We start from the raw sequence: 56,219 nt of genomic DNA, 5'->3' as shown, positions 1-56,219 counted from the left end.
GTCCTGTTCCAGGGGGGCGAGCAGGGCGTCGGCGGCGCTTTCGGGGCTGATGGCCACCCGGCCGCCGCCGGGAGACGACCTCAGCAACCCCAGGGAGAAAAGGCGTGATTCGGCATCTTTCACATCATCCGGAGTCAGGTCGGCCCGCACCGCGATCTGTTCCACCGAGTCCGTGGGGTGGATCACACGGAGCCGGTAAACTGTGGTGGCCGCTGTGTCTATTTCGCCGGATTCGTGCACGCTCTTCTTCCTTGGACGACATCGGCCTGCCCCTGGCGTCAACCTGACAGGCGAGATGATGCCACAGCGACTCTATCGACTTCCCCGTGAAAGCTCGTGAGCATGATGAGAGTCACCATGCCACTTATGTTCGCCTCTGTGGGCACGGAAGAGGGAAACTGTGAAGAAGTTCGCTCTCAGTGTTATCGCCGCTCTCGCGATCGCGGCGGCCACTGTCGGGTTCGCCCAGGGCACCGCCACCGCGGCGGGTCAGAGCTCCGCGAATCAGTCGGTCGGCACGACGAGCCTCTGGTACTGACCAGGGTACGCGTCCCGAGCGCCGTTTGACCACGATCTGTTCAGACCGTTCAGACCGTTCAGACCCATCAGACCGATCACGCATTGATGCCCTCGAAGTCGTCCGGGCCAGGCCCGCAGGATCAAGTGGAATGAGGAGGCGGCACGATGACGCCCCAGACTCCCCTGGCGGTCCTGCTCAGTCCACGGCTCGCCGTCGTGGAAGCGGCTCGCGAGGTCGGTGCGCGCAGCCTGGTGCTGGCCCCCGATCTCACCGTCCCGGACATCCGGGAGGCCGCCGCGGCGGCCGACGAGGCCATGACCGTCGACTGGCGGGATCATCCGCGGTTGATGATGGCCATCGGGCACCTCGCCAACCTCTCGGTCAGGGTCTCGGTGTTCGGATTCGCGGAGCCGAGCGCGCTCATCGCCGCACGGGCGAACGAGGCGCTGCGCTTCCCTGGGAACCCCCATGCGGCCGTCGCGTACCTCACCGACAAGGCTGCCCTGCGCGGCAAGGTCAACCAGCTCACCGGTGCCCCCGTCCGGTTCGAGCACTGCGACCGCGCCGCGCACCTGGCAGCTGTCGCCGAGCGCGTCGGCTTCCCGTGCGTGGCCAAGCCACGTACCGGGTTCGGCGGCCAGGACGTCCATCTGCTGCGCGCCGCGGCGGACGCGGCGCTCCTGGCCGCCGATCTGCCTCCCGAGCCCGCGTTGATCGTCGAGGAGTTCCTCGAGGGTCCTGAGTACAGCGTGGAGGCGCACTCCCAGGACGGGAAGCACCGCATCCTGGTCATCACCAGGAAGCACACCAGCGGCACCCCTGGGTGCCCCGAGACCGGCTACGACCTGCCGGCGGATCTGGACGACGACACCACCGACCGGATCCACCAGCTGGTTCATGCCACGCTCAACACGGCGGGCCAGCGCAGCGGTCCGTCCCAGACCGAGGTCATCCTCACCGAGGAAGGCCCGCGGCTGATCGAGTCGCACGCCCACCCGGGCGAGGACCGCGTCAGCGAGCTGCTCCTGTCGACCGGGACCGACATCCCGGCCCTGACGATCGCCACCGTGCTGGGACTTCCCGCACCGGCCCCGGCCCCGGCCGACCGGTATGTGGGTTTGCGCTTCCTGCGGTTCCCGCCCGGCCTTCTCGAAGGCGTGGACGGGTTCGCGGAGGCGCGGGGACTGCCGGGTGTCACCCGGCTCGAGATCGACGTTCCCCTCGGCAGCCATGTTCCGGAGACCACCAGCCGGGTCGCCGGACATGGCTTCGTCACCGCCGTCGCCGACACGTCACAGGAGTTGGAGGCCGTGCTCCGCAAGGCCATGGACACCCTGCGTCCGGTGGTGGTCGCCGCGTCCTCGAAGGAGGAGGAGCACACTGCTGCCTGACCTGTTCCCCGCGTTGGTCCCCCCGGGGACCCCGGCCCCACGGACAGACCTCCTCCTTCCCTTCCACGGCGTGCTCGCCCAGCCCCTGGGGCGCGCCAGCTACTACGTGCTCGAACGCCGCGACGCCGCGGGCGACATCCAGCAGCGCGGCGTCATCGGCGCACTGAGCCTGGACGGCGTCGAGACCGGCCACGTGCTGCGCAGGCAGCAGGTCGGCGAGTCCGACGTGCGCGTCCAGGCCAGGCTGCTACGGCAACGCGGCGGCGTGATCGAGCCGTTGCTCCTCGCCGCGCCCGACCTCACCCCGTTCCAGCGGTGCATCGACGAGACCACGCGGGGCCCCGCCGACCAGGAGCTCGCCACCCCCGAGGGCGGCGTCCAGCGGCTGTGGGCCTGTGACGCGTCGTGGTCCGCCGATCCACCGGCGCTCGCGCCCGTGCTGCTCGCCGACGGTCACCACAGGCTCGAGGCCGCCCGCCGCCTGCACCGCGCGCACCCGGGCGCGGTGGCCGACCGGCTGCTCGCGCTCGTGGTCGACCACCGGCGTTACCCCCTGACCCTGTCGGCCACCCATCGCGTGCTGCCGGGACTCGACATCGACCGCGCGGTGCGCGCCGCCGCCAGGATCGCCCGCGTGCACGCCCACCCGCCGGGCGCGCAGCGCGTGCCACGGCCAGGAACGTTTCTGCTCACGGGCGGCGGCCAGACCTGGGGGCTCTCCGAGATCTCCCCCGCGGCGATGGCCGGGCGGCTGCGGTCCGTTCCCGCGGAGTGGGTCGAGCTGCCCGCGGCGATCAGCGACCATGTGCTGATCCCCGCGCTGTGCGAGGACCAGGGCATCGAGCCCGCGCCCCGCTACACCAGCAGCGTCCCAGGACCCGGCGAGGTGGGGCTGATCCTGCCGCCGCCGACCTGGGACCAGATCTGGGCGGGCGCGGCGAGCGGCGCGGGGATGCCCGCCAAGAGCACAAGCTTCGGGCCCGTGCCGGTCGCCGAGGGCAGCTGGCAGCGCTAGGCCCTGCCCGGGCGGGCTTCGGGGCCCGTGCGCGTCGTTGGGCTCGGAGCCCCCGGCCCGGAGCCCCCGGCCCGGAGCCCCGGGTGGTGTCCGTGGGCAGAGTCCGTGGGCGCCGACGCGTCGGCGCACCGAGCCCACCGCGGTCACCGAGCCCGTCGCGCCCCGCCGCGGGTCCCGCGCTCACGGCGGGGTCAGGCGCCGGGTGAGGGCGAGGTTGCGTCGGTGTCACCTGCTGCCACGGGAAGGAAACGCGGCCTGCCTACCGTCGGGCGGGATGGCCAACCGACCCCGCTGGAGGCGCCATGCCGATGCCCGAGCCCGCGACAGCCAAGCCCGCGGCCGCCCGCAGAGGGGGGCGCTGGATCGACGAGTGGGACCCGGAGGACGAGGAGTTCTGGCGCACCACGGGCGAACGCGTCGCCCGCCGCAACCTCGTCCTGTCCATCGTGGCCGAGCACATCGGGTTCTCCATATGGACCCTGTGGTCGGTGCTCGTCCTCTTCATGGGCCCCGAGTACGGGGTGGACGCGGCGGGGAAGTTCTTCCTGGTCTCGGTCGCGACGCTGGTCGGCGCCCTCGTGCGCGTGCCGTACACGTTCGCCGTGGCCCGCTTCGGCGGCCGCAACTGGACGGTCGTGTCCGCCTCGATGCTGCTCCTGCCCACCGTCGCCGCGTGGCTGGTGATGGAACCCGGCACGTCCTACGGGACGTTCCTGCTGGTCGCGATCCTCACGGGCGTGGGCGGCGGCAACTTCGCCTCGTCCATGACCAACATCAACTCCTTCTTCCCGCTGCGCCGCAAGGGCTGGGCCCTTGGCCTCAACGCGGGCGGCGGCAACATCGGCGTCCCCGTCGTCCAGCTCGTCGGCCTGCTGGTCATCGCCACCGCGGGCGAGGGGCACCCGCGCGTGCTGCTCGCGGTCTACGCCCCGCTGATCGTCCTCGCCGCCGTGCTGGCCTGGCGATACATGGACAACCTCGGCCCGGTGACCAACGACACCGGCGCCGCCCGCGAGTCGGTGCGGGACGGGCACACCTGGATCATGTCGTTCCTCTACATCGGGACGTTCGGCTCGTTCATCGGCTACAGCTTCGCGTTCGGGCTCGTCCTCCAGAACGAGTTCGACCGCACCCCGCTCCAGGCCGCGGCCGTCACCTTCATCGGGCCGCTGCTCGGGTCGCTCATCCGGCCGCTCGGCGGCTCGTGGGCGGACCGCTGGGGCGGCGCGCGGATCACGCTGCTGACGTTCGCGGGGATGGCCGGGGCCACGGGCGTGGTGATCGCGGCGTCGGCCAGCGGCTCGCTGCCGGTCTTCCTCGTCGGCTTTATCGCCCTCTTCATGCTCAGCGGCCTGGGCAACGGCTCGACCTACAAGATGATCCCCGGCATCTACCACGCCAAGGCGCGGGCGCGGGGCCTCACGGGCGACGCCGCGGCCGCGTGGGGTCGCCGCCTCTCCGGCGCGGCCATCGGGCTGATCGGCGCGGTCGGCGCGCTCGGCGGCCTGGGCATCAACCTCGCCTTCCGGCAGTCGTTCCAGTCCACGGGCTCGGGAACGGCGGCGTTCGCCGGGTTCCTCGGCTTCTACGCCGTCTGCTCCCTGGTCACCTGGGCCGTATACCTGCGGCGCGCGCCAGGGCCCGGCGGCGGTGGCGCGCCCGCGGCGGCCTCGCCCCGCGACGCCAGCGAGCAACACGCCTATGCCGGGGTGTGAACGCGGCGCCACGCGCCCGGCACGCGAGCCGGGCGCGTAACGCCGGGGAAACCGGCCGGCCCCAGGGCAGACACGCCGCGTTGACAGTCTCGGCATCGGGCCGCCCCACGGGGACGGACGCCGGGACAGGCGCCGGGACGGCCACCGGGACAGGCGCCGGGGACAGGCGACAGGGACACGGCACAGGCACGGGCGGGAGCGGATGGGCGCATCGGAGATCAGGCCACTCGACGGGTTCGCCGTGGGCGTCACCGCCGCGCGGCGCGCCGACGAGCTGACCGCGCTGCTGCGCCGCCGGGGCGCGCAGGTGCAGCACGCGCCCGCGCTGCGCATCGTGCCCCTGGCGGACGACGAGGAACTGCTCGCCGCCACCCGGGCGTTGATCGACGCAGCGCCCGATGTGGTGGTGGCCACCACGGCCATCGGGTTCCGCGGCTGGGTCGCCGCGGCCGACGGCTGGGGCGTCGGCGACGAGCTGCTGCGCACCCTCGGCGGCGCCCGGCTGCTGGCCAGGGGCCCCAAGGTGCGCGGCGCGGTGCGCGCGGCCGGGCTGACCGAGGAGTGGTCGCCCGCGTCCGAGTCCATGGCCGAGGTGCTTCAGCGGCTCCTCGACGAGGGCGTGCGCGGCACCAGGATCGCGCTCCAGCTGCACGGCGAGCCGCTGCCCGGATTCATCGAGTCGCTGCGCGAGGCGGGCGCCGAGGTCGTGGACGTGCCCGTCTACCGCTGGATGCCGCCCGCGGACATCGGCCCGGTGGACCGTTTGATCGACACCGTGGTCGCGGGCGGCCTCGACACCGTCACGTTCACGAGCGCGCCCGCGGCGGCGTCCCTGCTGCGCCGCGCCGGTGAGCGCGACCTGAAGGAGCCGCTGCTCGCCGCGTTCCGCCACCGCGTGCTCGCCGCGTGCGTGGGGCCCGTCACCGCGCTGCCGCTCCAGGCCCAGGACGTGCCCACCCGCCAGCCCGAGCGCTTCAGGTTGGGCCCGCTCGTCCAGCTGCTCTGCGACGAGCTGCCCGCCCGCGCCCAGCCGCTGCTCGTGGCCAGGCGCCGCCTGGAGATCCGTGGCCACGCGGTCGTCGTGGACGAGCGGCTGCGCCCCGTGCCCCCCGCGGGCATGGCGCTGCTGCGCGTCCTGGCCCGCCGCCCCGGCTGGGTCGTTCCGCGCGCGGAGCTGCTGCGCGCGCTCCCCGGCGCGGGCCGCGACGAACACGCCGTCGAGACCGCGATGGCCCGCCTGCGCACGGCCCTTGGCGCCCCCGCCATGATCCAGACGGTGGTCAAGCGCGGCTACCGGCTCGCCCTCGACCCGGCCCTCGACAGCGCGAAGTACGGCGAGTGACCCCGCCCCGACCGGCCCTGAGCCGCGCCTACCCGCCGGTTGTCGCGTACGGTGGACCGCTGCCGAAGTGGACAGGGACGAAGGGGGTCCGAGGCGTTGGACGTGCGGGAACGGGAGATCCGTGACGAGCAGCGGCACCTTGACGCCGTGTACCGGCGGCTGACTGAGAAGATCCACGAGGCTGAGTACCTCATGGCCGACGCGGCGCGCCGCGTCCAGGTCGGCACGCCGGGCGCGCTCGCGGAGCGTGACGCGCAGGTCTTCCGCGCCGGGCTCCATCTGTCGCGCCTCAACAACGAGTTCGAGGACTTCCTCTTCGGCCGCATCGACCTGCTCGCGGGCAAGGACGGCGAGCGCGGCCCCGACGGCGCGAGCACATCGGTCGAGCCCGCCGCCGACGCCGTCACCGAGGCGCCCGACGGCTCACCCACCGCAGAGATCGCCGAAACGCTGCACATCGGCCGCCTCGGCGTGCTCGACGCCGACTATGTCCCGCTGGTCATCGACTGGCGCGCGCCCGCGGCCGCCCCGTTCTACCGCGCCACCCCCGTCGCGCCCGGGCGGGTCGTGCGCCGGCGCGTGATCCGCAGCAAGGGGCGCCGGGTGCTGGGCGTCGAGGACGACCTGCTCCGCCCCGAGCTGCGCGCGCTGAGCGAGGGGCGCGAGCTGCCCGTGGTCGGCGACGGTGCGCTGATGGCGGCCCTGGGGCGGGCCCGCGGGCACCGCATGACCGACATCGTCGCCTCCATCCAGGCCGAGCAGGACGAGGTGATCCGCGCCCCCGCCGTCTCGGTCACCGAGGTCACCGGGGGCCCTGGCACGGGGAAGACCGCCGTCGCGCTGCACCGCGCCGCCTATCTGCTGTACCAGGACAGGAGGCGCTACGCGGGCGGGATCCTGGTGGTCAGCCCGACGCCGCTGCTCGTCTCCTACACCGAGGGCGTGCTGCCCTCGCTCGGCGAGGAGGGCCAGGTGGCCATCAGGGCGCTCGGCGACCTGGTCGATGGCGCGTCGGCCGACTCCTACGACGACCAGGCCGTCGCCAGGGTCAAGGGCTCGGCCGCCATGGCGCGCGTGCTGCAACGCGCCGCGCGGGGCGTGCTCGAATCCGCGCGCGCCCCGGGGCGGCTCCGGGTGGTGGCGTTCGGCAGGCGCGTGGAGCTCGACGGCGACGCGCTCTCCCGCGTCAGGCAGCAGGCCCTCGGCGGCACCGCCCCCGTCAACCTGCTGCGCCCTCGCGCCCGCCGCCTGCTGCTCGACGCCCTGTGGCGCGCGTCGGGGGCGGCCGGGCGGTACGACGATCCCGGGATGGCCGAGGAGGCGCGCGAGGCGTTCACCGAGGAGATCGGTGCGGAGGACGCGTTCATCGACTTCCTCGACGCGTGGTGGCCCGAGGTCACCCCGCTCCAGGTGCTCGCCGCGATGAGTGACGAGCAGCGGCTCGGGCGCTGGGCGCGGCGCGTGCTGCGGCCGCGCGAGATCCGGCAGCTGGCCCGCTCCCTGCGCCGGATCACCCCCGCGGGGGCCGGGCTCTCGGCGCACGACGTGGCGCTGCTCGACGAGCTGCGCGTGCTGCTCGGCACCGCGGCCAGGCCCGCGAGGCCGCGCGAGGCGGACCCGGTGGACCAGCTCACCGGGCTCCAGGAGCTCACGACCTATGCCGAGCGCGCCGAGCGCCAGTCCGCGCGCCGGGAGGCGCCGGAGCGCGAGGGGGAACGCGTGGACTACGCGCACATCATCGTGGACGAGGCGCAGGACCTCACGCCCATGCAGTGGCGCATGGTCGGGCGGCGCGGCAGGAGCGCCACCTGGACCGTGGTGGGCGACCCGGCCCAGAGCTCGTGGCCCGCGCCCGACGAGGCGGCGGCGGAGAAGGACGCCGCGCTGGGCCGCCGCGCGCGCCGCCGCTTCGAGCTCACCGTCAACTACCGCAACCCCGCCGAGATCGCCCGAGTCGCGGACCGGGTCCTCCAGCGCGCGGTCCCGGGCGCGCGCCCCCCGCGCGCGGTGCGCGAGACCGGGGTCGCGCCCCGTTTCACCACCGTGTCCGCCCCCGAGGCGCTGCCCGAAGCGGTGCGCGCGGAGGCCGGGCGGCTGCTCGCCGAGGTCGAGGGCACGGTCGGCGTCGTGGTCGCCATGGGCCGCCGCGCCGAGGCGGCCCGCTGGCTGGCCGCCCCCGCGGGCGCGGGGGCGGGCGAGGGGTGGGGCCGCCTCGCCGTGCTCGGCAGCCTGGAGGCCAAGGGCCTGGAGTACGACGCCACGCTGGTGGTCGCGCCCGGCGAGATCGCCGGGGAGTCGCCGTCCGGTCACCGGGTGCTCTACGTGGCGCTGACGCGGGCCACCCAGCGGCTCACCGTGCTGTCCACACCGGCCGACGAGCCGGGCCCCGACGGCGTTCCCGAGCCGCTGCGGGCGCCCTGACCAGCGTGTCTGCGGCCGGTTGACCTCGGGCGTGAGTGGGGTAGCCTTGAAAAGGCGCCGGCCCGTTCCATGCCCCCGGGCCCAACCATTGTCGCTACGAGCGACCACTTGCCGCGAGGCGAGCTGGCGGGTCGGTGCCTTGACTTCCCCCTCGGTCTCCCCACGTCCCCCGCGCGCGCTTCGTCCGCGCGCGGGGCGGGCGTTGCCCATGCGCCGTCGTGCGGCGGGCCCGTGCCCACCCTTCCTGTTACGGTCATATCGGTCGGTCGTCCCGGCTTTCACCGGGGGATGAGCTCTCGTAAGGTGACAGCGACTTGGGGGGCGGCAACAGGAAAGTGAAGGAAGTCGACCCATGGCAACGGCGCCCAGTGTCTCCTATTCGATGACGGTGCGGCTCGAAGTCCCCGTGAGCGGCACGGCGGTGAGCCAGCTCACGACCGTCGTCGAGTCGTCGGGGGGCTCTGTCACCGGCCTCGACGTCACGGCGTCGGGGCACGAGAAGCTGCGCATCGACGTGACCATCGCGGCGAGTTCCACCGCGCACGCCGACGAGATCGTCCAGAAGCTCCGCGGCATCGAGGGCGTGGCGCTCGGCAAGGTCTCGGACCGTACATTCCTGATGCATCTCGGCGGAAAGATCGAGATGACATCGAAGCACCCAATTCGCAATCGCGATGATTTGTCCATGATTTACACCCCGGGCGTCGCCCGCGTCTGCACGCAGATCGCGGCCCACCCCGAGGACGCCCGCCGCCTGACCATCAAGCGCAACAGCGTGGCCGTGGTCACCGACGGCTCCGCGGTCCTGGGCCTTGGCAACATCGGGCCCCAGGCCGCGCTTCCCGTAATGGAGGGCAAGGCCGCCCTGTTCAAGCGGTTCGCGGGCATCGACGCCTGGCCGCTGTGCCTCGACACCCAGGACACCGACGCCATCGTGGAGATCGTCAAGGCCATCGCGCCAGGCTTCGCCGGGATCAACCTCGAGGACATCTCGGCGCCCCGCTGCTTCGAGATCGAGGCCAGGCTGCGCGAGGCGTTGGACATCCCCGTCTTCCACGACGACCAGCACGGCACCGCGATCGTCGTCCTGGCCGCCCTGCACAACGCGTTGCGCGTCGTCGGCAAGGAACTCGGCGCGGTGCGCGTGGTGATGTCGGGCGCGGGCGCGGCGGGGACGGCCATCCTCAAGCTGCTGATCGACGCGGGCGTCAAGCACGCGGTCGTGGCCGACATCCACGGCGTCGTGCACGCGGGCCGCCCCGATCTCGTGGGCGCGGACGGCGATTCGCCGCTGCGCTGGATCGCGGACAACACCAACCCCGAGGGGATCACCGGCACGCTCAAGGAGGCCGTGGCGGGCGCCGACGTCTTCATCGGCGTCTCGGCCCCCGACGTGCTGGACGCCGCGGACGTCGCCGCCATGGCGGACCGGGCCATCGTCTTCGCGCTCGCGAATCCGGACCCCGAGATCGACCCGGCCATCGCCCGGCAGACCGCGGCCGTCGTGGCCACGGGCCGCTCCGACTTCCCCAACCAGATCAACAACGTGCTCGTCTTCCCCGGGGTCTTCCGCGGCCTGCTCGACGCGCAGTCCCACACGGTCACCAGCGCGATGATGCTCGCCGCGGCCCGCGCGCTCGCCGATGTCGTCGGCGGGGACGAGCTGAACGCCAACTACATCGTGCCGAGCGTCTTCAACGAGCGGGTCTCGGGCGCCGTCGCGGGCGCGGTCCGCGAAGCGGCCCAGGGGGCCTAGAACGACCCTGCGATCCCGGGATCGGCCCCAGGAAGACGGCCCCCGGGCGGGCGAGTCGGTTGCCCCTGCCGCGCGGGTGACCCTTAGGGTGACCGGGAGGCAAAGCCTCGGGAACGTCACCGGCGGCACGAGCAGCGCTCTCCGTGTGACCCCCGCTGGTGCCGGATTGGCCTTCCCGCCACTGGTGGGGGCAGGATGCGTACCGGGCGAGGGGTTTACGGCAGGCAGACCCGGGTCCGGGCACTGTCAGTGGGCCCTGGCAGCATCGGCTTCGATCTCACGCCTCATTGGCAAGATGAACACGGGAGTACGAAATATGAACCGCAGTGAGCTGGTGGCCGCTCTCTCAGAGCGCGCCGAGGTGACTCGGAAGGACGCCGACGCTGTGCTGGCGGCCCTCGCCGAGACCGTCGGCGAGGTCGTTGCCAAGGGGGACGAGAAGGTCACCATTCCCGGCTTCCTGACCTTCGAACGGACCCACCGCGCCGCTCGCACCGCGCGGAACCCGCAGACCGGCGAGCCCATCCAGATCCCCGCCGGGTACAGCGTCAAGGTCTCCGCGGGCTCCAAGCTCAAGGAAGCCGCCAAGGGCTGACCGCCCCCCATACGCGACAAGAGGTGGCCTCCCGCCCGGAGGCCACCTCTTGTCGCGTATGGGGAACGCCCGTCCCGGTCGTCCACAGCCCGTTCCCGGCAGGGAACACCCCCCCGGGAACGGGTCTGCGAACGCGCCCGCTACGGGCGTTCGACCTTGGCGCCCAGATCGTCCAGCTTCCGCACGAAGTTCTCGTAGCCGCGGTTGATCAGCTCGATGCCGTGCACGCGCGAGGTGCCCTGCGCCGCGAGCGCCGCGATCAGATACGAGAAGCCGCCCCGCAGATCGGGGATCACCAGGTCCGCGCCCTGGAGCGGCGTCGGGCCCGAGACCACCGCGGAATGCTGGAAGTTGCGCTGCCCGAAGCGGCACGGCGTCCCGCCGAGGCACTCGCGGTAGAGCTGGATGCGCGCGCCCATCGCGTTGAGCGCCTCCGTGAAGCCGAGCCGCGACTCGTACACCGTCTCGTGCACGATCGAGAGCCCCGACGCCTGCGTCAACGCCACGACGAGCGGCTGCTGCCAGTCGGTCTGGAAACCCGGGTGCACGTCCGTTTCGAGCGCGATCGCGTTGAGCGGGCCGCCGGGGTGCCAGAAGCGGATGCCCTCGTCGTCAACCTCGAACGCCCCGCCCACCTTCCGGAACACGTTGAGGAACGTCATCATCTCCCGCTGGCTCGCGCCCCGCGCGTAGACGCTGCCCTTGGTCGCGAGCGCCGCGCTCGCCCAGGACGCCGCCTCAAGGCGGTCGGGCAGCGCCCGGTGCGTGTAGCCGGTGAGGCTGTCCACGCCCGTGATGCGGATCCTCCTGTCGGTGTCCATCGAGATGATCGCGCCCATCTTCTGGAGCACGCAGATCAGATCCTCGATCTCCGGCTCCACCGCGGCGTTGGACAGCTCCGTGACGCCCTCGGCGAGCACGGCCGTCAGCAGCACCTGCTCCGTCGAGCCCACCGAGGGGTAGGGCAGCGTGATGCGGCAGCCGCGCAGCCCGCGCGGCGCCTCCAGGTACTGGCCGTCCGCGCGCTTCTCGATCACCGCCCCGAACTGCCGCAGCACGTCGAAGTGGAAGTCGACGGGGCGCCCGCCGATGTCGCACCCGCCAAGACCCGGGATGAACGCGTGCCCGAGCCGGTGCAGCAGCGGTCCGCAGAACAGGATCGGGATGCGCGACGACCCGGCGTGCGCGTCGATGTCGGCGACGTTGGCGCTTTCCACCCGCGACGGGTCGAGCACCAGCTCGCCCTCCTCCTCGCCCCCGCGCACCGTCACCCCGTGCAGCTGCAACAGCCCGCGCACGACCCGCACATCGCGGATCTCGGGTACGTTCTGCAGCCGGCTCGGGGTGTTCCCGAGCAGCGCGGCGACCATCGCCTTGGGCACCAGGTTCTTGGCCCCGCGGATGCGGATCTCGCCCTGGAGGGGGGTGCCGCCGTGAACAAGCAGTACGTCGTCCGTCATGGAACTCACGATCTGAACGTAGGAAGCCTTCGGCCAGACGGAATCGTAATCCGAGCCGGGCGGCCCGCCTCGGGGGCGGGCCCAGGACAGCACTCCCCAGTACCCGGAGGGATGCGGAATCATGGCCCCATGACCGAGGCGTCCTCGCTCACCGGGCGGCTGCTGGTTGCCGCCCCGGCCCTGTCCGATCCCAACTTCGACCGCTCCGTGGTCCTCCTGCTCGACCACGACCGCGAGGGGGCCCTCGGGGTCGTCCTCAACAGGCCCACGCCCGTCGGCGTGTCCGAGGTCCTTCAGCCGTGGGCGGCGCTCGCGGGGGAGCCGGGGGTCGTCTTCCAGGGCGGCCCCGTGGCCCTGGACGCCGCGCTCGCGCTCGCCGCCGTGCCGGGCGCGGGGCCGCTCGGCTGGCGGCGCGTGCACGGCTCGATCGGCCTGGTCGACCTGGAGGCGCCGCCCGAGGTGCTGGCCGCCGAGCTGGGCAGCCTGCGGATCTTCGCCGGCTACGCGGGCTGGGGCCCCGAGCAGCTGGAACGCGAGCTCGACGAGGGCGCCTGGTACGTCGTGGAGTCCGAGCCCGGCGATGTCTCCGTGCCCGAGCCCGAGCGCCTGTGGCGCGCGGTCCTGCGCCGCCAGCGAGGCACCCTGGCCCTGCTCGCCACATACCCGGACGACCCGTCGCTCAACTAGGCTTGGGACCCATGAGCACTCTTGAGCCCGAGCGCGGAGCGGGCACCGGCACGCTGGTCGAGCCCACTCCGCAGACGACGCACGGCGATGGCGACCATGAGCGCTTCGCCCACTATGTCCAGAAGGACAAGATCATGGCGAGCGCGATGGACGGCACCCCCGTCGTCGCGCTCTGCGGCAAGGTCTGGGTGCCGGGCAGGGACCCGAAGAAGTACCCGGTGTGCCCCATGTGCAAGGAGATCTACGAGTCCATGGGCTCGTTCGGCGGCGGTGGCGGCAAGGACGGCGGCGGCAAGAAGTAGCGCCGCGCATGCCCTGATCGTGTGAGTTGCCGGGGCGCTCGTCCGCCCCCGAAGGCCCCTGGCGGTCAGGGCCTGAAGGCCCCTGTGGACGCCCTGACCACCCCCGCGTCTGCCGGGCCGGAAAATATGCCAGAGTTGCCACGTCCCGGCTCCCAGCACGTACCGTACGGCTCGGCAGCCGGGACGACCGGAAAGGGGCAGCTGGATTGAGCACCCACGCACCGCACGCAGCGCAGACGGACCGGCTCGTCGCGCTCCCGGCCACGCTGGACGAGGCGGTCGCCGCGCTGGCCGAGGTGCCAGCGGCCGTGCCCGTCGCCGGGGGCACGGATCTCATGGCCGGGGTGAACGCCGGGCTGTTGCGCCCCGCGGCCCTCGTGGGCCTGGGCAGGCTGGCCGAGCTGCGCGGCTGGGCATACCAGGACGGCCACGCGCTCCTCGGCGCCTGCCTGACCCACGCGCGGATGAGCCGCCCCGACTTCGCCGCCCTGATCCCGGCCCTGGCCGCCGCGGCCCGCTCGGCCGGGCCGCCCCAGGTGCGCAACGCCGGCACCCTCGGCGGGAACATCATCACCGCGGCCCCATCGGGCGACACCCTCCCCGTGCTCGCGGCCCTCGACGCCACCCTGCTGGTCGCGGGCCCCGAGGGCGAGGGGCGCCAGATCCCGGTCAGCCACCTGCTCGCGGGCCGCGACCGGCTGCGCCCCGGCGAGCTGCTGGCCCACGTCAGGGTGCCGCTGCTGCACGCGCCGCAGACGTTCCTCAAGGCCACCAGCAGAACGGGCCCCGCGCGCGCCAGCGCGTCGGTCTCCGTGGTCCTCGACCCGGTGCGCCGCGAGGTGCGCTGCGCGGTCGGCGCGGTGGCCCCCATGCCGCTGCGCCCGCTGGACGCCGAGCGGTGGGTGGCATCCCTCGTGGACTGGGACGGGGAGCGCGGCCTGGCCCCCGAGGCGCTGGCCGCGTTCGGCGACTACGTCGGCATGGCCTGCATCCCCGACCCCGCCGCCCCGGAAGACGGCGGCGATCCTCCGCAACTCCCGCCCGCCCTCGCGCACATGAGGCGTACCGTGGCAGCACTGGCCCGCCGCGGACTCGGAAGGGCTCTCGCATGAACGACGACCAGCAGTCCGAGGAGAACGCCCAGGGCCCGCGGCCGGGCTGGGGCGGGGAGTACGACGCGGAGGCGACCGCGTTCATAGAGCTGCCGGGCGGCTACTCCCAGGAGCCGGGCGGCGAGCCGCTGGCCGCCCCAGGGCACGGGTACCAGCCGCCCGAGATCGGCGGCCCCGCCGCGCAGCCCGCCACCGCCGACCCCACGACGGACCCTGGCTCGACCGGGCAGTGGACCATGCCGTTCTCGTGGGGCGAGCCCGACGCCGCGGGCGAGCAGCAGGGCGCCGCCCGCGGCCCCTCGCGGGCCGCCGCCATGGGCCAGGGCGCCGCCGCGCTCGCCGGTGGGCGGCGCAGGCTCGGCGAGGGTCCCGCCGGCGCCGAGGCGCCGCAGCTGCACGAGACCAGCCCCTGGCCGCCCGAGCGGCAGGCCGCGGCCGAGCAGCCGCCGCCTTCGGCGTGGGCCGCGCCCGCGGCGGGCGAGCCGCACCCGGCCGAGTCCGTGCCTGGCCCCGCGTCCCCCACGCCCCCCGAGCCCACCGCGGCCGAGCCCGCCGACGGCGGGGGCCGCAGCGAGCACCCCGAGGTCTCCTACGTCCTGCGGGTCAACGGCGTCGACCGCCCCGTCTCGGGCGCCTGGATCGGCGAGTCCCTGCTGTACGTCCTGCGCGAGCGCCTTGGCCTCGCGGGCGCGAAGGACGGCTGCGCGCAGGGCGAGTGCGGCGCCTGCTCGGTGCAGGTGGACGGCCGCCTCGTCGCCGCCTGCCTGGTCCCCGCCGCGACCGCCGCGGGCAGCGAGATCCGCACCGTCGAGGGCCTGAGCGCCGACGGCACCCCGTCCGACGTGCAGCGCGCGCTGGCCGCCTCCACCGTGCAGTGCGGGTTCTGCCTGCCCGGCATGGCCATGACGGTGCACGACCTGCTCGAGGGGAACCACACGCCCACCGACCTGGAGACCCGGCAGGCCCTGTGCGGGAACCTGTGCCGCTGCTCCGGCTACCGGGGCGTGCTCAACGCCGTGCGCGCCGTCGTGGAGGAGCGCGCGGCCAGGGCCGAGGCCCCGCACGACGAGGACCGCCAGGCCCGCATTCCGCACCAGGCCGGACCCCCGGCAGGAGGCATGTGATGACATACCAGGCCGGCGACGCGGCGGCCGTCACCGTGGTCGCCTCGCAGGCGGGGGGCGGCGGGCAGGGCAGCCAGTCGCCGCACGGGCTCGGCGCCTCGGTGGCGTCGGCCGAGGCGGAGGCCAAGGTGCTCGGCACCTACCCGTACACCGCCGACCTGTGGGCCGAGGGCCTGCTGTGGGCCGCCGTGCTGCGCTCGCCGCACCCGCACGCGCGGATCAAGCGCGTCGACACCGCCGACGCCGCCGCGATGCCGGGCGTGCGGGCCGTGGTCACGCACGAGGACGTGACGGGCGGGGCGGGCCTCGGGCGCACGGTCGACGACCGGCCCGCGCTGGCCTTCGACGTGGTGCGCTACCACGGCGAGCCGGTCGCGGCCGTCGCCGCCGACCACCCCGAGACCGCCAGGCTCGCCGCCGCCGCGATCGTCGTCGAGTACGAGGTGCTCGACGCCGTGACCGACCCGGAGAAGGCGTTCGAGGCCGAGCCCCTGCACCCCGAGGGGAACCTGATCCGCCACATCCCGCTGCGCCACGGCGACCCGTCGGCGACCGGCGAGGTCGTCGTCGAGGGCCTGTACCGCATCGGCCGCCAGGACCCCGCGCCCATCGGCGTCGAGGCGGGCCTGGCCGTGCCGCGCCCCGACGGCGGCGTCGAGATGTACACCGCCTCGACCGACCCGCACGGCGACCGCGACCGGCTCGCCGCGTGCCTCGGGCTCACCGAGGAGCAGGTCAAGGTGTATGTGACGGGCGTGCCGGGGGCGTTGGGCGACCGCGAGGACCTGGGGTTCCAGCTGCCGCTCTCGCTGCTCGCCATCCGCACCGGCAGCCCGGTCAAGCTGGCGGCGACCCGCGAGGAGTCGTTCCTCGGGCACGGCCACCGCCACCCCACGCTCCTGCGGTACTGGCACCACGCGGACCGCGAGGGGAAGCTCGTCAAGGTCGAGGCGCAGATCCTGATGGACGCGGGGGCCTACGCGGACGACTCGGCCGAGGCGCTTGCCGCGGCGGTCTCGTTCGCCGGGGGGCCCTATGTCGTACCCAACGCCGTGATCGACGGCTGGGTCGTGCGCACCAACAACCCGCCGTCCGGCTATCTGCGGGGCGAGGGCGCGATGCAGGTGTGCGCCGCGCACGAGGGCCAGATGGACAAGCTGGCCGCCCAACTGGGCATCGAGCCGGACGAGTTGCGCGCCAGGAACGTCCTGGCCACGGGCGACGCGCTGCCCACGGGGCAGGCCGTGACCTGCCCCGCGCCCGTCGCCGAGCTGCTCGGCGCGGTGCGCGAGGCGCCGCTGCCCGCGCTGCCCAAGGACGGGCCGGTCGAGGACTGGCTGCTGCCCGGCGGCCCCGACGGCGCCGCAGACCCGGGCGCGGTGCGCCGCGGCGTCGGCTACGCCCTCGGCATGGTGCACATGCTCGGCGCCGAGGGCGCGGACGAGGTGGCGACGGCGACGGTCAAGGTCGAGGGCACGTCGGCCACCGTGCTGTGCGCCGCCGTCGAGTCGGGCCAGGGCTTCGCGACGCTGGCCCGGCAGATCGTGCAGGACGTCCTCGGCGTGGACGACGTGCAGGTCGCGCCGGTCGACACCGACCAGCCGCCCGCGGGGCCAGGCTGCCGCTCGCGGCACACCTGGGTCTCGGGCGGCGCGGTGGAGCGGGCCGCCAAGATGGTCCGCACCCAGCTGCTCCAGCCGCTCGCCGCGACGTTCGGGATGTCCGCCGAGCTGCTTTCGATCGCCGACGGCAAGATCACCTCCTATGACGGGGTGCTCTCCACGACGGTGGCCGAGGCGCTTGAGGGCAAGGAGCTGTGGGCGACCGCGCAGTGCCGCCCGCACCCCACCGAGCCGCTGAACGAGTCGGGCCAGGGCGACGCGTTCGTCGGCATGGCGTTCGCCGCGATCCGCGCGGTGGTGGACGTGGACGTGGAGCTCGGCTCGGTCCGCGTGGTCGAGATGGCCGTCGCGCAGGACGTCGGCCGCGTGCTCAACCCCCGCCAGCTGCGCGCCCGCATCGAGGCCGGGGTCACCCAGGGCATCGGCGCGGCGCTCACCGAGCACCTGCGCGTGGTGCGCGGCGTGGTGCGGCGGCCCGACCTGGCGGGGTACGCGCTGCCGACCGCGTTGGACGCGCCCGATGTGCGGATCGTGCGGCTGGTCGAGGAGCGCGACGTGGTGGCGCCCTTCGGGGCGAAGGCCGCGAGCGCGGTGCCGCTCGTGGTGGCGCCAGCGGCGGTCGCGGCGGCGGTCCGCGCGGCCACGGGCCGCCCGGTGAACCGCCTCCCGATCCGCCCGCAGGCCGCCGTCAGCACGGGCTGAGCGGCGGGCGGGGCGCGGCCTACGACCAACGGCCGAAGCGGTTCCTTGCGCCGGTCCATAGGCGCCGCGGCCCCTCGCTCCTTACGGTGTCCCCATGAGCGACACCGACGCCGCCGCTGGCTCCCTGCCCTCAGCGACCGAAGCGACGACCGAAGCGACGACCGACGCGACGACCGAAGCGGGGGAGTGGGACGACGACGGCGGGGGCGGGGTGCTCAGCGCGCCCTACCGGGCGCTGACGCTGGGGTGTGTCAGCACGATCCTGCTGATCGCGTTCGAGGCGATGGCCGTCGGCACGGCCATGCCCGCGGCGGCCGACGCGCTCGACGGGCTCGCGCTGTACGCGTTTGCGTTCTCGGCGTTCTTCACCACCAGCCTGCTCGGGATGGTCGTCTCGGGGCAGTGGTGCGACAGGCGGGGGCCGCTCGCGCCCGTGGTGGCGGGCATATCCGCGTTCTCCGCTGGGCTGCTGCTCTCGGGCACCGCGCAGTCGATGTGGGCCTTCGTGCTGGGGCGCGCCGCGCAGGGCGTGGGCGGCGGCCTGGTGATCGTGGCGCTGTATGTCACGGTGCGCAGGGCGTATCCGGAACGGCTGCGGGCGTCGGCGCTCGCGTCGTTCTCGGCGGCGTGGGTGGTGCCATCGATGGTGGGCCCGGTGATCTCGGGAACGGTGACGGAACGGTTCGGCTGGCGCTGGGTCTTCCTCGGGATCACCGTTCTGGTGCTGCTCCCCGTGCTGGTGATGCTGCCCGCGCTGCGGCGGCTCGGCGGCCCTGGGGAGCCGGGGGCGCGCTTCGACCGACGCGGGCTGCGGCTCGCGGCGGCGGTGGCGCTCGGCGCGGGGCTGCTCCAGTACGGCGGGCAGGAGCTGCGCTGGCTCTCGCTCGTGCCGGTGCTCGTGGGCCTCGCGCTGCTCGCGCCCTCGGCGCGGCTGCTGCTGCCGCGCGGGACGTTCCTGGCGGCGCGCGGGCTCCCCGCGGTGATCACGCTGCGGGGTCTTGTGTCGATGGCGTATCTGTCCACGCAGAGCTTCGTCCCGCTGATGCTGGTCACCCAGCGCGGCCTGTCGTACACCGAGGCGGGCCTGGCCCTCGCGGCGTCGGGGCTGCTGTGGGCCTCGGGCTCGTTCACGCAGTCGCGCGCGTGGGCCGAGCCGCACCGGCTCGGGCTTGTGCGCCTTGGCACGGTGCTGATCACGGTGGGGGTGGCGGCGACGCCGCTGGTGCTGATCGACGCGGTGCCGGTGTGGTTCCCGGCGCTGACGCTCGCGGTGGCGGCGTTCGGCATGGGCGCGGTGACCGCGTCGGTCGGGGTGCTGGTGCTGCGGCTCTCGGCGCCCGACGAGGCGGGAGGGAACGTCGCCTCGCTCCAGGTGTGCGACAGCCTGGGCAACGTCGTGATGCTGACGACGGTGGGCACGCTGTTCGCCGCGCTCGGCGGCGACGCCTCGGCCACGGCGCACGCCGCGACGGCGGACGCGGCCGCGGTGGCGGTGGAGGCGACGGCGTTCCTCCCGGTCTACGCGGCGACGACGGCGGCGGCCCTGGTCAGCATCGCGGTGGCGGGCCGCCTGAGAACCCGAACGTGAATTCGGTACCACAGTGGTACCACTCCGGTGGTACCGTTTTGGTATGGCTATGAACCTGCGGCTGGATGACGACCGGGCGGAGCTGCTGAAGAGGCAGGCGGAGCGCGAGGGGCGGAGTATGCACGCCATAGTGCTCAGAGCGCTGGACGACTATCTGGCACAGCACGCCCACGAGGCGATGGTGCGCGACACGGCGGCGAAGGAAGCCACGAAGTGGCGCGAGCTGATGGACAGGCTGAAGTGACCGGCTCTTCCCCCCTGTACCTCAGCTCCGGCGATGTCCTCACCATCGCGGAGTACGCCTGCGACGACATGCAGGTCGTCGTCCGCGATGTCGGCCTCCTGGAGTCGGCCGTGTGCCGACCCTCCGCGTCGATGTTCGGTGAGGAGGCGTATCGGGACCTCATGGAGAAGGCCGCCTCACTGCTTCAGTCGCTCGCGGTCAACCACCCGTTGATCGACGGGAACAGGCGGACGGCCTGGCTGTCCTGTGTGACGTTCCTGTCGATCAACGGAGTCTCCCTGCGCCCGGACATCGACGACGCCGAAGATCTGGTGATCGCCGTGGCCACCGGGCAGCTCGACGAAGTAAAGCTCATCGCAGAGCGATTGCGGCTCCTGCGTGAGCAGCCTGATGTGAGCTGAGCCGCATCGGCGGGCCGGTCTCCGAGGGTAGGCTGACGCGGTCCTCGTGCCGTCAAGACCCACCCCGGAGACCGTGACCGCCGCCGCCTCATCCTCCGCCGCCCACTCCTCCCACCTCTCCCCGGCGTTCCCAGGCCGTGCCCCCTGGGGCACGGCCGGCAAGCTGCGGGCCTGGCAGCAGGCGGCGATGGACGCCTATCTCCAGGCGCAGCCGCGGGACTTCCTCGCGGTCGCCACCCCGGGCGCGGGCAAGACGACATTCGCCCTGACCCTCGCGTCCTGGCTGCTGCACCACCACGTCGTGCAGCAGGTCACCGTGGTCGCGCCCACCGAGCACCTCAAGACCCAGTGGGCCGACGCCGCCGCGCGGATAGGGCTCAGGCTCGACCCCGAGTACAGCGCGGGGCCCGTGGCGCGCGGGTACCAGGGCGTCGCCGTCACCTACGCGGGCGTCGGCGTGCGGCCGATGCTGCACCGCAACCGCTGCGAGCAGCGCAAGACGCTGGTCATCCTGGACGAGATCCACCACGCCGGTGACTCCAGGTCGTGGGGCGAGGCGTGCCTCGAGGCGTTCGAGCCCGCGACGCGGCGGCTGGCGCTCACGGGGACGCCGTTCCGCTCGGACACCAACCCCATCCCGTTCGTCTCCTATGCCGAGGGCAACGACGGCATCCGCAGGTCCGTCGCCGACTACACGTACGGCTACGGCAACGCGCTCGCCGACGGCGTCGTCCGGCCGGTCATCTTCCTCTCCTACAGCGGCAGCATGCGCTGGCGCACCCGCGCGGGCGACGAGGTGGCCGCGCGGCTGGGGGAGCCCATGACCAAGGACGCCACCTCGCAGGCGTGGCGCACCGCGCTCGACGCCAAGGGCGAATGGATGCCCGCCGTGCTCGGCGCGGCCGACCGGCGGCTGACCGAGGTGCGCCGCTCGGTGCCCGACGCGGGCGGCCTGGTCATCGCGACCGACCAGGAGTCCGCGCGCGCCTACGCCAAGCTGATCAGGGAGATCACCGGCACGTCCGCGACCGTGGTGCTCTCCGACGACGCGGGGGCCTCGGGGCGGATCGAGGAGTTCAGGACCGGCCAGGACCGCTGGATGGTCGCGGTCCGCATGGTGTCGGAGGGCGTGGACGTGCCCAGGCTCGCCGTCGGCGTCTATGCCACGACGATCGCGACGCCGCTGTTCTTCGCGCAGGCCGTCGGCCGCTTCGTGCGATCGAGGCGCAGGGGCGAGACCGCGTCCGTCTTCCTGCCCACCATCCCCATCCTGATGGGCTTCGCCCACGAGCTCGAGCTCGAACGCGACCATGTCCTCGACAAGCCGCGCAAGGACGCCGAGGACGACCCGTACGGGCCCGAGGCCGACCTGCTGAAGGAGGCCGAGCGCGAGCAGGACGAGCCGGACGGCGAGCAGGACCAACTCTCGTTCGAGGCACTGGAGTCGGACGCCGTGTTCGACCGGGTGATGTACGAAGGCGCCGAGTTCGGTATGCAGGCCCACCCGGGCAGCGAGGAGGAGCAGGACTACCTCGGGATCCCCGGGCTGCTCGAACCGGACCAGGTGCGGCTCCTGCTGGGCAAGCGCCAGGCCCGGCAGATCGCGCACAGCAGGAAGAAGCCCGACGAGGAGGCCGACCTGCTCGAACTCCCCGCCGACCGGCGCCCCGTGGTGAGCCACAAGGAGATGATGGAGCTGCGCCGCGAGCTGAACTCCCTCGTCGGCGCCTACTCCCACCAGTCGGGCAAGCCCCATGGCGTGATCCATACCGAGCTGCGCCGCGCGTGCGGCGGCCCGGCCACCGCGCAGGCCAGCGCGGGGCAGCTGCGGCAGCGCCTGCTCAAGGTGCGGGAATGGGCCACCCGGATGCGGTGACCCGCGGCGGCATGCGACGGAGATGAGCGCATAGCGTTCGAAAGTCGTGCCAGACCGCTCGGATTCTGGACAGCCCCTTCCGCTGAGCGGTGCCCCCGGATAAATTTCCGGACACGCGCACGCCGACGGGACACACGGTGGAGGGCAACGTTGCCCGGTGCGCGGTCAACCTCTGTGACCTGCCACCTGGCACCTGCCACCAACCTGCTTCGAACTGCATCGAGGGGGCGTCGTGACCGCGGAGACCTCCCAGACGCTCGACCGAGGGCTAAGGGTGCTGAAGCTGCTCGCCGAGACCGACCACGGGCTGACCGTCACCGAGCTGTCCAAACAGCTCGGCGTCAACCGAACGGTCGTCTACCGGCTGCTTGCCACGCTCGAGCAGCACTCCCTGGTCCGCAGGGACGCGGGAGGCCGGGCCAGGGTCGGCGTCGGGGTGCTCGGCCTGGGCCGCCAGGTCCACCCGCTGGTGCGGGAGGCGGCGCTGCCCGCGCTGCGCTCGCTCGCCGAGGACGTGGGCGCCACGGCCCATCTCACCGTGGTGGACGGCAACGACGCCCTGGCCGTCGCGGTCGTCGAGCCGAGCTGGACCGACTACCACGTCGCCTACCGCACGGGTTTCCGGCACCCGCTCGACCGGGGCGCCGCGGGCCGGGCCATCCTCACGGGGCGCTGCAAGGACATCACCGACGAGGACGGATACGTGCTGACGCACGGGGAGTTGGAGGCGGGCGCGAGCGGCGCCGCGGCGCCGCTGCCCGCCGAGTGCGGCATCGAGGGCAGCGTGGGCGTGGTCATGCTCAGCGAGGCCGTGCCCGACGAGGTCGGCCCCCGCGTGGTACGGGCCGCCCAGGAGGTCGCGGCCGTGCTGCGTTAGATTCCCTCCATGTCCGCAGCCCCGACCGCGCCCCAGGCCAAGGGCGGGCCGACCCCGCCGTCCGGCGGCCGCCGGACCCTGCTGCTCACCGTCTGCTCGCTGCTCGTGGGCGCGCTGCTCGCGGTGGCCGCGCTCGCGCCGCTGCCGTTCTCCGTGACCCACCCGGGGCTCACCGCCGATGTGCTGGGCGAGCACGACGGGCGGCCCGTCATCACCATCACCGGCGCCCCGGTCCGCGCGCCCGAGGGCGAGCTGCGGATGACGACGATCACCGCGACCTCGCCCGACGCGACCGTGCGCCTCGCCGACGTGGTGAGCGGCTACTTCGCGAGCGACCGCGCGGTCATGCCGCGCGATTCGGTCTACCCGGTGGGCGAGAGCACCGAGGAGATCCGCGAGCACAACGCCGAGCAGATGACCGAGTCCCAGGACGCCGCCGTCACCGCCGCGTTGGGCTTCCTCGGCCTCGACTCCTCGGACGTCTCGGTCGAGTTGCACCTCGCCGACATCGGGGGGCCGAGCGCGGGGCTGCTGTTCTCGCTCGGCATCGTCGACCTGCTTGAGGGCGACGGCGAGGGCGGCGACCTCACGGGCGGCGAGATCGTCGCGGGGACGGGCACGATCGACGCGGCGGGGCGGGTCGGCGCGGTCGGCGGCGTTCCCCTCAAGACGCAGGCCGCGCGGCGCGACGGCGCCACGGTCTTCCTGGTGCCGCGCGAGGAGTGCGGCGACGCGACGGCCGACACCCCCGACGGGCTGCGGCTGCTCCCTGTCACGACGCTCGACGGCGCGGTGGGCGACCTGCGCGCGCTGGCCGCGGGGGAGTCCGTCCCGTCCTGCTGAGCCGCCCGCCGCGGGCGGGGCGCGGGAGAGGGCGGGAGTGGGGGCGCGCACAGGGAACCGCCCCCGCGAGTGCAGGTCGCGGGGGCGGCTGTGGGGGGTGGTGCTCTTAGAGATTCCCCCGCCTGGCCTGTTCACGCTCGATTGCCTCGAAGAGTGCCTTGAAGTTCCCTTTTCCGAATCCCTGCGAGCCATGTCGTTCGATCAACTCGAAGAAGACCGTGGGCCGGTCCTGCACCGGCTTGGTGAAGATCTGGAGTAGATAGCCGTCCTCGTCGCGGTCGGCGAGGATCTTCAGCTCCCGCAGCCTGTCCACGGGGACGCGGGTCTCGCCGACCCACTCGCCCAGCGTGTCGTAGTACGAGCCGGGCACGTCGAGGAACGAGACGCCCGCCTCCCGCATCACGCGCACCGTGCGGATGATGTCGTCGGTGGCCAGGGCGATGTGCTGGACGCCTGGGCCCCCGTAGAACTCCAGGTACTCGTCGATCTGCGACTTCTTCTTGCCGGGGGCGGGCTCGTTGATCGGGAACTTCACCTTGCGCGTGCCATCCGCCACGACCTTGGACATCAGCGCGGAGTACTCGGTGGCGATGTCGTCGCCGACGAACTCCTTCATGTTGGTGAAGCCCATGACGCGCTGGTAAAACGCCACCCACTCGTCCATCCGGCCCAGCTCCACATTGCCCACGCAGTGGTCGACCGACTGGAACGTCCGCTCGACCGGCGGCTCGGTCAGCGGCTCGGCCGCCACATAGCCGGGCAGGTAGGCGCCCTTGTAGTCGCCGCGCTCGACCAGGGTGTGCCGGGTCTCGCCATAGGTGGCCACGGCGGCGAGCACCACCGTGCCGTCCTCGTCGGAGACCTCGGCGGGCTCGGACAGGCCGCGCGCGCCCTGCGCCACGGCGCGCGCGTAGGCGGCGCGCGCGTCGGGCACCTCGATCGCCAGGTCGACCACGCCGTCGCCGTGCTCGGCGACATGGCGGGCCAGTGCGTGGCCCTCGGGCGTGACCGGCCGGATGGCCGAGGTGAGGACGAAGCGGGCGCTCCCCGAGGTGAGGACGTAGGAGGCGCTTTCGCGATGGCCGTTCTCGGGGCCCCGGTAGGCGGCGAGGGTCATCCCGAACGCCGTGGAGTAGTAGTGCGCGGCCTGTTTGGCGTTGCCTACGGCGAAGACGACCGCGTCCATGCCCAGGACGGGGAACGGGTCGTCCGCTGTGATCTCAGTCATAGCGACCAGCGTGCGGGGATTCGGCAGAGTGCGCAATAGTGTGCGTTTCTACTGGACGATCTGTAGAGAGTGACGCGCGTAGCCGTCTAGGGTCTGTACAGGATGCCCAGGAGGTGCGCGGTGACCATCGACGCGTTGGACGCACGGTTGATCGAGCTGCTGGCGCGCGAGCCGCGGATCGGGGTGCTCGAGGCGTCGAGGCGGCTCGGCGTCGCGCGCGGCACCGCCCAGGCGCGGCTGGAGAAGCTGCGCGCGGGCGGGGTGATCCGCGGCTTCGGGCCCGAGGTGGACCCGGCGGCCATCGGCTTCCCCGTGACCGCCTTCGCCACCCTGGAGATCAAGCAGGGCCAGGGCGACGAGGTGCGCCGCCACCTCGCCGGGGTGCCCGAGGTGCTGGAGTTGCACACCATCACCGGCGAGGGCGACATGCTGTGCCGCCTGGTGGCGCGTTCCAACGCCGACCTCCAGCGGGTCATCGACCGGGTGGTCGGCCTCGAAGGGATCGTCAGGTCGTCCACCGCGATCGTCATGGAGAACCCCGTGCCGCTGCGCACCCTCCCGCTGGTGCGGCACGCGGCGGCCGGGGGCGCGACCGAGCGGGATTCCTAGGCCGCGGGCTCGTCGGAGCCGTCGGGGGCGCCGAGCAGCGCGTACAGGGTGTCGTCGACGGGCAGCCGCTCGCTCTCGGTGCCGAACGGGACGAGCCGCAGCGTGCGTTGGAGCCACGCGGCCACCGCGGGGGCGGGGGCGTGCAGCAGCGCGTCTCCGTCGGGGGAGTGCAGCGCGAGGCACAGCACGGGGCCGTCCTCCTGGATCACGGGCCAGAGCCGTACGTCGCCCTGCCCCGACGGCCTGACCAGGCCCTCGACCAGCAGCTCGCGGGAGAAGGCCCAGTCCACCGGGGCGTCGGAGTTGATGTGGAAGCTCATGTGCACCGCGTAGGGGTCGTCCGCGCGGTAGCGCAGCCGCGCGGGTACGGGGACGCTGCGGTCACCCGAGAGCACCAGCTTCAGGGCGAGTTCCCGCTCGATCGTGGTGTGCATGCGATGCGACCTCTCCTGTTGTGCCGTTCTGTCGTGCGTCGTGCCAAGGGGGAGAGGGGGAGGTGCGCCGTTCCTTACACAACTTCGGTGACTTTTTCGAAGGGCCGTCTTCGATGGGCCGTTGTCAGTGGGGCCGCGTAGCGTCGGAGCCATGGACGAAGGAGCGGCGGACGAAGGAGCGGCGCGTGTGCGGCTCGTGCCCTGGCACGAGGGAGGTCTCGACCTGCTTCGGCGGGCGAACGCCCCGGAGATGATGCTCCACCTCGGGGGGCCCGAGTCGGAGGAGAGGCTTCAGGACCGGCATCTGCGGTATCTGAGGCTCGGCGGCACGGGTGGGGGGCGGATGTTCGTCGTGGAGGAGGCCGCCAGCGGCGGCTCGGCGGGCACGATCGGGTACTGGGAGCGGGAGTGGCGCGGCGGCGCCGTGTGGGAGACGGGCTGGAGCACGTTGCCCGAGTTCCAGGGGCGCGGCCTGGCGACGGCGGCGGCGCTCGCCGTGGCGGCCGTGGCCGCGGAGGAGGGGACCCACCGCTTCATACACGCGTTCCCGTCCGTGGAGAATCCCGCGTCCAACGCGATCTGCCGCAAGGCGGGCTTCACGCTGCTCGGTGTGTGCGACATGGAGTACCCCAGGGGCACCCCGCTGCGCTGCCACGACTGGCGCCTGGATCTCGGCCCTTGGGGAACCGGGGGGACGCCCCTGGAGTCTCACGACGGACCGGGAGTTGGCTAAGGTCCCTCACAGGGAACGCAGGACCGGCGCCGTCCGCGCGGCGACGTACCATGCTTACCCGGCAAGAGACTCAAGGACTGCACGGACGAGGAGATTCGGCCCACATGAGCTCCCCACCCGCAGGGCCCAACTGGTACCCGGACCCGTCCATTCCCGGCTACATCCGGTACTGGAACGGCACCTCCTGGGTGCCCGGCAGCAGTCGGCCCGAGCCGCGGGAGGGCGAGCCCGTGCCCTCGCCCCCTTCGGGAGGGGCCGCGCCCGCGCCACCCGCCGCCGCGGGCAGGCCCGTTCCTGCGGTGCGCGAGGGCGAGACGCAGCCGTTCTTCTTCGACGAGGACCCGCCGTCGGCGCCGTCGTCCTCGGCGCCCTCGGCCTCGGCCCCGGGAGGGTCGTCGGGGCCTTCCCCCGCGGCGGGCGATCCGCCGCCATCGGCGGGCAGCGCGCTGCCCGAGCCGCGGCGGCGCGGCGAGGTCGCGCCCGCGGGGCAGCAGCGGGGCGGCCCCGGGGGCGGTGACGCGGGCCCGCGGCAGGGCGGGCGCGGCGAGCAGCGGGTGACCTGGGGCTCCGACGAGGACGTCAGCACCTCCCCCGTGGTGGCTGCGGGCCGAGGCGTCGACCCCCGCGGGCAGTTCCGCAGGACCCCGTCCGAGGGCTCGGAGACCCCGGCGCGGCGGCCCGAGCCACCGGCCGAGGACCCCAAGGAGCAGACGACCACGCTGCGCCGCGCCGACATCGCCGCAGGTGGGTCGTGGGAGCGTCAGGTGCGCGACCTCGCGCAGCAGTCACCGCCCGGGGGCTCGCCGCAGCCGCCGCCCGCCGCGCAGGGCGGGCAGTCGGCGCCGCCCCAGCAGGGGCAGCCGCTGCCGCCCGCCATCGGTCAACCGCCCGTCCCGCCCCAGCAGTCGGCGCCCCCGCAGCAGGCGGCCCCGCCCCAGCAGGCCACGCCGCCGCAGCCTCAGGCCCAGCCGCAGCCGGGCCCCGGCTATGGGTATCCGCCGCAGCAGGGCGGCCCCCAGCCGCAGCCAGGGCCCGCGGCCGGTGGCTATGGCTACCCCCAGCAGCAGCCAGGGCCTCAGCCGGGGCCATCGGGCGGCGGCTACGGCTATCCGCAGCAGGGCGGCCAGCCCGCCCCGCAGCAGTCGCCGTTCCTCCAGTCGCACCAGGGCGACGCCCTCACGATGGTGCGCCGCTTCGACACGCGGCAGGCGTATCCGGCGAAGCTCGGCAAGCGGTTCCTGGCCCGCGTCGTCGACTCGATCCTGCCGGGCGCGGCCGCCGCGGTGATCGCCGCCCCCCTGGTGGGCGACGCCAGGGACCACATCCAGGACCAGGTGGACGCGGCCGAGCGCGCCGGGGTCACCGAGACAATCTGGCTGATCGACGGCACGACGGGCGGCTATCTCGCCCTGGTGCTCGGGGTGTTCCTCGGGGTGGGCCTGCTGCTCGAGGCGCTGCCGGTCGCCCTGTGGGGCACCACGCCCGGCAAGGCGATCGTCAAGCTCCGCGTGCTCGACGTCGGCCGCCAGGAGAAGCCGGGGTTCGGCGCTGCGCTGCTGCGCTGGCTGCTGTACAACGTCCTCGCGGTGCTCGTCGTCGGGATCGTCAGCCTCATCATGGGCGCGCGGGACCGGCCGTGGCGCCAGGCGTGGCACGACAAGGCCGCACAGACGTTCGTGGGGGAGTTCAGGGCCGAGGCCCCGCAGCCCCGGTCCGGCTGAGCGCCCCCGCCGACCCGGTCGGCGGTACGCGCCCCCAATCGTCGCCGCCGGGATGCGGGGTGCGCCCGGGCGGGCTTGACTGGCGATCATGAGCAACGATCAGCCGCGGCCAGGGCCCGGCGACGAGCCGGGCCCCGCCCCGCCCGATGAGCAGGGCCTGCCGAAGGCGACCCCAGCCGGGAACACCGACCTGGGTGGCGCCTTCGGCGAGAACCCCTTCGGCGGCCCGGCAGGCGCGAAGGACCCGTTGGCCGGGATGCCGCCGCTGGCCTCCCTCGGCCGCCGCCTGCTCGCCCGCATCATCGACGCGCTGATTGTCGGCATCCCGGTGACGTTCGCCCTCTGGCCCCTGATGGGCGCCTACAACGGCAACGACGACAGCGGCGCCGCCTATGGCCAGCAGGCCATCGTGCTGCTGGTGTACTTCCTCTACGAGGGCCTCATGCTCAGCGCCCGCGGCCAGACCGTGGGCAAGATGCTGATGCGCATCCGCGTCGCCATGCTGGACAACGGCGCGGTGCCGCGCGGGAATCCGGCCTGGTACCGCGCGGCGGTCTACTCCCTGCCGCAGCTGCTGCCATGCGTCGGCTTTATCTTCTGGCTGGTCAACGTGCTCACGTGCACCTGGGACCGCCCCTACCGGCAGTGCCTCCACGACAAGGCGGCGGGGACCGTGGTCGTCTCCGCCGCCTGACGCGTGCCTGAACGCGTGCGCCCGAACGCGTGCGCCTGACGTGTGCTCAGGCCCGCACGCGCGGGCGCGGGACCGCCGCGGGGGCGGGCTCGGCCCGGGTGGCGCTCGCGGTGACCTGCGCCGCGGGGCGCCGCGCCGCGGGCCCGCGCCAGGGCGCGAGCGCGGTGAACGCCCCGAGCAGCAGTGCCACCACGGCGATCGCCGCGAGCGCGGCGACCGATGGCTCGTCGACCACGAACAGCGAGAGAAGGGTGATGGAGATGACCGTGGCCGAACCGTGGGCGATCTGCAGGGGGGTCGGGTGCGGCATGTCGGTGTCCGTCCTCGGAAGGGGTGCTCTCGAACGGTTCTACGGGCCGTGAATGCCCGGGAGCGCGAGAGTGTAAGCCTGGCCTCGACCGGCGGACGGGAGCACGGGGGGCGCACGGATTCACGCCCGGCAGAGCGGATAAGACGCTATCCGCACCGGGGGGTTGAAACAAGGTCTGTCTTTTTCTGTTCTACTCATGTCAAATGCGTCCCGTCACATCACTGCGTGCGCAGGGGAGGACAGGCAACACGTGAATACAGGTAAACGATCGAGGAGATCGGCCACCACCGCCGCCGCGACGGCAGTCGTCGCCCTGGGGGCGGCGGTGCTCATTCCGGTGGGTACGGCCTCCGCCCAGCCCCCGGCCGAGTCGGTCGAAGGGCCGCGCGACGCCAGGGCGTTCGCGGCCGGGCCGCACCTCGAGAACCCGCTGGCCGAGAAGCGAGAGGCGCAGAAGCAGCAGGCGCAGCAGGAGTTGCTCAGCGGCACGGCCGACGCCCGCACCCGGGCCGACTCCGAGGTCGTGGAGCTGAGCGACGGCGAGTTCGTCGAGGTGGCCACCACGGGGACGGACCAGATCTTCACCGTGCTGGTCGAGTTCGGCGACGAGGCCCACCCGGACTTCGGCGGTGACCCGGGCCCCCGGGTCAACGAGATCGCCGAGCCGGACCGTTCCCAGGACAACACCACCATCTGGCAGGAGGACTTCGACCGGCAGTACTACGAGGACATCTACTACTCGCAAGACCCCGAGGTCCCCTCCGTCAAGCAGTACTTCGAGAGCCAGTCCTCGGGCCGTTACACCGTCGACGGCGAGGTCACCGACTGGGTGCTCGTGGACTACAACGAGGCCAGGTACGGCAACAACGCCTGCGGCTCCAACGTCTGCGAGTCCGTCTGGGAGATCGTCACCGACGGCGTCAACGCCTGGTACGAGCAGCAGCTCGCCGCGGGGGCCACGCCCGAGGAGCTGCGTGAGCGGCTGGCGCGCTACGACGTCCAGGACCGTTACGACTACGACGGCGACGGCGACTTCAACGAGCCCGACGGCTATCTGGACCACTTCCAGATAGTCCATGCGGGCGAGGACGAGTCGGCGGGCGGCGGCGCGCAGGGCGAGGACGCGATCTGGGCGCACCGCTGGTACGCCTTCGCGGACCAGATGGGCAGCACGGGCCCCGAGTTCAACCCCGCGGGCGGCACCCAGATCGCCGACACGGGCCTGTGGGTTGGCGACTACACGATCCAGCCGGAGAACGGCGGAGTCGGCGTGTTCGCCCACGAGTTCGCCCACGACCTGGGCCTGCCCGACCTGTACGACACGCAGGGCGGCGAGAACGGCACGGGCTTCTGGTCGTCGATGTCGTCGGGCTCGTGGCTCGGCCGCGGCGACGGCTCGATCGGCGGGCTGCCCAACGACATGGGACCCTGGGAGAAGCTGCAACTCGGCTGGCTCGACTACGAGACCGCGCAGGCGGCCACGCGTTCCCAGCACGACCTCGGACCCTCGGCCCTCACCTACCCCGAGGGCGAGGACCGCGACGAGGCGCAGGCGCTGATCGTCGAGCTGCCGGAGAAGACCGTCACCACCGACATCCACCCGCCCGCCGAGGGCGAGGCCCAGTGGTGGAGCGGCTCGGGCGACGACCTGAGCAACACCCTGACCCGCACGGTCGACCTGACCGGCGCGGCGGAGGCGTCACTCGACCTCACGGGCTGGTGGTCCATCGAGGAGGACTACGACTTCCTCTATGTCGAGGCGTCGGCGGACGGCGGGGAGAGCTGGACCGCGCTGGACGGCACGGCGGACGGCGAGGCGCTGCCGCGCGACGGCGCCGACCGGCCCACGCTGACCGGTGAGTCGGGCGGCGACGTGGCCCTGTCGTTCCCGCTGGACGCGTACGCGGGCGCCCCCGTCGACCTGCGGTTCCGCTACCAGACGGACGGCTCGCTCGCGCTGACCGGTTTCACGGCCGACGCCATCACGGTCACCGCGGACGGCGAGCCGGTGTTCTCTGACGGCGCCGAGGAGGGCGAGGGCGACTGGGCCGCCGACGGCTTCTCCGTCGTGGGCGCCTCGGTGACGGACGACTACGCGCAGTACTACCTGGTGGAGAACCGGCAGTACGTCGGGTACGACGAGACGCTTGAGACCGGCCCGTACAACTTCGGGGACCTCACGGAGCGCCCCGACTGGGTCGAGCACTTCTCGTACCAGAACGGCCTGCTGGTGTGGCTGTGGGACACCTCACAGCTGAACAACAACACCAGCCAGCACCCGGGCGAGGGCCTGATCCTGCCGGTCGACGCCCATGCGACGGCCGAGCACTGGGCGGACGGCACGGTCATGCGCAACCGCCTCCAGACGCGGGACGCGACCTTCAGCCGGGCGCGCACGCAGGAGCTGACCGTGCACCTGAACGGCGAGCCGACGACGCTGCCTTCGCAGCGCGGCGCGTCGTTCTTCGACGACCGCACGGGCACGTACTGGGACGAGGCGAACCCCGGGAACAGCGTGTCGGTCCCGGACACCAACACCAGGATCACGATCATCAGGCAGCCGGGCGACGCGTCCGAGCCCCTGCGGATCCGGGTGGGCCCCAGCCAGCGGTGATCCCCGCCCCGCGTTGAGAAAGCGCAGGTCAACGCAGTGATCGGCCGCCGCCCCTCGACGGGCGGCGGCCGTTCGCGTAAGGATGGCCTGGCCAGCTTGTGTGCACGCGGCGAGCCGAGGAGAGGGTGACCCATGGCCGACGGAGGCTTTGTCCAGCTGCCGGACGGGAGCGTCGTCGTGGCGCTCGCGCTGCCCCGCCCAGGGGCGCCGTCGTCGGCCGTCAGGGTGCTGGTCCACGCGGCGACGCGGCAGCGCGCGCTGACCCGCCTGCGGAACCTCGGGCTGCGGCCCTTCTACCTCAGGGGCAACGGCGCACCGCCCACCCCCGACGAGGTCTCGGCCGTCCTGCACCACCCCGAGGGCGTCGTGTGGCGCCCGACGCCCGCGATCCCGACGGAGAGCTGGCACCCGATGACCCATCTGCTGCGCGGCCGGGTCTCCTGAGGGCGCGCGGCCTTGCGGGGGCTCAGGAGACCGCGGGGGCGCCGGTGAGGGCGATGCCCGCCTGCCGCAGCTGTTCGAGCGCGGTGTCCACCGTGGGCCGCGCCACGCCCGCGGTCAGGCTCAGCAGGACGCGCGTGTCGAGGCCCGCGCGGGCCGCGTCGAGAGCGGTGGCCTTGACGCAGAAGTCCGTCGCGATCCCGACGACGTCCACCGCGGTCACGTCGCGGGCCCGCAGCCAGTCGCCCAGGGGCGTGCCCGACTCGTCGACGCCCTCGAAGCCGCTGTAGGCGGCCGCGTAGGCGCCCTTGTCGAAGCACGCGTCCACGGCGCCCGAGGTGACGGCGGGGGCGAAGTTCGGGTGGAAGCCGACGCCCTCCGTGCCCGCGACGCAGTGCGGCGGCCACGAGTGGCGGAAGTCCGGGTGTGCGGAGAAGTGATCACCGGGTGCGATGTGGTGATCGCGCGTGGCCACCACATGGCGGTACACGGGCGTGGCCGCGCCGATCACATCGGTGATGGCGGCGGCGACGTCCGCGCCCCCCGCGACAGCCAGGCTGCCTCCCTCGCAGAAGTCGTTCTGCACGTCGACGACGATCAGCGCACGGTGCATGGGGTCACCTTTCTGACGGGGCCGCGGCCCTTTGGGATCGACAGTAGGCCCTTCTCCGGGCGAACTTCTTCGGGCCGGGGCCTCCCCCAGCCTCGGGGGTCCCTCCGGACGAAGTCCGGAGGGAGGCTGGGAGGTGCTGCCCCAGCGTGCGAGCTGCGATCCGGCTCCCCCGTGCACCGGAGAGGCCGCTCGTGGGGGCCACGCATCCGACGACGCGGCCCGGTCCTCGAAGACCGCCCGGTCAGGGCCCCGCTCACGCGGGCGCGTCCGTGTAGCGCGTCGGCAGGACCGGCTCGCCCTTCGACAGCTGGGACGCCGAGAGCGGCAGCGCCTCGCGCGCCGCCACGTGCCGCTCGCGCGCGTCCTTCAGCGGCTCCCTCGCCACGGCCCTGCCGCCGCGCATCAGCTCGACCTGGAGCAGCCGGTCGGCCAGCTCGCCGGGAACGGGCCCGGTGCCGACGACCTCGGCGTCCGCGACGCCGTGCGCGTCGACGGCGCGGGCCGCCCACTTGACGCCGCCGATCGACAGCTTGCCGCCCGTGGACTTCTTGGCCACCGGGACAAGCGGCGCGTCGGGCGCGTCGCCCGTGGCGCGCGCCACCAGCTTGTAGACCATCGAGGCCGTCGGATGCCCGCTCCCCGTGACCAGCTGGGTGCCCACGCCGTAGGCGTCCACCGGGGCGGCGGCGAGCGACGCGATGGCGTACTCGTCGAGGTCGCTCGTGACCACGATGCGGGCTTCGCGGGCGCCCAGGTCGTCCAGCTGCCTGCGCACCCGGTGGGCCGCGACGAGCAGGTCGCCCGAGTCGATGCGGACCGCGCCGAGCCCGGGCCCCGCGACCTCGACCGCGACCCGCACGGCCTCCTCGATGTCATAGGTGTCGACCAGCAGGGTCGTTCCGGCGCCGAGCGAGGCGACCTGCGCGGTGAACGCCGCGCGCTCGGAGTCGTGCAGCAGCGTGAAGGCGTGCGCGCTCGTGCCCACGGTGGGGATGCCGTACCGGAACCCGGCCGCGAGCACCGACGTGGAGGAGAAGCCCCCGACGAACGCCGCGCGCGCCGCGGCGACCGCGCCGAGCTCGTGGGTGCGGCGGGCCCCCATCTCCATGAGCGGGCGGCCCGCGGCGGCCACCGCCATGCGGGAGGCGGCCGCGGCGATGGCGGAGTCGTGGTTGAGGATCGACAGGACCACCGTCTCGAGCAGCACGCACTCCGCGAAGCTGCCCTCGACCGTCAGCACGGGGGAGCCGGGGAAGTAGACCTCGCCCTCGGGGTAGCCCCTGATGTCGCCGGTGAAGCGGTAGTCGGCGAGCCAGTCGAGCGTCGGGGCGTCCACGATCCCGCCCTCGCGCAGGAAGTCGAGGATCGCGGGCTCGAACCTGAAGTTCTCCACCGCGTCGAGCACCCGCCCCGTGCCCGCCACCACGCCGTATCTGCGGCCCTCGGGCAGCCGCCGGGTGAAGACCTCGAACACCGATCTGCGGTGTGCCGTGCCCGAGCGCAGCGCGGCCTGGAGCATGGTCAGCTCGTACTGATCCGTGAAGAGCGCGGTCGACGGCACCGTCATCCGCGGTCCGGTCCACGCCTCGCCCACGGGCTCCGCCCCGGTGCCCGGCCTGGTGTCCACACGTTCTCTACCGTCCATGGACCCCACCCTACCCCCAATCTCGTCAGATTGACGATATCTGGGGGCGTGGCCCCGCTCACCCCCTCTCGCCGGGCCGTTTGGGCTCGGGGGTGGGGTTGGTGGCAGCATGGACCGGGTGAGTGCGATGCCCGTGGAGATCGAGCGCACGGAATCCGACGAGGCCAGGGCGGTGGAGCCCGTCCCGGATGTGCCCTGGATCACGATCGTGCACAACGATCCGGTGAACCTCATGAGTTATGTGACATACGTCTTCCAGAGCTACTTCGGCTACTCCAAGGAGAAGGCCAAGAAGCTCATGCTCGACGTGCACCACAAGGGGCGGGCGGTGGTGTCGAAGGGGAGCCGCGAGGAGATGGAGCGGGACGTGCAGGCGATGCATGGATACGGCCTGTGGGCGACGCTCCAGAAGGAGCGCTGATGGCGGGGTACTTCGAGCCGCTGAGCGGCGGCGAGGGGGGCGCGGCGATCGCTCTCGACCATGTCGAGATCTCGATCCTTCGCAGCCTGGCCACCCAGCTGATCGAGCTGATCGGTGTCGATCGGGCCGCCGATGGCGGCGATCCCGACGAGGCCGATCCGCTGAGCGCGCTGTTCGCCGAGGGGCCGACCGAGCCGCCGAGCGATCCCGCGCTGGCCCGGCTCTTCCCCGACGCCTATGGCGAGCCGGGGCGGCCGGCCGACGACGAGAGCACGCGCCTTTCGGCGGAGTTCCGCCGGTTCACCGAGAGCGACCTGCGCACGCGCAAGCGCGAGGACCTGCTCGCGCTGGTCCGCTCCCTCGACTCGATCGCCTCGGAGGCGAGGGCGGCGGGCGAGAGCGGCGCGGTGCTGACGCTCAAGCCCGAGGAGGCGCGGCAGTGGCTCGGCGCGCTCAACGATCTGCGCCTCGCCATCGGGACGCGCCTCGACGTCAGGGACGACGAGGGCTCCGAGCGGCTGTTCGAGCTGCCGGACGGCGACCCGAACAAGCCGCTGGTGATGGCGTTCTTCTGGCTCGGCGGGCTCCAGGAGTCCCTGGTCGAGACGCTGATGCCCTGAGCCGCGTTCGCCCCAAAGGGTGATAACTCAGTAGATCATGTGATTAATGCCACGATCGGTGGTACCTCTCTTGGCATCCTGTCCCGGCGGCCAAGGGCGACGGTATGGCGAGCGAAGAGTCCTGGACCGATCGGATCGACGAAGCGGTCAACAACGTCTTCGAGCCGGTCCGCGATGTCCTCTCCGACGTCGTTTTCCATGAGGTCTCGATCCTCGGCGGCGACATACCGCTCATCGTGGGCTGGCTCGTGGTGGCCGGGCTCGTCTTCACCGTCTACTTCGGCTTTGTCCAGATCCGGCACTTCGGGCTCGCCCTGCGCCTGGTGCGCGGCCGGTACGAGCAGCCGGACGCGCCGGGGGAGGTCAGCCACTTCCAGGCGCTGACCTCGGCCGTCGCGGGAACGGTCGGGCTCGGGAACATCGCGGGCGTCGCCATCGCCGTCTCCCTCGGCGGCCCCGGGGCGACGTTCTGGATGATCGTGTGCGGCCTGCTCGGCATGGCGTCCAAGTTCGTCGAGTGCACCCTGGGCGTCCGCTACCGCGAGATCGACGAGCGGGGCCGGGTCTCGGGGGGCCCGATGCACTATCTGCGCCGGGGCCTGGCCGAGCGCGGCCTGCCGCGGCTCGGCGCGGTCCTCTCGGTGCTCGCCTCCGTGATGATCCTCTTCTTCGCGTTCTTCGGCGGGAACTTCTTCCAGGTCAACCAGAGCCTCGAACAGCTGGCCACCGCCACCCGCGAGCACACCGGCTTCTTCGCGGGCTCGGGCGGCGCGCTGCTGTTCGGCGCGATCGTCGCCGTGCTCGCCGCGGCGGTGCTGCTCGGCGGCATCCGCGCGATCGGCCGGGTCACCAGCCGCCTGGTGCCCGCGATGGCGGTGCTCTATGTGAGCGCGTGCCTGGTGGTGATCGCGTTCAACGTCCGCGAGGTGCCCGACGCGCTGGTCACCATCGTCACCGAGGCGTTCCGCCCCGAGGGGGTCGCGGGCGGCGTGGTCGGCGCGCTGGTCATGGGCTTCCAGCGGGCGGCGTTCTCCAACGAGGCGGGCGTCGGCTCCGCGCCCATCGCGCACTCCGCGGTGCGCACCAGGCGGCCCGCGACGGAGGGCCTGGTCGCGCTGCTCGAGCCGTTCCTCGACACGGTCGTCATCTGCACCATGACCGCGCTCACGATCGTGGTGGCGGGCGGTCCGCTCTACCGCGAGGCGCGGGAGGCCGCGGCCTCGGGCGAGGGCGTGGACGGCGGAACGGTCGGCATCTCGATCACGTCCGACGCGTTCGAGACCGCGCTGCCGTGGTTCCCCGCGGTGCTGACGATCGCGGTCTTCCTGTTCGCCTTCGCCACGATCATCACGTGGGGCTACTACGGCCAGAAGGCGTGGGCCCACCTCTTCGGCCGCGCCAAGGGGAGCGAGACCGCGTACAAGGTGCTCTTCTGCGTCATGATCATGGCGGGCGCGCTGCTGTCGCTCGGCACGCTGGTCGAGCTCGCCGACGCGTTCCTGTTCTCCGCCGCCGTGTGCAACATCGTCGGGCTCTATCTGCTGGCGCCGCTGGTCAAACGGGAGTTGGGCCGCGTGCTCGACTATGTGCGGCGCCGCGACGCCGGGGAGTCCGACGCCGCGATCGAGGCGGACGAGAAGCTGGCCGCGGTCACCCCGGTCGTGCTCGAGGCCCCGCACGCGCCCCACACCCCCGACGCCGTGCGCGACTTCGCCGACGGGGCCGACGGGGCCGACGAGTCCGACGAGGAGGAGGGCCCCGCGGACGGCCTCCCCGTGGCCAACTGAGCGGCCCGGCTTACCCTGGGCCGCATGCTGACCATCTCAAACGCCCTCCGCGACCAGATCATCGCGCACGCCCGCGCCGACCACCCGGACGAGGCGTGCGGCGTGATCGCGGGCCCCGCGGGCAGCGACAGGCCCGAGCGGTTCGTCCCGATGCTCAACGCGGCGCGCTCGCCGACGTTCTACGAGTTCGACTCGGGCGATCTGCTGCGGCTCTACAAGGAGATGGACGCGCGCGACGAGGAGCCCGTGGTCATCTACCACTCGCACACCGCCACCGAGGCCTACCCCTCGCGCACCGACGTCTCCTACGCGAACGAGCCGAACGCGCACTATGTCCTGGTCTCCACCGCCGAGTCGGGCAACGGCGAGGGCCCGGTGTCGTTCCGCTCCTTCCGCATCGTGGACGGCGAGATCACCGAGGAGGAGATCACCTTCGTGCCATGAGCGACGGGCCATGAGCGACGGGCCATGAGACGGCCACGTCCGGATGATGAGCGGCGCCCCTGGCCGTTCACCGGGAATCGTTACGATGACTTGTTGGTTCCCCTTGGCGTGACCGCTTCCGCGGTCGGCACACACCCGGCACACCCGCAGACTCGGCAGACACGATCCCTGGAGCTTTGATGGCCATCGAGGTCCGCATCCCGACCATCCTCCGCAGCTACACCGGTGGCGAGAAGGCCGTGCAGGGCGGCGGCGAGACGATCGCCGAGCTGTTCGGGGACCTGGACGCCCAGTATCCGGGCATCAAGGACCGGCTGGTGGACGGCGATGAGCTGCGGCGCTTCGTCAACGTCTACCTCAACGACGAGGATGTCCGCTTCCTCGAGGGCATCGCGACCAAGCTCGCCGACGGCGACAGCGTCACCATCCTGCCCGCGGTCGCCGGGGGCGCGCTCTGATGCGGTTCGACTCACCGCTCGCGGCGGTCGGCAACACGCCGCTGGTGCGGCTGCCCCGGCTGTCGCCCGCCGAGTCGGTGCGCGTCTGGGCCAAGCTGGAGGACCGGAATCCCACGGGTTCGGTCAAGGACCGTCCCGCGCTGTTCATGATCGAGCAGGCGGAGAAGGAAGGCCGCCTCGCGCCCGGCCGCACGATCCTGGAGCCCACCTCGGGGAACACCGGGATCTCCCTGGCGATGGCCGCCCGCCTCAAGGGCTACCGCATCGTGTGCGTCATGCCGGAGAACACCTCGTCGGAGCGGCGCGAGCTGCTGGCCATGTGGGGCGCGGAGATCATCTCGTCGCCTGCGGCCGGGGGTTCCAACACGGCGGTCCGCGTGGCCAAGGAGCTGGCCGCCGAGCACCCCGACTGGGTGATGCTCTACCAGTACGGCAACCCCCACAACGCGGGCGCCCACTACGCCACCACGGGCCCCGAGATCCTGGCCGACCTGCCGTCGATCACCCACTTCGTCGCGGGCCTCGGCACCACGGGCACGCTGATGGGCGTGGGGCGTTACCTCCGCGAGCACCGCCCCGGCATCCAGGTCGTCGCCGCTGAGCCGCGCTACGACGACCTGGTCTACGGCCTGCGCAACCTGGACGAGGGCTTCGTCCCCGAGCTGTACGACGAGTCCGTGCTGACGTCGCGCTTCTCCGTCGGCTCGGCCGACGCGGTCGCCCGCACCCGCGAACTCCTCGCCCAGGAGGGCATCTTCGCCGGGGTCTCCACGGGCGCCGCGCTGCACGCCGCGATCGGCGTGGGCCGCAAGGCGCTCAGGGCGGGCGAGGACGCGGACATCGTCTTCGTCGTCGCGGACGGCGGCTGGAAGTACCTGTCCACCGGCATCTACACCGCGGACAGCACCGAGGAGGCCGTGGCCAGGCTGCACGGCCAGCTCTGGGCGTAACGCCCGCGCCCGCGCCGCAACGCCCGCACCGCGACGTTCGATCCGCGCTCACGGTGTGTGGCGTGCCCGGCACGTAGAGTCCTTGGCGTGATCGTTCCCAGCTACTCCCGCGCCCGTCCGGCCGCCGAGCAGACCGTCTGGGCCAGGATGACCGCCAGGGACTCCCTGGCGCGGCGTCTCGACTGGGCGCTGCTCGGGGCGGCGGCGACCCTCTCCGTCCTCGGCACCCTGCTGGTGTACTCGGCGACCAAGGCGCGGACCGATCTCAACAACGGCGAGCCCGGCTTCTTCCTGGTTCGCCACGTCCTCAACATCTCGATCGGCCTCGGCCTCGCCGCCCTCATGGTGTGGCTCGGCCACACCAGGCTGCGCACCGCCGTGCCCGTCCTGTACGCGATCTCCGTCGTGCTCTCGCTCGCGGTGCTCACCCCGCTCGGCTCCTCGATCAACGGCTCACGCAGCTGGATCCAGCTGCCGGGCGGCTTCGCGTTCCAGCCGTCCGAGCTGGTCAAGGTCGGGGTGATCCTTGGACTTGCGACGCTGCTCTCCGCGCCCATGGAGAGCGAGGGCCGTGACGGCCCCGACACCCGCTCGGTGCTCCAGTCGCTCCTGCTGGTCGCGATCCCCGCCGTGCTGATCATGCTCACGCCCGATGTGGGGCAGACGATGGTGATCGCCGCGATCGCGCTTGGCGTGCTGCTGGTCTCGGGCACCGGGCGGCGCTGGATCCTCGGCCTGCTCGGCCTGGGCGTGGTGGGGGCGCTGGCCGTGTGGCAGCTGGGGCTGCTCGACGAGTACCAGATCAACCGGTTCGCGGCGTTCGCCAATCCCGCGCTCGACCCCTCGGGGGTGGGCTACAACACCAATCAGGCGCGGATCGCGATCGGTTCGGGCGGGCTGACGGGCCAGGGGCTCTTCCACGGCAGCCAGACGGCCGGTCAGTTCGTGCCCGAGCAGCACACCGACTTCATCTACACCGTGGTGGGGGAGGAGCTGGGTTTCGTGGGCGCCGGTTCCGTGATCGTGCTGATCGGGATCGTGCTGTGGCGCGGCTGCCGAATCGCCGCGCACGCGCCCGACCTGTACGGGACGCTCGTGGCGGCGGGGATCGTGGCGTGGATCGCGTTCCAGTCGTTCCAGAACATGGGGATGGCGCTGGGGATCATGCCGGTCACGGGGCTTCCGCTGCCGTTCCTCTCCTATGGCGGGTCCGCGATGTTTGCGACCTGGATCGCCGTGGGACTGCTGCTTGCGATCCGTATTCGGTCGCGCAGTCGAATGTGACCGACCATGATCGAACGTCATCGCGCGGGGGCGAGCGGGGCAGGTGAGCGGCCCGTGCGCGGCCGTCCCCCGCCCTGGTGATTCCGCCCACACCCCGGGTCGCACAAGGAGCATGGCGGGCCATCGCGACTTACAGTCGTTCGAACCCCACTACGGAGGTTCCCCGTTCCATGAAGCTCACCGTCGTCGGCTGCTCGGGGTCTTTCCCGTCCGCGGACTCGGCCTGTTCCAGCTACCTCATCGAGGCCGAGGGCTACCGACTGCTCCTGGACCTGGGCAATGGCGCCCTGGGCGAGCTACAGAAGTACTGCGGCCTGTACGACGTCGACGCGATCGCCATCAGCCACCTGCACGCGGACCACTGCATCGACATGTGCGGCTATTTCGTGGCCCGTTACTACCGCTTCGAGGGCGGGCGCTGCGAGCCGATCCCGGTCTACGGGCCCTCGGGGACCGAGCAGCGGCTGATCACGGCCTACCACGACACCCCGTCCGACGACTCGATGCGCGAGGTCTTCGACTTCCGCACGCTGACGTCGGGCGCGACCTACGAGGTGGGCCCGCTGCGGCTGACCGCGCTGCGGATGACGCACCCGGTCGAGACGTTCGGCTTCAGGGTGGAGCACGCGGGGCGCACGCTCAGCTACTCGGGGGACACCGGCAGGTGCGACGCGTTGACCGTGCTGGCCAAGGACGCGGACCTCTTCCTGTGCGAGGCGTCGTTCACGCACGGCAAGGAGGACATCGCCGATGTGCACATCAACGGGCGGCAGGCCGGGGAGTGCGCGCGCGACGCGTCGGTCGAGCGGCTGGTGCTGACGCACATCCCGCCGTGGACGGACGCCCAGGTCAACCTGTGCGACGCCAAGGCCGTCTTCGGCGGCCCCGTCGAACTCGCCCGCCCCGGCGCGGTGTACGACATCTGACCGGCGAGCGGTGCGCGGCCGCCGAGCGCGGGAGCAGGGGCGGGCGCGTGGGGCGAACGGGTTAGGCTCGCCCCCATGTCACGCATCGACGGCCGCGCGGCCGACCAGCTCCGTCCCGTCTCCATCGAACGCGGCTGGAGCAAGCACGCGGAGGGCTCGGTCCTGGTGTCCTTCGGCGACACCCGGGTGCTGTGCACGGCCAGCGTCACCGAGGGCGTGCCACGCTGGCGGCGCGGCGGCGGCGAGGGCTGGGTGACCAGCGAGTACGCGATGCTGCCCCGGGCGACCAACACCCGTGGCGACCGCGAGTCCGTCCGCGGCAAGATCGGCGGCCGCACGCATGAGATCTCCCGGCTCATCGGCCGGTCGCTGCGCGCGGTGATCGACTTCAAGGCGCTGGGCGAGAACACGATCGTGCTGGACTGCGACGTCCTCCAGGCCGACGGCGGCACCAGGACGGCCGCGATCACCGGCGCGTTCGTCGCGCTGGCCGACGCCGTCGCGTGGGGGCAGCGGCACAAGCTGATCAGGGCCAAGGCCCAGCCGCTGACCGGAACGGTCTCCGCGGTGAGCGTCGGGATCGTGGCGGGCGTTCCGCTGCTCGACCTCGCCTACGAGGAGGATGTGCGCGCCGAGACCGACATGAACGTCGTGTGCACGGGCGACGGGCGTTTCGTCGAGGTGCAGGGCACGGCGGAGGGGCAGCCGTTCGACCGGGCGGAGCTCGACGCGCTGCTCGACCTCGCCGTCGCGGGCTGTGGGCGGCTGGCCGCGGCCCAGGGCGAGGCGCTCGGCGAGGGGTGAACGCCTCATAGGGCCAGGGCGCCGACGCCCACCTCGCCCCGTCGTCCGATATCCCGGACGTGTCACACAATCCCGAACACACCCCTTGACTCCCGCGGAAGCGGCTCCTTAGCGTGTGCGCACTCCGGCTGACTGCGCAGTCAGCCGGCCGTGCTGGCAAGGGAGCTGGTAGTGACGGGTCGGGTCTCGATGGCGGACGTCGCCAGGAGCGTGGGGGTCTCGCAGAAGACCGTCTCCCGCGTCGTCAACGGCGAACCGCACGTCAGCCCCGCCGTCAGGCAGCGCGTGCTGCGCGAGATCGAACGCCTCGGGTTTCTCCCCAACGAGTCGGCGCGCGCCCTGGTCACCCGCTGCTCGCGGCGCATCGGCATCGTCACCGCGCGCACGTCCTCCTTCGGCCCCGCCTCGGTGCTGCGCGACCTGGAGCACGCGGCGCGCGCCGCCGGGTACTTCGTCAGCGTCGTGCACGCCGACGAGCAGGACGGCGGCGAGGTGGCGCGCGCCGTCGGGCACCTGGTCAGCCAGGGCGTCGACGCCATCGCCGTGTGCGCGCCCTTGGGCCCTGTCGACCCCGCGGCCCTCGTCCCCGCCCCGCTGCCGTCCTCGTGCTGCGCTGCCCCGACGAGGAGGGGGCTGCCCGCCGCAACGGTCAACGGCGCCGGATCACCGTCGGCAACGACGACATCGGGGGCGCGGCCCAGGCCACCGAGCACCTGCTCGGCCTGGGCCACCGCACCGTTCACCACATCGCGGGCCCCCTCGCCCGGGCCTCCTCCGGCCACCGGCCGCGCGGCTGGCGCTCCGCCCTGCGCGCCGCGGGCGCGGGCGGGCCCCCGCCCGCGCACGGCGACTGGAGCCCCGAGTCCGGCTACCACGCCACCCGCGAACTCCTCGGCCGCACCGGCCCGTTCGCGTTCACCGCGCTCTTCGCGGCCAACGACCAGATGGCCGTGGGCGCCATCCACGCCATCGAGCGGTCGGGGCGGCGCGTGCCGGACGACATCAGCGTCGTCGGCTTCGACGACATCCCGGAGGCCGCCTATCTTTCCGTGCCCCTCTCCACCATCCGCCAGGACTTCGCCGAGACGGCCAGGCGGGCCATCGGGCGGCTGATCCCCGCCATCACAGGCGAGGGAACGCCCGCCCCCGACGCGCGCCCCGACCGAGCTCGTCGCCCGCGCGAGCACCGCCCCGCCGCCGAGCACCCCGCCCCGCTCCCCCGAAAGGCAAGCGAGGGACGACCATGACCCCACCACCCCCCTCCCGCCCCCCGATACCCCCGTACCCCCCGACACCGGGCGCCGCCCTCTCCCGGCGCCGCCTGCTGCGCCTCGGCGGCGGCCTCGGCGCCGCGGCCGCCCTCGGCGGCGCGCTCAGCGGCTGCGCCGGGCGCGCCGACGCCGAGCCGGTCACCTCGGGACGGATCAGGCTGGCGTTCTGGACCCACGACCAGGCGTATGTCGACTTCTTCCAGGCCGCGGCCGACACCGCGGCGGCCGCGGGCGGCGGCCCCTTCACCTGGGAGCTCGACGCCACCCGCACCGGCGCCGCCGACATCGTCACCAAGACCATCGCCCAGACCATCGCGGGCCGCGGCACCCCCGACGTCGTCGGCCTGGAGATCGGCGCGTTCCCGCGGCTGCTCCGCGGCGACCTGGCCGCCGAGATCCTGGAGCCGCTCGAGTCGTATGTGACCGACGCCGAGCATGACCTGCTCACCGTGCGCACCGCGCCGTTCAGCCAGGACGGCCACCTGTACGCGCTCGACTCCGACGCCCCGCTGGTCGTCTACTACTACCGCGAGACCGAGTTCGAACGCCTCGGGCTGCCCACCGACGCGGGCAGCTGGGACGAGCTGGCCAAGGCCGCGCTGCGCGTGCGCCGCCAGCACGACGTGTGCATCGGCGCGGCCTGCGTGGGCAGCGATCTCGGCCAGGTCGTCCAGAGCTTCGACCAGCTGCTGATGCAGCGCGGCGGGCGGCTCTTCCAGGAGGACGGCACCCTCTCGATCGAGACGCCCGAGGCGGAGGACGTGCTGGCGTTCCTGGTCAGGGGCGTCCAGGAGGGCTATCTGGCCACCATCCCCGACCCGTTCGGGCCCGGCACGGCCGCGGCGTTCACCTCGGGCCAGCTCATCGGCCAGTACGCCGCGACCTGGTACAAGGTCTACGGCCTGATGCCCAACGCGCCCGACCAGGCGGGCCAGTGGCGCATCAGGACGCTGCCCGCCTTCGACGGCGGCGGCTCGCGCGCGTCGTTCACCGGGGGCACCGGCTTCGCCGCGCTGCGCGGCAAGGAGAACACCCTCGCCGGCGTCGACCTGATCAGGGCCGCCTACCTCACCCCGGAGGAGCAGGTGCGCCGCTATCTGGACCTGGGCTACCTGCCCACCAGGCGCTCGCTGTACGAGAACGAGGAACTGCTCGCCGTCGAGGACGAGTTCTGCGGCGGCCAGCGCATGTTCGAGGTGTACCGCGACGTCATCGACGAGGCGCCCGCCGTGTACCTCAGCGCGGACAAGCCGATCCTCGACACCGTCCTCAGCGGCTATCTGCTGCGCGCCTACCGCGGCGACCTCAGCCCCCGCGAGGCGCTGAGCGGCGCCACCGAGGACTTCCACGGCCAGACCCGCGCGTCGCGTTCGTAAGGAGCCGTCACGATGACCGCACTCCAGGCTCCACCCGAGGGAAGGCCCGACGCAGGGCTCGGCACAAGGCCCGACGGCGGCCGGGGCGCCGGAGGGAAGCAGCGGCAGCTCGCTCCGTACCTCTTTATCGCGCCGTTCTACGTCCTGTACGGCCTGTTTATGATCATTCCGATCGGGGCCGGAATCTATCTCTCGATGACCGAGTGGGTCGGCCTCGGCACCCCCGAGTTCATCGGATTCGACAACTTCGCCAACCTCGCCCGCGACACCAGCTTTCACAAGGCGCTGGGCAACTCCCTGATCTACGTGCTGATCAGCGTCCTCGTCGTCGTTCCCGCGGCGCTGCTCATCGCCCAGGCCCTCAACACCAAGGGGCTGCGCGCCCGCGACCTCTTCCGGGTCACGTTCTTCATCCCCATGGTGCTCTCGCCCATCGTCATCGCCCTCGTCTACAGCCTGCTGCTCGACCGCAACAACGGCCTGGTCAACGCCCTGCTGCGGGCGCTGTTCGGGGCGGGGAACACCGACTGGCTCGGCGATCCCACGCTGGCCAAGCTGTCCGTGGGCTTTGTGCTGCTGTGGCGCTGGGTCGGCTATCTCACGATCTTCTTCCTCGCCGCGCTCCAGGCCGTGCCCAAGGAGCGCTACGAGGCCGCCGAGCTGGACGGCGCGGGCGTCTTCCGCACCTTCACGGCCGTCACGCTGCCCGGCATCCGCCCGGTGACGGCGTTCGTCGTGGTCACGTCGTTCATCGGCGCGGCCCAGCTGTTCGACGAGCCCTTCCTGATCACCGGCGGCGGGCCCGGCGAGGAGACGCTGTCCGTCGCGATGTTCGTCTACCGCGCGGCGTTCGACCGCCAGCAGTTCGGGTACGCCGCCGCCGCGGGGCTCGTGCTGTTCGTCATCGTCTTCGGGGTCAGCCAGATCCTGAACCGGCTGCTCTCCATCGGGAGGACCTCTTGACCGCGGCGCCCCCCACCCCCGCAAGGGTCGAGCGGCGGCCCCCGAAGGACACCACGCCCGACCGGCCGCCGCGCCGCGGTGGCGTGCCGGGGCGGATCGCGCTCTACGCGACGCTCACCGTGCTGCTGCTGGCGTTCATCGCGCCGATGGTGTGGGCGCTCAGCGCCTCGTTCAAGCCGCGCGCCGACATCTTCGAGTACCCGCCCAACCTCATCCCGAGCCCGGCGACGTTCGAGAACTTCCGGAACCTGCTCAACGGCGAGCCCTTTTGGAACTGGTTCGCCATCAGCGTCGTCACCGCGCTGCTCGCCACCGTCATCGCGGTGTTCGTGTGCGCGCTCGCGGGATTCGCGTTCGCCAAGTACCGCTTCACGGGAAAGCGGATCCTCTTCTCGGTGATGTTCAGCTCGCTCTCCGTGCCGTTCGCGGTCATTCTCGTGCCGCTCTTCGTGCTGGTCGTGAAGTCGGGCCTGTCCAATCCGTGGTTCGCGCTCATCGTGCCGTGGGTGGCGCCCGCCTTCGGCATCTTCATGATGCAGCAGTACATCATCCAGTCGATTCCCGACGAGATCCTCGAGGCCGCGAGAATCGACGGCGCCACCGAATTCGGCATCTTTCTGCGCGTCGTCCTCCCGCTGCTGCGGCCGCCGCTCGGCGCGCTCGCCGTGTGGCAGTTCCTGCACAGCTACAACAGCTTCCTCTGGCCGCTCGTCCTCATATCAGAGACCGACCGCTACACCATTCCGCTGGGCCTCAACATCCTCTTCAAGGCCGAGAACCGCTCCTTCGACCTCGTACTCCCCGGCGCCGTCCTCGCCTCCGTGCCCACGATCCTGGTCTTCCTGCTGCTGCGCAAGCAACTGCTCGAAGGGCTCTCCACCGGCGCGGTCAAGGGCTGACGCCTCCGCAACGCCCCGTCAACGCAAGGGAGAAGCATGCCCACGCTGCCCGGCCGAGTCCTGTTCGGCGCGGCCTACTACCACGAGTACCAGCCGAGCCCGAGACTCGAGAAGGACCTCGACCTGATGCGGGAGGCGCGTTTCAGCGTCATCCGCGTCGGCGAGTCCGTGTGGTCCACCTGGGAGCCCGAGAACGGCGTCTTCGCGCTCGACTGGCTGCGCCCCGTGCTCGACGGCGCCCACGAGCGCGGCATCTCCGTGATCCTGGGCACCCCCACCTACGCCGTCCCCCCGTGGCTCGCCCGCCTGCACCCCGAGATCAACGCCGAGCGCCGCACCGGCCAGCCCATGGGCTGGGGCATCAGGCAGGAGATGGACTTCACGCACCCGGCGTTCCTCTTCCACGCCGAGCGCGTCATCCGCCGGATCGTCGCCCACTACGCCGACCACCCGGCCGTCATCGGGTACCAGGTCGACAACGAGCCCGGCATCGAGATCTTCCACAACCGCGCCGTCTTCCAGCGCTTCGTCGACCACCTGCGCCGCACCTACGGCTCGGTCGACGAGATCAACGAGCGCTGGGGGCTGACCTACTGGTCGCACCGCCTGTCCACGTGGGCCGACCTGTGGACGCCCGACGCCAACGGGCAGCCGCAGTACGACCTGGCGTGGCGCCGCTTCCAGGCCGGGCTGACCAGCGACTTCATCGGCTGGCAGGCGGACGTGGTGCGCGAGTACGCGCGCGATGACCAGTTCGTCACCACGTGCATCGCCTACTCGCGCCCCACGGTGCGCGACGACCACCTCACCGCGCGCCTCGACGTGACCGCGGGCAATCCGTACTACCGCATGCAGGACGGCCTGGCGCTGCCCAACACGCAGCCGGTCAGCGACAGTTGGGCCTCCACCGGCACATGGGCGCTCTACGCGGCGGCCGACCGCATGTTCGCGTCGCGGCAGGAGCCCTTCCTGGTCACCGAGACCGACGCGCAGGCCATCGGGCCCGCGTGGATCAACGAGCCCGCGTACGACGGGCAGTGGCGGCAGGCCGCCTGGGCCCTGGTGTCGCGCGGCGCCCGCATGATCGAGTACTGGCACTGGCACACGCTGCACTACGGCACCGAGACCTACTGGGGCGGCATCCTGCCGCACAGCGGGGCCCCTGGCCGGGTCTACCGCGAACTGGCCGCGCTGGGCGCCGAGTTCGAGAAGGCGGGCGAGCTGGTCGCCGGTCTCGAGCCGGACGCCGACGTGACGATGCTCTACTCGGCCGACACCAAGTGGGCCCTTGAGCACGCGCCGATGCTGCACGGGCCCGACGGCGGCCCCGACCGGCGCGCCTACCACGCGGTGTTCGACGCGTTCTACCGTGGCGCGTTCGACGCGGGGCTCCAGACGCGGATCGTGCACCCGTCGCAGCTCTTCGGGCGCGACCCCGCGGAGTTCGCGGCCGAACGGCCGCTGCTGGTCGCGGCGGGGCTGCTGGTCGCCGCGGACGACGAGCTGCGCTGGCTCGAACGGTACGCCGCTGCGGGCGGCCACCTGCTGCTCGGCATCCGCACCGGCTACGGCGACGAGGAGGTGCGGGCGCGCCAGGAGACCAAGCCCGCGTTCCTGACCGAGGCGGCGGGGGTGTGGTACGACGAGTTCTCGACGCTGTCCGAGCCGCTGCCCGTGCTCGCCCCCGACGCCTCGCCGCTGCGGCTGCCCGCGGGCGCGCGCGGCACGCGCTGGGTGGACGGGCTGACGGTCGCCGACGGCGACATCCTCGCGCTCTACGAGCACCCGCACTTCTGCCGCTGGCCCGCGGTGACCACGCGGGAGCACGGGGCGGGCCGGGTGACCTATGTGGGCACGGTCCCCGACGAGGCGCTGGCCGCGGCGGTCCTGGCGTGGTGCGCGCCCCCGCGCCAGGAGGACGGCTGGCGCCCGGCGGCCGAATCCCAGACGGTCACGTCGGCGACGGCCCCGAACGGCGCGCGGGTGCGCTTCCTGCACAACTGGTCGTGGCTGCCGAGCACGTTCCGCCTCCCGGTCCCCTGCCGCGACGCCCTGAAGGGAACGCCGCTCCCCGCGGAGAGCGAGCTGGCGCTCGGCCCTTGGGATGTGCGGGTGGTGACGGAGTGCGCTCCGCGCGGGGGTGCGGGGTGCGCTCCGCGTGGGGGTGTCGCGTGAGGGTGCGGGTTGGTGGTCGGTGCGGCGGGGAACTTCCCCGCCCACCCGCCCCGTTCGCCCTGCGGGGTGTGTTCCGCGTGGGGAGCGGCCCCGTCGCGGGCGGCCGCTGGCCGCGCGGTTGCCCAGGGCGGGTGCCGCACGCCCTCGGCGATCGCGTCGTCCAGCGCGTGGCTGGCTCCGCGCTGTGCGGTCGCATCGTTGGTCCCGCTCGCGGAGGAGTGGCGGCGCCGCGCGGGCCCGCCGCGTCGTGCGCGTTGCCGCGCGCCGCCGCGCGCCGCGGCACTGGCGCGCCGCCGCTTCACCGGGCTGAGCCCCAGCGCGCAAGCCGCCCGCAGGGCAATTCGCGCGGGGGTCGATAATGGTGCGATGCGTCTCGTTCTCGCCACGCGCAATGCGCACAAGATCTCCGAACTGCGGGTCATCCTCCGGGAGGCCGGGGTGGCTGCCGAGCTGGTGGGGGCGGGGGAGTTCCCCGAGGTCGGGGACGTCAAGGAGACCGGAGTCACCTTCGCCGAGAACGCGCTCCTCAAGGCGCACGCCCTCGCGCGCGCCACCGGGCTGCCCGCCGTGGCCGACGACTCGGGGCTGTGCGTCGACGTGCTCGGCGGGGCGCCAGGGATCTTCTCCGCGCGCTGGGCCGGGGCCCACGGCGACGACGCCGCCAACCTCAGGCTGCTCATCGCCCAGCTCGCCGACGTCCCCGACGCGCACCGCGGCGCGCACTTCGCGTGCGCCGCCGCGCTCGCGCTGCCCGACGGGACCGAGCGCGTCACCGAGGGGTGGCTGCGCGGCACGCTGCGGCATGTGCCCGCGGGCAGCGGGGGGTTCGGGTACGACCCGATCCTCCAGCCCGAGGGCGACACCCGCACATGCGCCGAGCTGACGCCCGAGGAGAAGAACGCCATCAGCCACCGCGGCCTCGCCTTCCGCGCCCTCGCGCCCCTCGTGGGCGAGCTGCTCACGCCCGCCCCGTGAGATACGCGGAGACGACGACATTCGCGGAGTAGCCGCTGCTCTCCCGGTCGAACGTCCCGCCGCACGTGATCAGCCGCAGCTCCGCCGCCCCGGTGCGGCGTGGGCCGTACACCCGCTCCGCGTCGAACGCGTCGCGTTCCACCAACTCCACGGCGCCCACGGTGAATTCGGCCACGCTCCCATCCGCCCTCGCCACCCGGACCACCGCCCCCGGCTCGACGCTTTCGAGCGCGTGGAAGACCGCGGGCTCGCGTTCGGTGTCCACGTGCCCCACCAGCACCGCCGCGCCCTCGGCGCCCGGCGTCGGGCCGCCCTCCCACCAGCCGACCAGCTCGGGCGAGGAGAACGGCGGCGCCGCCACGCCCCCCTCCTCGTCGAGCCCGCGCGGCACGATGTCCGCACGCAGGCCGATGTCGGCGATCTCCACCGCCGTGGGCGCGGGGGCACCGCCGAGCGGCACCGCGCCAGCGGCGGCCGCGGGCGCGTCCCCGAACACCGGGCGCGCCAGGCCGCTCTCGGTCAGCTCACGGCCCCACAGCCACAGGGCGAGCAGCAGCAGCGTCCAGACGAGCAGCGCGACCAGGCGGCCGCGGCGCGATGAGCGGGGCTCGCCCGCCGTCAGCACTTCGACCGGCCGTGCAGCCGCCGCACCGCGAGCAGGGCGCCACCGGCGAGCGCGCCCGAGAGCAGCGTCAGCCCGGCCGTGGTCAGGTCACCGCCCGACCAGCCGTCCCCGTGCCCTTCGTCCGGGCCGCTCGCCGCGCCGCCGCCCCCGGCCCGCACCGGGCCCGTGGGGTGCGCGGGCTCGGGCTTGCCGCCCTCGCCGCCCCTGTGCTCGGAGACGGTGAGCGTGCCGGTGACCTTTCCCTCGCGGGTCTCGCAGTCCACGTCGATCGGATGCTTGCCAGGCCGCGCCCCCGAGTCGACGCGCGCCTCGCCGAACAGCTCACCGCCTGCCCCCGGCACGGGCCCGGGCGCCAGCCGCGCCTCGGCGACGAACGCCGTCGAGAGCGCCGCGCCCGAGCCGCCGAGGCAGCCGGTGACGCGCAGCTCCACGTCGTCGCCCGGGCGTGCGGAGGCCGGGGTGACGCGCACTCCCGGCGCCCCCGCGCCCAGCGGCTCCCCCGACGGCGACGGCGCGTCCAGGGCGGCGGCCTGGCCAGCCCCCGCGATGACGACCAGCGCGGCGACCGCGCACCAACGGGCCAGCGGCGAACGCTTCATGGGGCACCTCCCGGGTCGTTACCCGTCGAAGGTCTCCCGCGTGCCCGCCCCCCGCATCCGCTACGCCTCGCCGCTGGCCCGAACGGGGCGCGCGACCCCCCGCCCGGCCCCCGGCGGCCCCCCTCAGACCTTGTCGATCAGATCCGCGATCGAGCTCACCACGGCCGAGGGCCGGAACGGGAAGCGGTCGATGTCCTCGGCCGCCGTCAGGCCCGTCAGCACGAGGAACGTCTCCATCCCTGCCTCGAGACCCGCGAGCACATCCGTGTCCATCCGGTCGCCGACCATCGCGCTGGTCTCGGAGTGGCCACCGATCAGGTTGAGCCCGGTGCGCATCATCAGGGGGTTGGGCTTGCCCACGAAGTACGGGTCGCGGCCCGTCGCCTTGGTGATCAACGCCGCGACCGAGCCCGTCGCGGGCAGCGCGCCCTCGGTGGAAGGGCCGGTGTGGTCGGGGTTGGTCGCGATGAACCGCGCGCCCGCGTTGATCAGCCTGATCGCCTTGGTCAGCGCCTCGAAGCTGTACGTCCTGGTCTCGCCGAGGACCACATAGTCGGGTGTGACGTCGCTGAGCACATAGCCCACGTCGTGCAGCGCCGTCGTCAGCCCCGCCTCGCCGATGACATACGCCGAGCCGCCAGGGCGCTGGATGTCGAGGAACTGCGCCGTGGCGAGCGCCGAGGTCCAGATGCTCTCCAGGGGCACGTCGAGGCCCATCCGCGCCAGCCTGGCCTGGAGGTCGCGTCGGGTGTAGATGGAGTTGTTCGTCAGGACGAGGAACGGCTTGCCCGACTCCCGCAGCCTCGCCAGGAAGCGGTCGGCGCCCGGGACGGGGACGCCCTCGTGGATGAGGACCCCGTCCATGTCGGTCAGCCACGACTCGATCGGCTTGCGCTCTGCCACGTCGTCTCCGCCCCTTCTACCCCAGATCCAGATCCCTGATCAGCTTCGCGACGTGCCCGGTGGCCCGCACGTTGTACATCGCCTGCGCCACCTTCCCCTCCTCGTCCACGATGAACGTGGAACGGATCACTCCCGTGACCTTCTTCCCGTACATCGTCTTCTCGCCGAAGGCACCGTACGCCTCAAGCACCTTCTTGTCCGGGTCGCTTGCCAGGGTGACCCGGAGGTCCTCCTTGGTGCGGAACTTCGCCAGCTTCTCCGGGGAGTCGGGGGAGACGCCGATCACCTCGTACCCGGCACTGGCCAGCGCGTCGAGGTTGTCCGTGAAGTCGCACGCCTGCTTGGTGCACCCGGGGGTCATGGCCGCGGGGTAGAAGTACACGATGACCTTGCGCCCGGCGTGGTCCGCCAGCGAGACCGCCTTGCCGTCGGCGTCGGTCAGGGTGAAGGCGGGCGCCGGGTCACCCGGCTGCAAGCGGACGCTCATGGCGGCTCCTCATCGTTGATCCCGGTCGTTGATCGCGGTGCGCCACCCAGCCTAAAGGGGGGATCCGACAGGCGGCCCGCCCAGTGAGCTGACACACTGTGCCGTAACGACGACGAGGGAGGCCGGAGCGTGCCGGAAGCAGCCGAGACACCCGCGGAGATCCAGGCGCGGATCGCCAGGCGGCGCGAGGAGCTCAGGGCCACACTGGAGGAGATCGGCGCCCGCGTGCACCCCACGACGATCGCCGAGGACGCCAAGGCCCGCGTCGCCGCCACCCTCGACCACACCGCGGGGCGCGCGTTCGTCGCCGTGAACCGCGCGGTCACCGGCGTGCGCGCCCAGATCGTCTCCGCCGAGGGCGCCCCGCGCCTCGAACGCCTGGTCCCCGCGGCGCTGCTGACGGTGGGCGTGGTCGGGCTGCTCGTGCTGTCAACGCGCCGCAGGCGCCGTTGAGTCCACCCGGTCCCCAGGTCCCCCGGTCCCCCGGTCCCCTGGGCCCCGAGGCCGAGGTCCCGAGGTTCCGTTCGCTTCAACCTGAGATACGGTCATCATGTGAGTTCGCACCCCACCCACGACAAGCTGCCCATCCGGATGCTGCACGACCGGGTGCTGGTCAGGGCCGACACCGCCGAGGGCGAGCGCCGCTCGTCCGGCGGCATCGTCATCCCGGCAACGGCTCAGGTGGGCCGCCGACTTGACTGGGCCGAGGTGGTCGCCATCGGGCAGAACGTCCGCACCGTCGAGACGGGCGACCGGGTGCTCTACGACCCGGAGGACCGCGCCGAGGTCGAGGTCCGCGGCGTCTCCTACCTCCTCATGCGGGAGCGTGACCTGCACGCCGTGGCCGCCGAACGCCTTCAGGGCACCGACGACTCCACGGGCCTCTACCTGTAGCGATCCCCGCGGCGGCCCCTGGCTCAGCTGCCTTCGGGGACCCCGGGCCACGGCAGGCTCCTCGGCTCGCCCGGCGGAGGCCCCGAGGGCCCAGGGCCGCCGCCCGGCCGCTCGGGCCCGCCCGGCTCGTCGGCGGGCGCCGACGGCGCGGGCGAGGTCTCGGGCGCGGGGCCTGGCGAGGAGCCGGGCTCCCGCGAGGCCCCGGGGCTCTCGTCGGCGTCCGGATCCCGCCCCGACTCCTCGCCCTCGTCGCCCTCCTCGCTCTCGTCCTCCTCGTTGGCGTCCTCGCCCCGTTCGCGCGCTCGCCCCTCGTCGCCGTCCTCCGAAGGCCCTTCGGGCGAGATCCTGGGTACCGAGCCACCGCCCTCTAGGTCGAAGTCCCGCTCTGGCTCCCCCTCGAGCGCGTCGCCCGTGTACTGCCCCCAGATCTCCGCGGGGAAGCCGCCGCCGCTCACGCGCTCGAGCCCCGCGGCCCCGTACAGCTCCCGCTGCTCGCCGCTCACCGGGTCCTGCCCGAACAGCGCGACCACCGTGGCCAGTTCGGGCGTGTACCCGGCGAACCACGCCGCCCTGTCCCGCTCCGCCGTGCCCGTCTTGCCCGCGGCAGGGCGCCCGGCCGAGCGCGCCGCCGTGCCCGTGCCCTGCTCGACAACGCCCCGCAGCACGGCCGTCGTGCCATCGGCCGCCGCCCGCGAGATCACCCGCCGCTCGCGTGTCTCCTCGTCGGGCAGCGGCACGTGCTCGCCGTCCCTGCTGATCTCGTCCACCAGCCGCGCGGGCCTGTGCACCCCGTGCCGGGCCAGCGTCGCGTACGCCTCCGCCAGGTCGAGCGTGCTCGGCGTCGCGGTGCCGAGCGAGATCGAGCCCCGCGCCCCGTCGAGCCCCGGGGTGTCCTCGGGAACGCCGAGGGCGAGCGCCGTCTCCCGCACCCGGTCGGGGCCCACGTCCGCGCCCATCTGCGCGAACACCGCGTTGACCGACTTGTCCATCGCCTCGGTCACCGTGAGCGTTCCGTAGTCCTCGTCGCCCTCGTTCTCCGGCGCCCAGCCGCTGCCCTCGCCGTCGCGGTCGACCACCTCGCGGCCGCTGTCGCCCTCGTAGCGCGTGCCGGGGCCGATCCGTTCGCCGTCGCGCGTCTCGGCGCGGTGCTCGAGGGCCGCGGCGTAGACGATCGGCTTGAACGTGGAGGCGGCCTGGTAGTCGCGGCGCGTGGCGTTGTTCACATACTGCTCGGTGTAGTCGCGGCCGCCGTACATCGCGACCACGCGGCCGCTCTCCGTCTCGACCGAGCTCGCGCCCGCGCGCACCCACGCGTCCACCTCGCGGCCCTCGTCGAGCCGGTCCATCAGCCGCCGGTCCACCGCGTCCCGCAGCATCCGCTGCCGGTCGGGCTCGATCGTCGTGGTGATGCGGAAGCCCCCGTCGGCCAGGGCGTCCTCGGTGGCGATGCCGCTTTCGAGCAGGTACGCGTTGACCGCCTCGACCAGATAGCCGCGCTCGCCCGCCAGGCCCTCGCCCGGCGTCACCGGGTCGGGCTCGGGGAAGGTCATCCCCTTCCGCCGCTCCTCGCTCAGCCACCCCTCGGACACCATGCCGTCGAGCACGTACTCCCAGCGGGCGACGGCCCGTTCGGCGTTCTGGGGGTTGCTGCGGACGTCGTAGGCGGCGGGGGCGTTGAGCAGCGCGGCCAGGTAGGCGCCCTCGGCCAGCGACAGGTCGGCGGCGTCCTTGCCGTAGTACGCCTGGGCGGCGGACTGGATGCCATAGGCGTTGCGGCCGAAGTAGCTGGTGTTGAGATAGCCCTCGAGGATGTCGTCCTTGCTCACCTCGCGACCGAGCTTGACCGAGATGAATAGCTCCTTGACCTTGCGGGTTACGGTCTGTCGCTGATCGAGGTAATAGTTCTTCACATACTGCTGCGTGATGGTCGATCCCGACTGCCGTCCGCCGCCGCGCAGCATGTTCCAGCCCGCGCGGACCATCGCGGTGACGTCCACGGCCGGGTCGTGGTAGAAGTCGCGGTCCTCGGCCGCGAGCACCGCGTGGCGCACCTTCACCGGGACCCGGTCGAGGGCGATCTTCTCGCGGTCCACCTCGCCGACGCGGGCCAGCTGGGAGCCGTCGGCGTACAGGTAGACGTTGCCTTGGGCCGCCGCGGCCGACTTGGGCTCCGGGATCTCCACCAGCACATAGCCCGCCACCAGCGCGCCGAGCACCACCACGGAGAACGCCAGGAACGCGCCGCTCACCATGCGCCACGTCGGGATCGCGCGACGCCAGCCGGTGCGGCGGCGGCGCGGGCGTCGGGGGCGGCGGACGCCTCGGGATGGCCACCCGGGCCATCGGCCGCCGCCGCGGGGAAGGTCGCTTTCGTCGCTCACGGTGCGGTGCCGTCCCATCTGTCCGCGGTCGTGGACACTGTCGCACCGTGCGTAACGAGGCCCCCGCCGCCCGCACACCCCGGGCCGCGCGCCAGTCCCCCGGATGGGCGCGGCGGCTCACCCGTTGGAGGGGCCGATCCCGTCCCCCGGCGCGGGCAGCAGCGCGCGCGGGTCGACGGCCTCGGCCATGGCGGCGTACCCGGCGTCGTTGGGGTGCAGGCCGTCGCCCGAGTCGTAGCGCGGCAGCAGGCGGGCGGGCGCCGCGGGGTCGCGCAGCGCGCGGTCGAAGTCGATGACCGCGTCGAACACGCCGCCGCCCCTGATCGCGGCGTTCACCCGCTG

General features: G+C 72.9%; 54 protein-coding genes and 1 pseudogene (2 of these 55 running past the window's edge). 42 read left to right on the top strand and 13 right to left on the bottom strand.

What is annotated here, in order from left to right; all coding sequences use genetic code 11:
• Positions 1-87 carry the beginning of a helix-turn-helix transcriptional regulator gene (locus tag DEH69_RS06065; protein WP_258534469.1) on the bottom strand. Its footprint begins 741 nt before the window's first position, so the window shows 87 of its 828 coding nt (coding positions 1-87); the start codon lies at positions 85-87; the stop codon falls past the left edge of the window.
• 597 nt (positions 88-684) lie between these two features.
• Here DEH69_RS06065 and DEH69_RS06060 point away from each other — a divergent pair.
• The 7 genes from DEH69_RS06060 (at position 685) to DEH69_RS06025 (ending at position 10,755) form a co-directional block, all read left to right on the top strand.
• Positions 685-1,911, top strand: a complete 1,227-nt coding sequence (locus tag DEH69_RS06060) for an ATP-grasp domain-containing protein (protein WP_113685833.1) — start codon at positions 685-687, stop codon at positions 1,909-1,911.
• Positions 1,912-1,981: 70 nt separating this feature from the next.
• Positions 1,982-2,926: a DUF1015 family protein gene (locus DEH69_RS06055; protein ID WP_181727287.1), complete on the top strand. Its 945-nt coding sequence runs from the start codon at positions 1,982-1,984 to the stop codon at positions 2,924-2,926.
• 308 nt (positions 2,927-3,234) lie between these two features.
• The gene (locus DEH69_RS06050; RefSeq protein ID WP_113685881.1) at positions 3,235-4,641 is read left to right on the top strand and encodes a NarK/NasA family nitrate transporter; all 1,407 of its coding nucleotides are present in this window, start codon (positions 3,235-3,237) and stop codon (positions 4,639-4,641) included.
• A 202-nt stretch (positions 4,642-4,843) separates the two neighbouring features.
• Positions 4,844-5,983, top strand: coding sequence for a uroporphyrinogen-III synthase (locus tag DEH69_RS06045; protein ID WP_113685831.1), 1,140 nt, complete (start codon positions 4,844-4,846; stop codon positions 5,981-5,983).
• A 96-nt stretch (positions 5,984-6,079) separates the two neighbouring features.
• Positions 6,080-8,404, top strand: coding sequence for a UvrD-helicase domain-containing protein (locus DEH69_RS06040; protein WP_181727286.1), 2,325 nt, complete (start codon positions 6,080-6,082; stop codon positions 8,402-8,404).
• Positions 8,405-8,756: 352 nt separating this feature from the next.
• Entirely contained in the window at positions 8,757-10,160 is a 1,404-nt protein-coding gene (locus DEH69_RS06035) for an NAD-dependent malic enzyme (RefSeq protein WP_113685829.1), read from the top strand.
• Between the two features lie 316 nt (positions 10,161-10,476).
• Positions 10,477-10,755 carry an HU family DNA-binding protein gene (locus tag DEH69_RS06025; protein WP_113685828.1) on the top strand — a complete coding sequence of 93 codons (279 nt, stop codon included), beginning with the start codon at positions 10,477-10,479 and terminating at the stop codon, positions 10,753-10,755.
• A 140-nt stretch (positions 10,756-10,895) separates the two neighbouring features.
• Here DEH69_RS06025 and murA read toward each other — a convergent pair whose 3' ends face one another.
• On the bottom strand, positions 10,896-12,215 hold the full coding sequence (gene murA, locus DEH69_RS06020) for a UDP-N-acetylglucosamine 1-carboxyvinyltransferase (protein WP_113685827.1): 1,320 nt from the start codon (positions 12,213-12,215) through the stop codon (positions 10,896-10,898).
• Positions 12,216-12,344: 129 nt separating this feature from the next.
• Between murA and DEH69_RS06015 the strand changes: the two genes are divergently transcribed.
• From DEH69_RS06015 to DEH69_RS05965, 11 genes are all read left to right on the top strand, one after another.
• On the top strand, positions 12,345-12,902 hold the full coding sequence (locus DEH69_RS06015; RefSeq protein WP_113685826.1) for a YqgE/AlgH family protein: 558 nt from the start codon (positions 12,345-12,347) through the stop codon (positions 12,900-12,902).
• An 11-nt stretch (positions 12,903-12,913) separates the two neighbouring features.
• Positions 12,914-13,204, top strand: a complete 291-nt coding sequence (locus DEH69_RS06010) for a DUF3039 domain-containing protein (RefSeq protein WP_113685825.1) — start codon at positions 12,914-12,916, stop codon at positions 13,202-13,204.
• Positions 13,205-13,410: 206 nt separating this feature from the next.
• Positions 13,411-14,316 carry a xanthine dehydrogenase family protein subunit M gene (locus tag DEH69_RS06005; protein ID WP_113685824.1) on the top strand — a complete coding sequence of 302 codons (906 nt, stop codon included), beginning with the start codon at positions 13,411-13,413 and terminating at the stop codon, positions 14,314-14,316.
• Complete coding sequence (locus DEH69_RS33355; RefSeq protein ID WP_113685823.1) at positions 14,313-15,440, top strand: (2Fe-2S)-binding protein; 1,128 nt, start codon at positions 14,313-14,315, stop codon at positions 15,438-15,440. Before DEH69_RS06005 ends, DEH69_RS33355 begins: the two co-directional genes overlap by 4 nt.
• Entirely contained in the window at positions 15,440-17,764 is a 2,325-nt protein-coding gene (locus DEH69_RS05995) for a xanthine dehydrogenase family protein molybdopterin-binding subunit (protein ID WP_113685822.1), read from the top strand. The genes DEH69_RS33355 and DEH69_RS05995 overlap by 1 nt, the downstream gene beginning before the upstream one ends.
• Before the next feature lie 94 nt (positions 17,765-17,858).
• Positions 17,859-19,352: an MFS transporter gene (locus tag DEH69_RS05990; RefSeq protein WP_113685821.1), complete on the top strand. Its 1,494-nt coding sequence runs from the start codon at positions 17,859-17,861 to the stop codon at positions 19,350-19,352.
• A 43-nt stretch (positions 19,353-19,395) separates the two neighbouring features.
• Positions 19,396-19,596 carry a ribbon-helix-helix protein, CopG family gene (locus DEH69_RS05985; RefSeq protein ID WP_258534468.1) on the top strand — a complete coding sequence of 67 codons (201 nt, stop codon included), beginning with the start codon at positions 19,396-19,398 and terminating at the stop codon, positions 19,594-19,596.
• The gene (locus DEH69_RS05980) at positions 19,593-19,997 is read left to right on the top strand and encodes a type II toxin-antitoxin system death-on-curing family toxin (RefSeq protein WP_258534467.1); all 405 of its coding nucleotides are present in this window, start codon (positions 19,593-19,595) and stop codon (positions 19,995-19,997) included. Before DEH69_RS05985 ends, DEH69_RS05980 begins: the two co-directional genes overlap by 4 nt.
• A 73-nt stretch (positions 19,998-20,070) precedes the next feature.
• On the top strand, positions 20,071-21,873 hold the full coding sequence (locus DEH69_RS05975; RefSeq protein ID WP_113685819.1) for a DEAD/DEAH box helicase: 1,803 nt from the start codon (positions 20,071-20,073) through the stop codon (positions 21,871-21,873).
• A gap of 232 nt (positions 21,874-22,105) precedes the next feature.
• Positions 22,106-22,750, top strand: coding sequence for an IclR family transcriptional regulator (locus DEH69_RS05970; RefSeq protein WP_113685818.1), 645 nt, complete (start codon positions 22,106-22,108; stop codon positions 22,748-22,750).
• Positions 22,751-22,759: 9 nt separating this feature from the next.
• Positions 22,760-23,593, top strand: a complete 834-nt coding sequence (locus tag DEH69_RS05965) for a S16 family serine protease (RefSeq protein WP_113685817.1) — start codon at positions 22,760-22,762, stop codon at positions 23,591-23,593.
• 106 nt (positions 23,594-23,699) lie between these two features.
• Here the strand turns inward: DEH69_RS05965 and hppD are convergent, their stop codons facing one another.
• Complete coding sequence (gene hppD, locus DEH69_RS05960) at positions 23,700-24,821, bottom strand: 4-hydroxyphenylpyruvate dioxygenase (protein WP_113685816.1); 1,122 nt, start codon at positions 24,819-24,821, stop codon at positions 23,700-23,702.
• 120 nt (positions 24,822-24,941) lie between these two features.
• Between hppD and DEH69_RS05955 the strand changes: the two genes are divergently transcribed.
• On the top strand, positions 24,942-25,430 hold the full coding sequence (locus tag DEH69_RS05955) for an Lrp/AsnC family transcriptional regulator (protein ID WP_113685815.1): 489 nt from the start codon (positions 24,942-24,944) through the stop codon (positions 25,428-25,430).
• Here DEH69_RS05955 and DEH69_RS05950 read toward each other — a convergent pair.
• Positions 25,427-25,864: an SsgA family sporulation/cell division regulator gene (locus DEH69_RS05950; RefSeq protein ID WP_113685814.1), complete on the bottom strand. Its 438-nt coding sequence runs from the start codon at positions 25,862-25,864 to the stop codon at positions 25,427-25,429. The genes DEH69_RS05955 and DEH69_RS05950 overlap by 4 nt on opposite strands.
• Positions 25,865-26,015: 151 nt before the next feature.
• On the opposite strand from DEH69_RS05950, the gene DEH69_RS05945 reads away from it, so the two are divergent.
• The 3 genes from DEH69_RS05945 (at position 26,016) to DEH69_RS05935 (ending at position 29,012) form a co-directional block, all read left to right on the top strand.
• Positions 26,016-26,597, top strand: coding sequence for a GNAT family N-acetyltransferase (locus DEH69_RS05945; RefSeq protein ID WP_113685813.1), 582 nt, complete (start codon positions 26,016-26,018; stop codon positions 26,595-26,597).
• A 104-nt stretch (positions 26,598-26,701) separates the two neighbouring features.
• Complete coding sequence (locus tag DEH69_RS05940) at positions 26,702-28,318, top strand: RDD family protein (RefSeq protein WP_181727285.1); 1,617 nt, start codon at positions 26,702-26,704, stop codon at positions 28,316-28,318.
• 88 nt (positions 28,319-28,406) lie between these two features.
• A complete protein-coding gene (locus tag DEH69_RS05935) occupies positions 28,407-29,012 on the top strand; it encodes an RDD family protein (RefSeq protein ID WP_113685811.1) in 606 nt (201 codons plus the stop codon).
• Between the two features lie 46 nt (positions 29,013-29,058).
• Here DEH69_RS05935 and DEH69_RS05930 read toward each other — a convergent pair whose 3' ends face one another.
• Positions 29,059-29,322 carry a hypothetical protein gene (locus DEH69_RS05930; RefSeq protein ID WP_113685810.1) on the bottom strand — a complete coding sequence of 88 codons (264 nt, stop codon included), beginning with the start codon at positions 29,320-29,322 and terminating at the stop codon, positions 29,059-29,061.
• A 475-nt stretch (positions 29,323-29,797) separates the two neighbouring features.
• Here DEH69_RS05930 and DEH69_RS05925 point away from each other — a divergent pair, with 475 nt between their 5' ends.
• Positions 29,798-31,936, top strand: a complete 2,139-nt coding sequence (locus DEH69_RS05925; protein WP_113685879.1) for an immune inhibitor A domain-containing protein — start codon at positions 29,798-29,800, stop codon at positions 31,934-31,936.
• A 132-nt stretch (positions 31,937-32,068) separates the two neighbouring features.
• Complete coding sequence (locus DEH69_RS05920; RefSeq protein ID WP_113685809.1) at positions 32,069-32,380, top strand: hypothetical protein; 312 nt, start codon at positions 32,069-32,071, stop codon at positions 32,378-32,380.
• Positions 32,381-32,402: 22 nt separating this feature from the next.
• Here DEH69_RS05920 and DEH69_RS05915 read toward each other — a convergent pair whose 3' ends face one another.
• Both DEH69_RS05915 and DEH69_RS05910 read right to left on the bottom strand, forming a co-directional pair.
• Positions 32,403-32,990 (bottom strand): isochorismatase family protein, encoded by a 588-nt coding sequence (locus DEH69_RS05915; RefSeq protein WP_113685808.1) that lies wholly within the window; start codon positions 32,988-32,990, stop codon positions 32,403-32,405.
• A gap of 253 nt (positions 32,991-33,243) precedes the next feature.
• A complete protein-coding gene (locus DEH69_RS05910; protein ID WP_113685878.1) occupies positions 33,244-34,557 on the bottom strand; it encodes a nicotinate phosphoribosyltransferase in 1,314 nt (437 codons plus the stop codon).
• A gap of 187 nt (positions 34,558-34,744) precedes the next feature.
• Here DEH69_RS05910 and clpS point away from each other — a divergent pair, with 187 nt between their 5' ends.
• From clpS to rdgB, 16 genes and pseudogenes are all read left to right on the top strand, one after another.
• On the top strand, positions 34,745-35,056 hold the full coding sequence (clpS, locus tag DEH69_RS05905) for an ATP-dependent Clp protease adapter ClpS (RefSeq protein WP_113685807.1): 312 nt from the start codon (positions 34,745-34,747) through the stop codon (positions 35,054-35,056).
• Positions 35,056-35,676: a DUF2017 domain-containing protein gene (locus tag DEH69_RS05900; protein WP_113685806.1), complete on the top strand. Its 621-nt coding sequence runs from the start codon at positions 35,056-35,058 to the stop codon at positions 35,674-35,676. Before clpS ends, DEH69_RS05900 begins: the two co-directional genes overlap by 1 nt.
• A gap of 104 nt (positions 35,677-35,780) precedes the next feature.
• Complete coding sequence (locus DEH69_RS05895; RefSeq protein WP_113685805.1) at positions 35,781-37,463, top strand: sodium:alanine symporter family protein; 1,683 nt, start codon at positions 35,781-35,783, stop codon at positions 37,461-37,463.
• A 24-nt stretch (positions 37,464-37,487) separates the two neighbouring features.
• The gene (locus DEH69_RS05890; RefSeq protein WP_113685804.1) at positions 37,488-37,907 is read left to right on the top strand and encodes a Mov34/MPN/PAD-1 family protein; all 420 of its coding nucleotides are present in this window, start codon (positions 37,488-37,490) and stop codon (positions 37,905-37,907) included.
• A 179-nt stretch (positions 37,908-38,086) separates the two neighbouring features.
• Positions 38,087-38,365, top strand: coding sequence for a MoaD/ThiS family protein (locus tag DEH69_RS05885; protein ID WP_113685803.1), 279 nt, complete (start codon positions 38,087-38,089; stop codon positions 38,363-38,365).
• Complete coding sequence (locus tag DEH69_RS05880; RefSeq protein WP_113685802.1) at positions 38,365-39,315, top strand: PLP-dependent cysteine synthase family protein; 951 nt, start codon at positions 38,365-38,367, stop codon at positions 39,313-39,315. Before DEH69_RS05885 ends, DEH69_RS05880 begins: the two co-directional genes overlap by 1 nt.
• Positions 39,316-39,462: 147 nt before the next feature.
• Positions 39,463-40,599, top strand: coding sequence for a rod shape-determining protein RodA (gene rodA, locus DEH69_RS05875; RefSeq protein WP_113685877.1), 1,137 nt, complete (start codon positions 39,463-39,465; stop codon positions 40,597-40,599).
• A 170-nt stretch (positions 40,600-40,769) separates the two neighbouring features.
• On the top strand, positions 40,770-41,525 hold the full coding sequence (locus DEH69_RS05870) for an MBL fold metallo-hydrolase (protein ID WP_113685801.1): 756 nt from the start codon (positions 40,770-40,772) through the stop codon (positions 41,523-41,525).
• 75 nt (positions 41,526-41,600) lie between these two features.
• On the top strand, positions 41,601-42,329 hold the full coding sequence (gene rph, locus DEH69_RS05865; protein ID WP_113685800.1) for a ribonuclease PH: 729 nt from the start codon (positions 41,601-41,603) through the stop codon (positions 42,327-42,329).
• Positions 42,330-42,518: 189 nt separating this feature from the next.
• Positions 42,519-42,593 (top strand): annotated as a pseudogene (locus DEH69_RS33585) (LacI family DNA-binding transcriptional regulator); the annotation flags it as partial.
• A 341-nt stretch (positions 42,594-42,934) separates the two neighbouring features.
• Complete coding sequence (locus tag DEH69_RS31310) at positions 42,935-43,576, top strand: substrate-binding domain-containing protein (RefSeq protein ID WP_181727283.1); 642 nt, start codon at positions 42,935-42,937, stop codon at positions 43,574-43,576.
• A complete protein-coding gene (locus tag DEH69_RS05855) occupies positions 43,573-44,976 on the top strand; it encodes an extracellular solute-binding protein (RefSeq protein ID WP_181727282.1) in 1,404 nt (467 codons plus the stop codon). The genes DEH69_RS31310 and DEH69_RS05855 overlap by 4 nt, the downstream gene beginning before the upstream one ends.
• 12 nt (positions 44,977-44,988) lie before the next feature.
• Entirely contained in the window at positions 44,989-45,939 is a 951-nt protein-coding gene (locus tag DEH69_RS05850; RefSeq protein WP_113685798.1) for a carbohydrate ABC transporter permease, read from the top strand.
• Complete coding sequence (locus DEH69_RS05845; protein WP_113685797.1) at positions 45,936-46,838, top strand: carbohydrate ABC transporter permease; 903 nt, start codon at positions 45,936-45,938, stop codon at positions 46,836-46,838. The genes DEH69_RS05850 and DEH69_RS05845 overlap by 4 nt, the downstream gene beginning before the upstream one ends.
• A gap of 36 nt (positions 46,839-46,874) precedes the next feature.
• Entirely contained in the window at positions 46,875-49,013 is a 2,139-nt protein-coding gene (locus DEH69_RS05840; protein ID WP_113685796.1) for a beta-galactosidase, read from the top strand.
• A 366-nt stretch (positions 49,014-49,379) separates the two neighbouring features.
• Entirely contained in the window at positions 49,380-49,988 is a 609-nt protein-coding gene (gene rdgB / locus DEH69_RS05835) for an RdgB/HAM1 family non-canonical purine NTP pyrophosphatase (RefSeq protein WP_113685795.1), read from the top strand.
• Here rdgB and DEH69_RS05830 read toward each other — a convergent pair.
• The 4 genes from DEH69_RS05830 to bcp form a co-directional block, all read right to left on the bottom strand.
• Positions 49,972-50,613: a class F sortase gene (locus DEH69_RS05830; protein WP_113685794.1), complete on the bottom strand. Its 642-nt coding sequence runs from the start codon at positions 50,611-50,613 to the stop codon at positions 49,972-49,974. The two genes, rdgB and DEH69_RS05830, sit on opposite strands and share 17 nt — an antisense overlap.
• The gene (locus DEH69_RS05825; RefSeq protein ID WP_113685793.1) at positions 50,607-51,212 is read right to left on the bottom strand and encodes a hypothetical protein; all 606 of its coding nucleotides are present in this window, start codon (positions 51,210-51,212) and stop codon (positions 50,607-50,609) included. Before DEH69_RS05825 ends, DEH69_RS05830 begins: the two co-directional genes overlap by 7 nt.
• A 123-nt stretch (positions 51,213-51,335) precedes the next feature.
• A complete protein-coding gene (locus tag DEH69_RS05820) occupies positions 51,336-52,115 on the bottom strand; it encodes an HAD-IIA family hydrolase (RefSeq protein ID WP_113685792.1) in 780 nt (259 codons plus the stop codon).
• A gap of 16 nt (positions 52,116-52,131) precedes the next feature.
• Positions 52,132-52,602, bottom strand: a complete 471-nt coding sequence (gene bcp / locus DEH69_RS05815; RefSeq protein ID WP_113685791.1) for a thioredoxin-dependent thiol peroxidase — start codon at positions 52,600-52,602, stop codon at positions 52,132-52,134.
• A gap of 129 nt (positions 52,603-52,731) precedes the next feature.
• Here bcp and DEH69_RS05810 point away from each other — a divergent pair, with 129 nt between their 5' ends.
• Together DEH69_RS05810 and DEH69_RS05805 are read left to right on the top strand one after the other, a co-directional pair.
• The gene (locus DEH69_RS05810; RefSeq protein ID WP_113685790.1) at positions 52,732-53,055 is read left to right on the top strand and encodes a DUF3618 domain-containing protein; all 324 of its coding nucleotides are present in this window, start codon (positions 52,732-52,734) and stop codon (positions 53,053-53,055) included.
• A gap of 138 nt (positions 53,056-53,193) precedes the next feature.
• Entirely contained in the window at positions 53,194-53,496 is a 303-nt protein-coding gene (locus DEH69_RS05805; protein ID WP_113685875.1) for a co-chaperone GroES, read from the top strand.
• A gap of 23 nt (positions 53,497-53,519) precedes the next feature.
• On the opposite strand, the gene DEH69_RS05800 is transcribed toward DEH69_RS05805, so the two are convergent.
• Both DEH69_RS05800 and DEH69_RS05795 read right to left on the bottom strand, forming a co-directional pair.
• Complete coding sequence (locus tag DEH69_RS05800; RefSeq protein ID WP_309302762.1) at positions 53,520-55,748, bottom strand: transglycosylase domain-containing protein; 2,229 nt, start codon at positions 55,746-55,748, stop codon at positions 53,520-53,522.
• A gap of 246 nt (positions 55,749-55,994) precedes the next feature.
• Positions 55,995-56,219: the end of a GDSL-type esterase/lipase family protein gene (locus DEH69_RS05795; protein WP_309302761.1), read on the bottom strand. It continues 1,128 nt past the right edge of the window; 225 of the gene's 1,353 nt are visible here — the last part of the coding sequence; its start codon lies off the right edge, out of view — the gene reads right to left on this strand; it ends in the stop codon at positions 55,995-55,997.

The organism is Streptomyces sp. PT12 (genome assembly GCF_003311645.1).
In the GTDB taxonomy this organism is placed as follows: Bacteria; Actinomycetota; Actinomycetes; order Streptomycetales; family Streptomycetaceae; genus Streptomyces.
Note: the sequence above shows the minus strand (reverse complement) of the source record. Positions and strands in the feature narration are given on the sequence as shown.

Bases quoted from the DNA above. Each gene is read 5' to 3' on its own strand.
- DEH69_RS05945 (WP_113685813.1), top strand. From the start codon at position 26,016: ATGGACGAAGGAGCGGCGGACGAAGGAGCGGCGCGTGTGCGGCTCGTG.
- bcp (WP_113685791.1), bottom strand. From the start codon at position 52,602: ATGAGCGTCCGCTTGCAGCCGGGTGACCCGGCGCCCGCCTTCACCCTG.
- DEH69_RS05870 (WP_113685801.1), top strand. From the start codon at position 40,770: ATGAAGCTCACCGTCGTCGGCTGCTCGGGGTCTTTCCCGTCCGCGGAC.
- DEH69_RS05910 (WP_113685878.1), bottom strand. From the start codon at position 34,557: ATGACGGTGCCGTCGACCGCGCTCTTCACGGATCAGTACGAGCTGACC.
- DEH69_RS06010 (WP_113685825.1), top strand. From the start codon at position 12,914: ATGAGCACTCTTGAGCCCGAGCGCGGAGCGGGCACCGGCACGCTGGTC.
- rodA (WP_113685877.1), top strand. From the start codon at position 39,463: ATGACCGCCAGGGACTCCCTGGCGCGGCGTCTCGACTGGGCGCTGCTC.
- DEH69_RS33355 (WP_113685823.1), top strand. From the start codon at position 14,313: ATGAACGACGACCAGCAGTCCGAGGAGAACGCCCAGGGCCCGCGGCCG.
- rdgB (WP_113685795.1), top strand. From the start codon at position 49,380: ATGCGTCTCGTTCTCGCCACGCGCAATGCGCACAAGATCTCCGAACTG.
- DEH69_RS06025 (WP_113685828.1), top strand. From the start codon at position 10,477: ATGAACCGCAGTGAGCTGGTGGCCGCTCTCTCAGAGCGCGCCGAGGTG.
- clpS (WP_113685807.1), top strand. From the start codon at position 34,745: ATGGACCGGGTGAGTGCGATGCCCGTGGAGATCGAGCGCACGGAATCC.
- DEH69_RS05990 (WP_113685821.1), top strand. From the start codon at position 17,859: ATGAGCGACACCGACGCCGCCGCTGGCTCCCTGCCCTCAGCGACCGAA.
- DEH69_RS06035 (WP_113685829.1), top strand. From the start codon at position 8,757: ATGGCAACGGCGCCCAGTGTCTCCTATTCGATGACGGTGCGGCTCGAA.
- DEH69_RS05825 (WP_113685793.1), bottom strand. From the start codon at position 51,212: ATGAAGCGTTCGCCGCTGGCCCGTTGGTGCGCGGTCGCCGCGCTGGTC.
- DEH69_RS06015 (WP_113685826.1), top strand. From the start codon at position 12,345: ATGACCGAGGCGTCCTCGCTCACCGGGCGGCTGCTGGTTGCCGCCCCG.
- DEH69_RS05840 (WP_113685796.1), top strand. From the start codon at position 46,875: ATGCCCACGCTGCCCGGCCGAGTCCTGTTCGGCGCGGCCTACTACCAC.
- DEH69_RS05805 (WP_113685875.1), top strand. From the start codon at position 53,194: ATGCTGCACGACCGGGTGCTGGTCAGGGCCGACACCGCCGAGGGCGAG.
- DEH69_RS05965 (WP_113685817.1), top strand. From the start codon at position 22,760: ATGTCCGCAGCCCCGACCGCGCCCCAGGCCAAGGGCGGGCCGACCCCG.
- DEH69_RS06045 (WP_113685831.1), top strand. From the start codon at position 4,844: ATGGGCGCATCGGAGATCAGGCCACTCGACGGGTTCGCCGTGGGCGTC.
- DEH69_RS06060 (WP_113685833.1), top strand. From the start codon at position 685: ATGACGCCCCAGACTCCCCTGGCGGTCCTGCTCAGTCCACGGCTCGCC.
- DEH69_RS05930 (WP_113685810.1), bottom strand. From the start codon at position 29,322: ATGCCGCACCCGACCCCCCTGCAGATCGCCCACGGTTCGGCCACGGTC.
- rph (WP_113685800.1), top strand. From the start codon at position 41,601: ATGTCACGCATCGACGGCCGCGCGGCCGACCAGCTCCGTCCCGTCTCC.
- DEH69_RS05940 (WP_181727285.1), top strand. From the start codon at position 26,702: ATGAGCTCCCCACCCGCAGGGCCCAACTGGTACCCGGACCCGTCCATT.
- DEH69_RS05900 (WP_113685806.1), top strand. From the start codon at position 35,056: ATGGCGGGGTACTTCGAGCCGCTGAGCGGCGGCGAGGGGGGCGCGGCG.
- hppD (WP_113685816.1), bottom strand. From the start codon at position 24,821: ATGACTGAGATCACAGCGGACGACCCGTTCCCCGTCCTGGGCATGGAC.
- DEH69_RS05885 (WP_113685803.1), top strand. From the start codon at position 38,087: ATGGCCATCGAGGTCCGCATCCCGACCATCCTCCGCAGCTACACCGGT.
- DEH69_RS05995 (WP_113685822.1), top strand. From the start codon at position 15,440: ATGACATACCAGGCCGGCGACGCGGCGGCCGTCACCGTGGTCGCCTCG.
- DEH69_RS05800 (WP_309302762.1), bottom strand. From the start codon at position 55,748: ATGGTGAGCGGCGCGTTCCTGGCGTTCTCCGTGGTGGTGCTCGGCGCG.
- murA (WP_113685827.1), bottom strand. From the start codon at position 12,215: ATGACGGACGACGTACTGCTTGTTCACGGCGGCACCCCCCTCCAGGGC.
- DEH69_RS05920 (WP_113685809.1), top strand. From the start codon at position 32,069: ATGGCCGACGGAGGCTTTGTCCAGCTGCCGGACGGGAGCGTCGTCGTG.
- DEH69_RS05915 (WP_113685808.1), bottom strand. From the start codon at position 32,990: ATGCACCGTGCGCTGATCGTCGTCGACGTGCAGAACGACTTCTGCGAG.
- DEH69_RS05880 (WP_113685802.1), top strand. From the start codon at position 38,365: ATGCGGTTCGACTCACCGCTCGCGGCGGTCGGCAACACGCCGCTGGTG.
- DEH69_RS05890 (WP_113685804.1), top strand. From the start codon at position 37,488: ATGCTGACCATCTCAAACGCCCTCCGCGACCAGATCATCGCGCACGCC.
- DEH69_RS05850 (WP_113685798.1), top strand. From the start codon at position 44,989: ATGACCGCACTCCAGGCTCCACCCGAGGGAAGGCCCGACGCAGGGCTC.
- DEH69_RS05950 (WP_113685814.1), bottom strand. From the start codon at position 25,864: ATGCACACCACGATCGAGCGGGAACTCGCCCTGAAGCTGGTGCTCTCG.
- DEH69_RS05855 (WP_181727282.1), top strand. From the start codon at position 43,573: ATGACCCCACCACCCCCCTCCCGCCCCCCGATACCCCCGTACCCCCCG.
- DEH69_RS05895 (WP_113685805.1), top strand. From the start codon at position 35,781: ATGGCGAGCGAAGAGTCCTGGACCGATCGGATCGACGAAGCGGTCAAC.
- DEH69_RS05985 (WP_258534468.1), top strand. From the start codon at position 19,396: ATGGCTATGAACCTGCGGCTGGATGACGACCGGGCGGAGCTGCTGAAG.
- DEH69_RS05935 (WP_113685811.1), top strand. From the start codon at position 28,407: ATGAGCAACGATCAGCCGCGGCCAGGGCCCGGCGACGAGCCGGGCCCC.
- DEH69_RS06050 (WP_113685881.1), top strand. From the start codon at position 3,235: ATGCCCGAGCCCGCGACAGCCAAGCCCGCGGCCGCCCGCAGAGGGGGG.